The 48596-nt window shown below is 67.6% G+C and carries 40 protein-coding genes and 1 pseudogene; 23 read left to right on the top strand and 18 right to left on the bottom strand.

Going from position 1 to position 48596, the window contains the following annotated elements; translation table 11 throughout:
• On the bottom strand, positions 1-1642 hold a 1642-nt coding region (locus KW835_RS25690; RefSeq protein ID WP_339385496.1), incomplete at its 3' end, for a diguanylate cyclase domain-containing protein.
• A gap of 189 nt (positions 1643-1831) precedes the next feature.
• Here KW835_RS25690 and mutS point away from each other — a divergent pair.
• The 8 genes from mutS to KW835_RS25650 all read left to right on the top strand — a co-directional run bounded on the left by mutS (position 1832) and on the right by KW835_RS25650 (position 14109).
• Entirely contained in the window at positions 1832-4471 is a 2640-nt protein-coding gene (gene mutS / locus KW835_RS25685) for a DNA mismatch repair protein MutS (RefSeq protein WP_218387583.1), read from the top strand.
• Between the two features lie 164 nt (positions 4472-4635).
• The gene (locus KW835_RS25680; RefSeq protein WP_218387582.1) at positions 4636-5463 is read left to right on the top strand and encodes a proteasome-type protease; all 828 of its coding nucleotides are present in this window, start codon (positions 4636-4638) and stop codon (positions 5461-5463) included.
• Between the two features lie 73 nt (positions 5464-5536).
• Positions 5537-6349, top strand: a complete 813-nt coding sequence (locus KW835_RS25675) for an alpha/beta fold hydrolase (RefSeq protein ID WP_218387581.1) — start codon at positions 5537-5539, stop codon at positions 6347-6349.
• A 129-nt stretch (positions 6350-6478) separates the two neighbouring features.
• Complete coding sequence (locus KW835_RS25670) at positions 6479-7309, top strand: carotenoid biosynthesis protein (protein WP_218387580.1); 831 nt, start codon at positions 6479-6481, stop codon at positions 7307-7309.
• On the top strand, positions 7306-8817 hold the full coding sequence (locus KW835_RS25665; RefSeq protein ID WP_218387579.1) for an oxygenase MpaB family protein: 1512 nt from the start codon (positions 7306-7308) through the stop codon (positions 8815-8817). The genes KW835_RS25670 and KW835_RS25665 overlap by 4 nt, the downstream gene beginning before the upstream one ends.
• A gap of 17 nt (positions 8818-8834) precedes the next feature.
• A complete protein-coding gene (locus KW835_RS27070; protein WP_304505177.1) occupies positions 8835-10619 on the top strand; it encodes a diguanylate cyclase in 1785 nt (594 codons plus the stop codon).
• A gap of 10 nt (positions 10620-10629) precedes the next feature.
• Positions 10630-12438 (top strand): diguanylate cyclase, encoded by a 1809-nt coding sequence (locus KW835_RS25655; protein ID WP_218387578.1) that lies wholly within the window; start codon positions 10630-10632, stop codon positions 12436-12438.
• A 171-nt stretch (positions 12439-12609) separates the two neighbouring features.
• Positions 12610-14109, top strand: coding sequence for an FAD-binding oxidoreductase (locus tag KW835_RS25650; RefSeq protein ID WP_218387577.1), 1500 nt, complete (start codon positions 12610-12612; stop codon positions 14107-14109).
• A gap of 116 nt (positions 14110-14225) precedes the next feature.
• On the opposite strand, the gene KW835_RS25645 is transcribed toward KW835_RS25650, so the two are convergent.
• The 6 genes from KW835_RS25645 to KW835_RS25620 all read right to left on the bottom strand — a co-directional run bounded on the left by KW835_RS25645 (position 14226) and on the right by KW835_RS25620 (position 25947).
• Positions 14226-15548 (bottom strand): diguanylate cyclase domain-containing protein, encoded by a 1323-nt coding sequence (locus KW835_RS25645; protein ID WP_218387588.1) that lies wholly within the window; start codon positions 15546-15548, stop codon positions 14226-14228.
• A 161-nt stretch (positions 15549-15709) separates the two neighbouring features.
• Entirely contained in the window at positions 15710-16534 is an 825-nt protein-coding gene (locus tag KW835_RS25640; protein WP_218387576.1) for an undecaprenyl-diphosphate phosphatase, read from the bottom strand.
• Positions 16535-16642: 108 nt separating this feature from the next.
• Positions 16643-18049, bottom strand: coding sequence for an efflux transporter outer membrane subunit (locus tag KW835_RS25635; protein WP_218387575.1), 1407 nt, complete (start codon positions 18047-18049; stop codon positions 16643-16645).
• Positions 18050-18112: 63 nt separating this feature from the next.
• Positions 18113-21295, bottom strand: a complete 3183-nt coding sequence (locus KW835_RS25630) for an efflux RND transporter permease subunit (protein ID WP_218387574.1) — start codon at positions 21293-21295, stop codon at positions 18113-18115.
• On the bottom strand, positions 21292-24603 hold the full coding sequence (locus KW835_RS25625; RefSeq protein ID WP_218387573.1) for an efflux RND transporter permease subunit: 3312 nt from the start codon (positions 24601-24603) through the stop codon (positions 21292-21294). Before KW835_RS25625 ends, KW835_RS25630 begins: the two co-directional genes overlap by 4 nt.
• A 15-nt stretch (positions 24604-24618) precedes the next feature.
• A complete protein-coding gene (locus KW835_RS25620; protein ID WP_218387572.1) occupies positions 24619-25947 on the bottom strand; it encodes an efflux RND transporter periplasmic adaptor subunit in 1329 nt (442 codons plus the stop codon).
• 357 nt (positions 25948-26304) lie between these two features.
• Here KW835_RS25620 and KW835_RS25615 point away from each other — a divergent pair, with 357 nt between their 5' ends.
• The 7 genes and pseudogenes from KW835_RS25615 (at position 26305) to KW835_RS25585 (ending at position 31082) form a co-directional block, all read left to right on the top strand.
• Entirely contained in the window at positions 26305-26718 is a 414-nt protein-coding gene (locus tag KW835_RS25615) for a DUF2306 domain-containing protein (protein ID WP_218387571.1), read from the top strand.
• 56 nt (positions 26719-26774) lie between these two features.
• Positions 26775-27344: a DUF6622 family protein gene (locus KW835_RS25610; protein ID WP_218387570.1), complete on the top strand. Its 570-nt coding sequence runs from the start codon at positions 26775-26777 to the stop codon at positions 27342-27344.
• Between the two features lie 53 nt (positions 27345-27397).
• On the top strand, positions 27398-27712 hold the full coding sequence (locus KW835_RS25605) for a 2TM domain-containing protein (RefSeq protein WP_218387569.1): 315 nt from the start codon (positions 27398-27400) through the stop codon (positions 27710-27712).
• Positions 27713-27747: 35 nt separating this feature from the next.
• Complete coding sequence (locus KW835_RS25600; protein ID WP_218387587.1) at positions 27748-28806, top strand: dienelactone hydrolase; 1059 nt, start codon at positions 27748-27750, stop codon at positions 28804-28806.
• Positions 28807-28819: 13 nt separating this feature from the next.
• Positions 28820-29125: a 2TM domain-containing protein gene (locus KW835_RS25595; RefSeq protein ID WP_218387568.1), complete on the top strand. Its 306-nt coding sequence runs from the start codon at positions 28820-28822 to the stop codon at positions 29123-29125.
• Positions 29126-29167: 42 nt separating this feature from the next.
• A complete protein-coding gene (locus KW835_RS25590) occupies positions 29168-30238 on the top strand; it encodes a sensor histidine kinase (protein WP_218387567.1) in 1071 nt (356 codons plus the stop codon).
• Positions 30235-31082 (top strand): annotated as a pseudogene (locus KW835_RS25585) (LytR/AlgR family response regulator transcription factor). Before KW835_RS25590 ends, KW835_RS25585 begins: the two are co-directional and overlap by 4 nt.
• Positions 31083-31143: 61 nt before the next feature.
• Here KW835_RS25585 and KW835_RS25580 read toward each other — a convergent pair.
• Positions 31144-31776, bottom strand: a complete 633-nt coding sequence (locus KW835_RS25580) for a LysE family translocator (RefSeq protein ID WP_218387566.1) — start codon at positions 31774-31776, stop codon at positions 31144-31146.
• A 60-nt stretch (positions 31777-31836) separates the two neighbouring features.
• Entirely contained in the window at positions 31837-32469 is a 633-nt protein-coding gene (locus KW835_RS25575) for an ATP-binding cassette domain-containing protein (RefSeq protein WP_218387565.1), read from the bottom strand.
• A gap of 118 nt (positions 32470-32587) precedes the next feature.
• Between KW835_RS25575 and KW835_RS25570 the strand changes: the two genes are divergently transcribed.
• The 4 genes from KW835_RS25570 to KW835_RS25555 all read left to right on the top strand — a co-directional run bounded on the left by KW835_RS25570 (position 32588) and on the right by KW835_RS25555 (position 35318).
• The gene (locus KW835_RS25570) at positions 32588-32956 is read left to right on the top strand and encodes a hypothetical protein (protein ID WP_218387564.1); all 369 of its coding nucleotides are present in this window, start codon (positions 32588-32590) and stop codon (positions 32954-32956) included.
• A 367-nt stretch (positions 32957-33323) separates the two neighbouring features.
• Entirely contained in the window at positions 33324-34211 is an 888-nt protein-coding gene (locus KW835_RS25565) for a transglutaminase family protein (RefSeq protein WP_255593953.1), read from the top strand.
• 114 nt (positions 34212-34325) lie between these two features.
• Positions 34326-34496, top strand: coding sequence for a hypothetical protein (locus tag KW835_RS25560; protein WP_200912394.1), 171 nt, complete (start codon positions 34326-34328; stop codon positions 34494-34496).
• 132 nt (positions 34497-34628) lie between these two features.
• Entirely contained in the window at positions 34629-35318 is a 690-nt protein-coding gene (locus KW835_RS25555) for a glutathione S-transferase family protein (RefSeq protein ID WP_218387562.1), read from the top strand.
• A gap of 39 nt (positions 35319-35357) precedes the next feature.
• Here KW835_RS25555 and KW835_RS25550 read toward each other — a convergent pair whose 3' ends face one another.
• The 7 genes from KW835_RS25550 to KW835_RS25520 form a co-directional block, all read right to left on the bottom strand.
• Positions 35358-36452 carry an XdhC family protein gene (locus KW835_RS25550; RefSeq protein ID WP_218387561.1) on the bottom strand — a complete coding sequence of 365 codons (1095 nt, stop codon included), beginning with the start codon at positions 36450-36452 and terminating at the stop codon, positions 35358-35360.
• A 175-nt stretch (positions 36453-36627) separates the two neighbouring features.
• Positions 36628-37293, bottom strand: a complete 666-nt coding sequence (locus tag KW835_RS25545; protein ID WP_218387560.1) for a CoxG family protein — start codon at positions 37291-37293, stop codon at positions 36628-36630.
• A 176-nt stretch (positions 37294-37469) separates the two neighbouring features.
• Entirely contained in the window at positions 37470-38684 is a 1215-nt protein-coding gene (locus KW835_RS25540; protein WP_218387559.1) for a VWA domain-containing protein, read from the bottom strand.
• A gap of 144 nt (positions 38685-38828) precedes the next feature.
• Positions 38829-39761 carry a MoxR family ATPase gene (locus tag KW835_RS25535; RefSeq protein ID WP_218387558.1) on the bottom strand — a complete coding sequence of 311 codons (933 nt, stop codon included), beginning with the start codon at positions 39759-39761 and terminating at the stop codon, positions 38829-38831.
• Between the two features lie 120 nt (positions 39762-39881).
• A complete protein-coding gene (locus tag KW835_RS25530; protein WP_218387557.1) occupies positions 39882-40673 on the bottom strand; it encodes a xanthine dehydrogenase family protein subunit M in 792 nt (263 codons plus the stop codon).
• 11 nt (positions 40674-40684) lie between these two features.
• Entirely contained in the window at positions 40685-43072 is a 2388-nt protein-coding gene (locus tag KW835_RS25525) for a xanthine dehydrogenase family protein molybdopterin-binding subunit (protein WP_218387556.1), read from the bottom strand.
• A 21-nt stretch (positions 43073-43093) separates the two neighbouring features.
• Complete coding sequence (locus KW835_RS25520) at positions 43094-43564, bottom strand: (2Fe-2S)-binding protein (RefSeq protein ID WP_218387555.1); 471 nt, start codon at positions 43562-43564, stop codon at positions 43094-43096.
• Between the two features lie 457 nt (positions 43565-44021).
• Between KW835_RS25520 and KW835_RS25515 the strand changes: the two genes are divergently transcribed.
• Positions 44022-45182: a helix-turn-helix domain-containing protein gene (locus KW835_RS25515; RefSeq protein WP_218387554.1), complete on the top strand. Its 1161-nt coding sequence runs from the start codon at positions 44022-44024 to the stop codon at positions 45180-45182.
• Between the two features lie 141 nt (positions 45183-45323).
• On the opposite strand, the gene KW835_RS25510 is transcribed toward KW835_RS25515, so the two are convergent.
• Positions 45324-46139, bottom strand: a complete 816-nt coding sequence (locus KW835_RS25510; RefSeq protein WP_218387553.1) for a TOBE domain-containing protein — start codon at positions 46137-46139, stop codon at positions 45324-45326.
• A gap of 966 nt (positions 46140-47105) precedes the next feature.
• Here KW835_RS25510 and KW835_RS25505 point away from each other — a divergent pair.
• The 3 genes from KW835_RS25505 (at position 47106) to KW835_RS25495 (ending at position 47940) form a co-directional block, all read left to right on the top strand.
• On the top strand, positions 47106-47345 hold the full coding sequence (locus KW835_RS25505; RefSeq protein WP_255593951.1) for a hypothetical protein: 240 nt from the start codon (positions 47106-47108) through the stop codon (positions 47343-47345).
• A 61-nt stretch (positions 47346-47406) separates the two neighbouring features.
• The gene (locus tag KW835_RS25500; RefSeq protein ID WP_218387552.1) at positions 47407-47571 is read left to right on the top strand and encodes a hypothetical protein; all 165 of its coding nucleotides are present in this window, start codon (positions 47407-47409) and stop codon (positions 47569-47571) included.
• A gap of 75 nt (positions 47572-47646) precedes the next feature.
• Positions 47647-47940, top strand: coding sequence for a hypothetical protein (locus tag KW835_RS25495; protein ID WP_255593950.1), 294 nt, complete (start codon positions 47647-47649; stop codon positions 47938-47940).
• Positions 47941-48075: 135 nt separating this feature from the next.
• Here the strand turns inward: KW835_RS25495 and KW835_RS25490 are convergent, their stop codons facing one another.
• Positions 48076-48408, bottom strand: a complete 333-nt coding sequence (locus KW835_RS25490; RefSeq protein ID WP_218387551.1) for a hypothetical protein — start codon at positions 48406-48408, stop codon at positions 48076-48078.
• Positions 48409-48596: the final 188 nt, after the last annotated feature.

The raw sequence follows: 48596 nt of genomic DNA, 5'->3' as shown, positions 1-48596 counted from the left end.
TGCCGATGCTGGGGGTGCTGTAGTGCTGGGCACCGTCCAGCTCGAAGGGCTGGTTCAGGTGCGCCAGCAGTTTCTCGGCCACGGTCTCGGCCTGGGCTGCCGCCTCGGGCATCTCGGGGGCCAGGGATTCGAGCATGACGACGAATTCGTCTCCGCCAAAGCGGGCCACCGTGTCGGCCTCGCGCACGCTGCCCACCAGGCGGGCGGCCACCTGCGACAAAAGCTGATCGCCCATGTCGTGGCCCAGCGTGTCGTTGAGGTCCTTGAAGTTGTCCAGGTCAATGAACAGCAGCGCCCCGAGGTTCCTGGTGCGCTGGCAGGCCGCGATGGAACGCTGCAGGCGATCGAGCAGCAGGCGGCGGTTGGGCAGACCGGTCAGCGCATCGTAGAACGCCAGGCGCTCGATCTCCTGCTCTGCGCGCTTGCGGTCCGTGATGTCCATGGTGAAGCCATGGGACACCACCGAGCCATCGGGCTCGCGATGCGGTATGGCATTGGTCATGTGCCAGCGAATGCTGCCGTCGGGCATGCGCACGCGGTACTCGCACTGCCAGGGCACGAGCTTGCGCACCGAAGTGATGGCGGACTTCTGCACGTGCGGCAGGTCTTCGGCCAGCACGCGCAGCATGAGCACGCCGTGATCGGCCGTGACCTCGTGCGGCTCCACGCCCATGAACTCGCGCACCGCGTCACTGATGTACTGCACGCTGGTGGAGCCGTCGGCGTGAAGGCGGTACTCGTAGATGAAACCGGGGATGCGGCTCGCAATGCGCTGGATGAACAGCAGTTGCTCGCGCAGCTGCTCAGCCGCGCGGTGTTCGTCCGTCACGTCCTGCACGACGCCCATCACCACCTGCACCCCGTCGCGCGGCAGCGTGCGCTGCACGCGCGAGCGCATCCAGCGCACCTCCCCGTCGGGACGGCGCCAGCGGTACTCCACATCCAGGCCCTGGCCGCGTTCGCGCACCTTGTCGAACACGCCACGATCCTCCGGCAGGATGCCGCTCACGGCACGCTCGGGGTCCACCCATTCCTGCTGCTCGAAGCCCGCGATGTTGCACAGGCCCGGCGACCACAGCAGCACGGTCTCTCCCGGGTCCTCGATGCGGCGCCAGTGCCCTGCGCGGGCCAGGCTTTCCATGGTGTTGAAGACGTCGGTCTGCTCACGCAATTCGCGGCGCACTTCTTCCAGCGACTGCTCGGCGGCGGCCAGTGCGGCGCGCAGGGTCTCTGCCTCCGTGGCATCGCGCACTGTGACGACGATGCAGTCGTTGGTCACTCGGCGTGCGGACAAATCCCAGGCCAGCAACAGCCGGCCGGCTTCGCGCACGACCTGGCGGCATTCGAGCGGCGCCCCCACCCGCACCACCCCCTGCAACTGGTCCAGCAACTGGGTGCCAGCCAAGAGGTCGAATACTTCGCTCGCATCGGCCCCCGGGTGACGCACCGCGCCCAGCCCCGGCATGCGGCGCGCAGCCGCATTGGCGGCCAGCAGCAGCAGTCTGCCGCCCTGCAGTCGGAACTCCATCAGCGCCACCGGAACCGCGTCCACCAGGGCCTGCAGGCGCGCTTGCGCCATGGGCTCGATGGCCCCTTCGCCGGCGGGAGCGAGAAGGTCGGTCAGCAGTTCGGACGAAATCACGGTCGGTCTGAAACCTCTGAAGGAAGGGAGCCTGCGCACGCAACGCGCCAAGGCGCAAAAGCCATGGCACAGCATACAGGCAAGAGTATGTCAAAACGTAACATCATGACAACCAGACATGTAACTGCGTGAGGGGAAACCCCATGGGTGAACTGCTACAGTCCTCGCCTCATTCCAGAGCACCCCTGCATGTCCGACACGTTCGAGCACCATACCCCCATGATGGCCCAGTACCTGACGCTCAAGGCGGGGTACCCTGACACGCTGCTGTTCTACCGCATGGGGGACTTCTACGAGGTCTTCTGGCAGGATGCCGAGAAGGCCTCGCGCCTTCTGGACATCACCCTCACGCAGCGCGGCCAGTCGGGCGGGCAGCCGGTGATGATGGCCGGGGTGCCCTTCCACGCGCTGGAGAACTACCTGGCCCGCCTGATCAAGATGGGGGAGTCGGTGGCCATTGCCGAGCAGGTGGGCGAAGTCGGCGCGGCCAAGGGGCCGGTGGAACGCAAGGTGGTGCGCGTGGTCACGCCCGGCACGCTGACCGACACGGAACTGCTGTCCGACAAATCCGAATCGCTGCTCATGGCCGTGCACCAGGCGCCCCGCGCGCGCTGCGGGCTGGCCTGGCTGAGCGTGACCCAGGGCCGCGTGTACCTGGCCGAATGCGCACACGACGAGCTGGGCGGCTGGCTGGCACGCGTGGCTCCGAGCGAGCTGATCTACAGCGCCGGCGTGACCGAGCGCTTCGAGCAGCAGCTGCAGGTGCTGCGCCAGGGCGGCGCCTTCACCTGCCCCATGAGCCTGCGGCCCGACTGGCAGTTCGACAGCGCCCTGGGCGAGCGCAAGCTGCTGGAGAACCTGGGCGCGGCCAGCCTGCAGGCCTGGGGCGCGCAGGACCTGGGCGAAGCGCACGCCGCCGCCGCCGGGCTGCTGGCGTACGCCGAGCACACCCAGGGCCGCACGCTCACGCACGTGCACAGCGTGCAGGTGCAGCGCGGCGACGACCTGATCGACTTGCCCGTCACAACGCGCCGCAACCTCGAACTCGTCAAGACCCTGCGCGGCGACGACGCGCCCACCCTGTTTTCGCTGCTCGATACCTGCATGACCGGCATGGGCAGCCGCCTGCTCAAGACCTGGCTGCTGGAACCCCAGCGCGACCGCGACCAGGCGCGCCAGCGCCTGTCGGCCACGACGGCCCTGCGGGGCGACGGCGGGGCCGGCGGCGGCAGCGGCCCATGGTCCCTGCTGCGCAGCGAACTCAAGGGCGTGAGCGATGTGGAGCGCATCACCGCCCGCATCGCCCTGCGCCAGGTGCGCCCGCGCGAGCTGGTCGCCCTGTGCAAGACGCTACAAAAATCAGAGCAACTTGCACTTTCCGGACAAGCGCCAGAGCCGTATTTGATTCAAATCTTCGGCCATCTGCACCCGCCCGAGGGCTGTACCGCGCTGCTGTGCGCGGCCATCGACGCGGAGCCCGCGGCCCTGGTGCGCGACGGCGGCGTGATCGCCGATGGCTTCGACACCGAACTCGACGAACTGCGCGCCATCCAGACCAACTGCGATGCCTTCCTGCTCGACCTGGAAACCCGCGAGAAGGCGCGCACCGGCATCCCCAACCTGCGCGTGCAGTTCAACAAGGTGCACGGCTTCTACATCGAGGTCACCAGCAGCCATGTGGACAAGGTGCCCGACGACTACCGCCGCCGCCAGACGCTGAAGAACGCCGAGCGTTTCATCACGCCCGAACTCAAGACCTTCGAAGACAAGGCGCTGTCGGCCAACGAGCGCGCCCTGTCGCGCGAGAAGTGGCTGTACGAGCAGATCCTGGACCAGTTGCAGCCCCATGTGCCCGCGCTCACCCGACTGGCGCAGGCCCTGGCCACGCTGGACGTGCTGTGCACGCTGGCCGAGCGCTCGCTCACGCTCAACTGGTGCGCGCCGCAGTTCGTTCCCGAGCCCTGCATCGAGATCGAGAACGGCCGCCACCCGGTGGTGGAGGCCCGCCTGGCCGAGACATCGAGCGGCAGCTTCATCGCCAACCACACGCGCCTGAACGCCAACACGCGCATGCAGATCATCACCGGCCCCAACATGGGCGGCAAATCGACCTACATGCGGCAGGTGGCGCTAATCGTGCTTTTGGCCTGCATGGGCAGCCACGTGCCCGCATCGCACTGCCGCCTGGGGCCCATCGACGCCATCCACACCCGCATCGGCGCGGCGGACGACCTGGCCAACGCGCAGTCCACCTTCATGCTGGAGATGACCGAGGCCGCGCAGATCCTGCACGCCGCCACGCCGCACAGCCTGGTGCTGATGGACGAGATCGGCCGCGGCACCAGCACCTTCGACGGCCTGGCGCTGGCCAGCGGCATCGCCACGCACCTGCACGACAAGACACGTGCGTTCGCGCTGTTCGCCACGCACTACTTCGAGCTGACCGAACTGCCAGCCAAGGCGCGCCACGCCATCAACATGCACGTGAGCGCTACCGAATCCGGCACGGACATCGTCTTCCTGCACGAGATCCAGCCTGGCCCAGCGAGCCGAAGCTACGGGATCCAGGTGGCAAAACTGGCAGGCATGCCCTCGCCCGTGCTGCACCACGCCCGCCACGCCCTGGCCGCGCTGGAAGAGCGCGCGGGCGAGAACGAACTGCAGGTGGACCTGTTCGCCACGCCCGAGGCGTCCGAAGGTGCGGGTGCGAGCGCCGTGGAAGCGGCGCTTGCCGGGATCAACCCAGACGCCTTGAGCCCGCGCGAGGCGCTGGATGCGCTGTATCAACTCAAACGGATGGCGACTCAATCCGCACCAAACTCCCTGTAGGGCTTAGCAGGCGGTCGCTCGTTGCTATGATTTTTGACTTCCTGGAATCAGGTACGGCCGCCGCGAAGTGCCGTGCCTGGGGAGCTTGCCACCGCCATGCACCAACCTGGTTCGTGGGCGGACTAAACTTGCGGGTTCCCCCACCATTGCTCCCACTCTGATCCATGACGTATTGCGTCGCCATCAAACTCAACGCCGGGCTGGTATTCCTGTCCGATTCCCGCACCAACGCCGGCCTGGACCAGATCAGTTCTTTTCGCAAGATGATGGTCTATGAGAAGGCCGGCGACCGCTTCATGGTGCTGCTGTCCGCGGGCAACCTGTCCATCTCCCAGTCGGTGCGCGAAATCCTGCAGACCGAGCAGCTCAAGGATGGCGACTCGGGCGAGACCATCTCCATCTGGAACGCCAAGAGCATGTTCGACGCCGCGCGCGTGCTGGGCGCTGCCGTGCGCCATGTGCACGAGCGCGACGGCCAGGCGCTCAAGCGCTCGGGCGTGGACTTCAATGTGTCCATGGTGTTCGGCGGCCAGATCAAGGGCGAAGGCATGCGCCTGTTCCAGGTCTACTCGGCCGGCAACTTCATCGAAGCCACGTCCGAGACGCCGTACTTCCAGGTGGGCGAGTCCAAGTACGGCAAGCCCGTGCTCGACCGCGTGCTCACGCCCGAAACACCGCTGGACGAGGCCGCCAAGTGCGCGCTGGTGTCCATGGACAGCACGCTCAAGTCCAACCTGTCGGTGGGCCTGCCGCTGGACCTCGTTGTCTATGAGGTGGACCGCTTCTCCACCGAGAAGGTGGTCTGCATCGACGAGAACAACCCGTACTTCCGCATGCTGCACGACAGCTGGGGCCAGAAGCTGCGCGAGGTGTTCGACAGCATCGAGGACCCGGCCTGGGGTGGCGGCGCGACCAACGTGCCCATCATGGTGAACCCTGCGCGCAGCAAGCCGCTCAAGAAGATCACCAACCACCTGGACAAGCTCATCTGAACGGCTGCGGTGCCGCCAGCCTGGCCGGCGCCCGCCCACCTTCCACCAGCCCTTGCGGGCAGGCATCTCCCCCATGTTCCCCATCGTCTTCTCGCACGCCAACAGTTTTCCGGCGAGCACCTACCGCGTCCTGTTCAAGCACCTCAGGGCGCGCGGGTTCGAGGTGAATGCGGTGGAGCGCTACGGCCACGACGCGCAATACCCCGTCACCAACAACTGGCCCCACCTGGTGCAGCAATTGGCCGACTTCGCCGCGCCGCACGTGCAGCGCCTGGGCCAGCCCGTGTTCCTGGTGGGCCACTCGCTGGGCGGCTTCCTGAGCGTGATGGCCGCCGCGCGCCACCCCGAACTCGTGCGCGGCGTGCTGCTCATCGACTCGCCCCTGCTCGGCGGCTGGAAGGCCAACGCCGTGGGTGTGGCCAAGCGCACCCAGGTGGTGGGCTCCATCTCGCCCGGCAAGATCAGCCGGCAGCGGCGCTTCAGCTGGGCCAGCGACGAAGAGGCGCTGGAGCACTTTCGCAAGAAGAAAGCGTTTGCGCGGTGGGATCCCGAGGTGTTGCACGACTACGTCAGCCATGGCCTGGCAGACCAGGATGGAAAGCGCGTCCTGGGTTTCGACCGCGCGGTCGAAACCGCCATCTACAACACCCTGCCGCACAACCTGGGCCGGCTGCTAAGCGCCCACCCGCTGATGTGCCCGGCCGCTTTCATCGGCGGGCGCGACTCGGACGAGATGAAGCAGGTGGGCATGGCCATGACGCTGCGCATCACAGAGGGCCGCACGATGATGCTGGACGGCAGCCACCTGTTCCCCATGGAGCAGCCGCAGGCGACGGCTGCGGCCATAGAGGCTTCACTGCTCAATCTGGCTTCGCTGCGCCCTTGACGCCGGTATAACACCAAAACAGACTGCAAAAACGCCGAAAAGGCGGGGGGATTTCTGCAAAAAAGGAGGGGCGCGGATTGCATGCTCTTCCCCTACACTGGGGGTTTGTTACAGCGTGATACAGCCGACATGCCTGCACAAACTCCTCTGGCTGCCCGATTGCCCGTGTTGACCTTCGCTCTGCTGGCCGCTTTTCTCGTGGCCACGGCGGCGCGCACGCACAACGACACCACCATCGCCATCGTCTCGGCGTCCGTGCTCATGTTCGCGTGCTGCTGGGCCAGCGCCACCCATCTGCTGGGGGCGCGGCCCGCGTTGCAGTTCGTGCTGATCGCCGTGAGCCTGGGCTGGTTCGCCGAGCAGATGGGCAGCACGCACGGCTGGTTCTTCGGCCACTACACGTACACGGATGTGCTCGGCGCGCGGTTCGTCGACGTGCCCATCGTGATCCCCATGATGTGGTTTGCGCTGACCTACGCAGGCTACGTGATCGGCAACCTCATCGTGTGGCAGTCCCCGGTGGACGGCGCGCCCGGGCTGGGCAATGCTGCCATGCTGTCGTTCCTGGCAGCGATGATCGTCACCGCGTTCGATCTGGGCGCAGACCCCTATCTCGTCTACACCCTCAAGGCCTGGATCATGGCCAAGACCGACGGCGCGTGGTTCGGTGAGACGGTGCAAGGTTTCTTCGGCTGGGTGTTCGTGGCGTTCTGCATCATCTTCAGCTTTCGCCTGTCGGTGCGCAAACTCCCGCTGCAACCCCCCAGCCCGTTCCTGAGGCGCCACGCACGGGTACCGCTGGCCATCTACGCCACAGGCATGGTGTTCCAGATGATCCTGGGCAATCCGGTGGAGATCCGTTCGATAGCTCCGTTTGCGATGGGCATCCCGCTGCTGTGCGCCATCGCCGGACTCCAGCGCTGGCGCGCCCCCGCTCCCACAATGGAAGTTGCTGCATGAACACCGCCGCCACCCACAACCTCCCACTGACCGATGCCGAACTGGCCAGCATGCAGCTGCATGCCGACCCTCTGGCCGACCAGACCGTCGCCGACATGCTGGGGCCCTGGCCCGAAGGTGCCGTGGATGCGGACGCAGTGCAATGGAAGCGCCTGGACACCGTCAACATCCTGCTCGGTCAGTGGACCGACAACGCGGGCATTGCGCAATGGAGCATTGCGCCGGGGCCGGTACATGGCACGGTCGGCGGGCAGCCGGCCGAGGGCTTCGTGGACCAGGCCATGGCCGACGCGCTGAACCACTATGTGCGGGCCGCCCAGGCACTGCCCGACTGGGCCGACCCGCGCAAGATCGGGCATGCCGAAAGGCTGTTCATGGACCACGGAGCGCTGTCGTGCATCCTTCTGTTTTGCGCCAGCCTGCCCGAATGCTATGTGATCCCCGACCTGTCGGCCGTTCTGCACACCGCCGGGCAGCTCGAGCAGAACACCGAGTACCGCATTCGTTCCACAGCCGCAATGATCTTCCCGGTGATGATGCACGGCGGCATGTCCGAGCACGGAGCCGGCGTGGCGCAGGTCATCAAGGTGCGGCTCATCCACGCCACCATCCGCAACCTCATCCTGCACGGCAGCCCCGCGCAGGCGGCCGGCAAGCTGCGGGCCGGCCTGGAAAGCGCCATTGCCCCCACCCCGCTGCAGGCGCCTGGCGGGCGCGCCACCATGTTCCAGATGCTGCACGCGCGTGGATGGAATGTGTCAGCCGATGGCCTGCCCTGCAACCAGGAGGAACTGGCCTACACGCTCCTGACCTTTGGCTACGTGTTCCTGCGCAGCCTGCACAGGCTGGGCATCGGCCTGCCCCGTCATGACGAAGAGGCTTACCTGCATGCCTGGAACGTGGTGGGCCATGTGCTGGGCATCGAGCGTTCGCTGATGGTCGACACCATGGAGCAGGGCCGGATCCTGATGGCGCAGATGCAGGCCCGAGGCCGCGCCGACCCGATCACGCCCGACCCACGCCCCTCCCTCGGGCGGGCTCTGATGCAGACCATGGAGAAATCCCTGCCCTGGAACATCGTCAAGCCCTTCCCCGAACTGATGACCCGCTATCTCTGCGGGCGCGACACGGCCAGCGACCTGGGGTTGACGAATCCGGTGCCCTGGTCGTCCGCCTTGCTGTTCTGGGTAGTGCTGCTGGTGGCGCGTGTGATCGATGCGCTGGTGCGCCTGGCAATGCCCCGGTTCTCGATCGTCCGTGCGCTCACCCGCGTGCTGGGCTACCACTTCATGAGCCGCGTGCTGATGAGCCAGACCCGCCCCCTGCAATTGCCCACCGCGTTGCTCAACCAGGTCGACGAGGTGGTGCACCAGTGGAGCGACGACCCACACGCCCCCAGGTGGCTCAACCGGCTGGAAGACCGCTTCACCACCCATGGCAGCTGGAGCGCAGGGCTGGCCCGCCAGACGCAGACAACGCCCTCTGCTGCGGCCCGGCAGACTGCCTAGCCCGGACTCCAGCCCTGATGCACCCACCGTTCCACGCCTTGCAGGTCCACATCCGGGGCTGGCACGCGCATTGCAGCGCGGTGCTCGCCCTGCTTTGGCTGCTCATGGCCATGGCACTGCCCCTGGCGGCGCAAGCGGGTGAGCCCCTGGTGCTGTCGCAGACCAGGCCCCAGGTCAATGCATGGGATGCCATCACGCTCAAAGCCGACCCCACTTACAAGCTTTCGGTGCAGGACATGCTGGCGCGCCTGGACGAGTTCCAGGAGCCGCCCCATCGCGGCGGATCGCTGGGCGTGCACAAGGCTGCGATATGGCTGCATGTTCCCCTCATCGCGCGCACACCACCGCGCACGCCCTGGGTGGTCGATATCGGCTACAGCTCGCTGCAGGCCGATATCTATCTGGCCAGCGGCGGCGAGGTGCTCCAACAGGCCCGCACCAACCACCCCGGCGAGTCGCTGCTCACCACTCGTGCGCCTGCGATGGCGTTCGATCTGCAGGCCGGGCGGCCCTATGACCTGCTGATACGCGTGCAGGCCACCGGGCCGCTGATCCTGCCCATCACGGTCGGCGAGATGCCCTACCAGCTGCACGAGGCACTTGGCGAGCAGATGCTGCAGGGCCTGCTGAACGGGCTGGCTTTGTGCCTGATCATGTACAGCCTGATCCAGTGGGCCACGCAGCGTGATCCCATGTTCGGCTTCTATGCGCTGTTGGTGCTGGGCAGCGCGGTCTTCTCGCTGCAGTTCTTCGGACTGGGCGCCCAGTTCCTGTGGCCGGACAGCCCCTGGATGGGCCGCTATGCGGGCCTGGCTGCGGGACTGGTGGCCCTGACGGGCTCCTTCCTCTTTCTTGGCCATGCCCTCGGAGAACACGCGCCGCACGGCCGGTATGCGCGCACCATGCGGGCTGGCGCCGTGATCACGGCCGCCGTTTGCGCAGCCCTCGTGATCGGCCTGCTGAGCGTGCCTGTCGGTATCGCGTATCTGAGCCTGGTAGGCGTGCTGCCCTCGCTGATCAGCCTGCCTTGCGCCATCGAGCGGGTGCGCCATAAGGACCCCATCGGCGCCACACTGCTGGTGGCCTGGACCGTCTACGGCGTGGGCGCTGCAGGGATGGTGTGCCTGGTCCAGGGCTGGGTTCCTGCCAACTTCTGGACGCTGCACTCGTTCCAGTTCGGCGCCACGATGGACATGCTGCTGTTCTTCCATGTGCTGGGCCTGCGTGCGAAGGCTGCCCAGGTCCAGGCACAGGAAACACGGCGCGAACGCGACCTGATGCGATCGCTGGCGTACACCGACCACCTCACGGGCTTGAGCAACCGGCGCGGCCTTCAGAACGCCCTGCATGCCGCGCTGGTGCAGTGTTCCTCGCAGCGCCTGGTGGCCGTGTACCTGATGGACCTGGATGGTTTCAAGCCGGTCAACGATGCGCACGGACACGACGTCGGCGACGACCTGCTGGTGGCCGTCGCCCATCGCCTGCAGCGTTGCGTGCGCCACAAATCGGACGTGGTGGCCCGCCTCGGTGGCGATGAGTTCATCATCATGGCGCAGGGCCTGGCCACGCCTGAACACGCACATGCGCTGGGCCTGGCATTGCTGCGCGCCTTCGAGCAGCCGTTCACCCTGAGCCACCTCACGCTGCACGTGGGGCTCACTGCCGGCTATGCCGTCGCGCCGCTGGACGGCGTGGACCCGCAAGGACTGATTCGGCTGGCCGATACGGCCATGTATGCAGGCAAGCAAGATGGCAAGCGCACCGTCCGGCGCGGCGGAAGCGAACTCGTCCCAACCATCTGACGTTCTTGACATGAGCGCCCCCGCCCTCGCAACCCCATTCCGACAGCTGCCTGCCGCGCCATGGCGGTGGGTGGCGGGCGTTTCTTCCATCCTGCTCCTTCTGGTGCTCCTCGGGGCGCCGATCTCCACTGCCTGGGCCGGCGCAGACCGCGTGCAACTGCGTGACGATGTGCCGACACACGACGTCTGGCCAGCCGCCAGCATCCTCACGGACGCATCCCGCGTGATGTCGGTGCAGGATGCGATGGCACGGGCACCTGAGTTTTCCGCCCCGCCGCGCAGCAGCGGCACCCTGGGGGTGCAAACCCATGCCGTCTGGGTGCGGCTGCCGATTGCCGTGTCGCCCACATCGGACGGCATCTGGCTTCTTGACATCGACTACCCTGTGCTCCAGCGCCTGGAGGTCTATCTCACGCAGGAAGGCCATGTGAGCCAGCAGGCCACGCTTGGCAGCCTGCAGCCCTTCTCGCAGCGCCCGCTTCGCAGCCGCTCGCACGCGCTCCCCCTGATCATGCAGCCCGGGCAGCACTACGAGGTACTGCTGCGCGTGGAAACCACGGGGGCGATGGTGCTGCCCATCACGCTCGCCAAGCCCCCCGCATGGCACAGCGCGGCCATGAACGAGCAGATGCTGCAGGGCATGCTGACCGGCCTGGCCCTGTGCCTGTTGATCTACAGCCTGGCACAGTGGGTGAATCTGCGCGACGTGCTGTTCATACAGTACGCGCTGCTGATCACGGGGAGCACCCTGTTTTCATTGCACCTGTTCGGCCTGGGCTCCCAGTACCTTTGGCGAGACAACGCCTGGTTCGAGCTGCATGCCGCCGGCCTGTCGGCGCTCATGGCAACCTGCGGATCGTTCCTTTTCATCAGCCAGGCCCTGGTGGGCGACCGTCCCCAGAGCCGCCTGCTGCGCGCCATGCGGGGCGGTGCGCTGCTGTGCGCAATGCTAGGCGTGGTGCATGCGCTCGACGTGTTGAGCACCGCGGCCATTGCCATCGTGGTGAGCGTCCTCGGACTGGTACCCGCTCTCATGGGCATACCTGGCGCCGTGCGCCGTGCCCGACAGGGCGACCCTGTAGGCACCAGCCTGCTGCTGGCGTGGCTGATCTACTTCGCTGCCACGGCCACGGTGATCGGAGTGATCCGCGGCTGGGTACCCGTCAACTTCTGGACGCTGCATTCATTCAGCTTCGGCGCGACGCTGGACATGCTGCTGTTCATGCGCGTTCTGGGCCTGCGCACCAAGGCGCTGCGCGCGGAAGCCATACACGCCAACCGCGAGCGGGACGCGATGCGCTCGCTGGCGCACACCGACCCGCTCACAGGCTTGCCCAACCGGCGCGGCCTGAACATCGCGCTGGCCTCGGCGCTGCCGCGCTGCGGGCCCGACAAGCTGCTGGCGGTGTACGTGATGGACCTGGACGGTTTCAAGCCCGTCAACGACCAGCACGGCCATGATGTCGGCGACGAACTGCTGGTGGCCGTCACGCGCCGCCTGCAGGGGCACATTCGCCAGAGCGACGTGGTGGCGCGCCTGGGCGGCGACGAGTTCGTGGTGATGACGGGCGACCTGGGCAACGCCCTGCAGGCGCAGGAGCTGGGGCTCAAGCTGCTCGACGCGTTCCGTTCGCCGTTTTCACTGGGCAAGGTGCAGGTCGAGGTAGGCCTGACCATCGGCTACGCCATAGCGCCGGAGGACAGCAATGACGCTGTCGGCCTGCTCAAGCTCGCCGACGCCGCCATGTACAGCGGCAAGCAAGGCGGCAAGTTCTGCCTTCGCCGCAACACAGGCGACCTGGCGCTGTCATCGTCCTGACCGGCGCATCGCACCGCAGCCGTGCAACGCCCATGGGCCAACGGCGTGGCCCACCGCTGGACCTGCTACGCGGTTGCCTGCAAGACGGCATCAAGGGTCATTCATAACTGGTCAAAACACTCCGCGTGCGATACACACGGGCCTTCATCAACCACTGGAGGACCGTTCGCCATGCCCCATCGCAAGAGCCCTGCCCGACACGCCAAGGACGCACGCGTCGCAGTTTTCAAGTCACACGCCGCGCAGAATGCTGCGGCCGTGGTGGCCGCCGACGGCGGCGCAGACGCCCTGTCATGGGAGGCGATCGCCGAGCTCGAATCCAATATCGTCGGCCGCGTCGTGCTGCCCTCCGACCCGAACTACGACAAGGACCGGCAGGAATCGAACCCCGCATTCCAGGCCTATCCGCAGGTCATCGTGTACTGCGTGTGCGACAGCGACGTGCTCGAGTGCCTGGCCGTCGCCCGAAAGTACCGGCTGTGGGTTGCCGTGCGCAGCGGCGGCCACAGCACGGCAGGCTACTCGGTCAACAACGGGATGGTGGTGGACGTGAGCAAGATGTCCGGCGTCGCGCTCGATCCGCTGGCCAAGCGCGTGCATGTGCTGCCCGGCACCGACTTCGACACCTTCAATGGCGCCATGAAAGCCACCGGCTGGCACGTGCCCACCGGGGCGTGCGGCAACGTGCACGTGGGCGGCTTTGTGCAGGGAGGCGGCTACGGGTACACCTCGCGCGCTTTCGGCATCCAGAGCGACATGGTGGAATCATTTCGCGTGGCGCTGGCCAGCGGCCAGATCGTCACGGCCAGCGCGGCCGAAAACCCCGAGCTGTTCTGGGCCATGCGCGGCGGCACGGGCGGCAACTTCGGCGTCATGCTGCAAGTGACCTACCGCATGGTGCGCCTGGACGACGTGTGGGCCTGGTCCATCAGTTGGGACGAAGCCCACGCCGCCCAGGTCCTCACGCTCATGCAGCGCGACTTCATGAAGAAGGGCGCCCCTGATGCACTGGGCTACATGATGAACCTCGGCTACCAGAACGGCGTGCCGGTGTACATGGTGCAAGGCATGTTCTGCGGCAGCCGCGAGGCGGGCCTGGCGGCCATCGCTCCGCTGCTGGCCATCCCGAGCGCGCAGTTGCTCGTGGACAAGACGGGCAGCTACCCGGCCATGAACAACTGGCTGGAAGACCACCCCTACTCCCTGCCGGACAACCTGCCCGCCGGCGTGGCCGAAACCAAGGCCAGCGGGTACATCAACACACCGCTGTCACCGGCGGACTGGCAGCGCATCATCGACTACTTCAAGACATCGCCCAACCCCTGGTCGCTGGCCTACCTGGAGCCCTACGGCGGCGCCATCAACCGCTACCCGGTGCAAGACAGTGCCTTCATCCACCGCGACGTGGATGCCGACCTGGTGGTGGATGTGTTCTGGCGCAATCCGGCCGAGCGCGCGCAGATGGAGGCCTGGCTCGATGGCTTCATGGTGCTGGTCAAGCCCTTCCTGAACGGGCACGTCTATCAGAACTACCCTGACGGCAGCCTGCAGAACTTTGCCGACGCCTACTGGGGCCCGGCATACCCGCGGCTGCGCAAGGTGAAGGCGCAGTACGACCCCACCAACTTCTTCCACTTCAAGCAAAGCATCGCGCTGCCGGGACACGACTGATACCGCGAGGCTGCACGGCCCCGTCGCACCTGCGCGGGGCCCTGCGGCGCGCGATGCTCCTTCGCGCGACGAAAAGCACGGTGCCAGGGCCGCGCAAGCCCTGCCCGCAGCGCCGATCAATCCTCGTCAGCGTAGTGCAGGCGCCCCTTGCCAGCGCGCTTGGCGCTGTACATGGCCTGGTCGGCCCGGTTCATGAGCTCGTCGATCTGGCACTCCAGCGGAGGACATTCCGCCACGCCGATGCTCGCGCCGATGGACAGCTCCCGCCCCTCCACGAGCATGGGCTGCTGCAGTGCCTCCAAGAGCCGCTGGCCGATGGTGTCCGTCACGTCACGGGTCACGTCGTGCTCCAGCATCACCAGAAACTCGTCGCCCCCGAGCCGCGCCATGGTGTCGCCAGAGCGCACGGTGCTGGCGATACGCCGCGCCACGATGCGCAGCACCTCGTCGCCCGCCCGGTGGCCCTCGGTGTCGTTGACGCCCTTGAACCCGTCCAGGTCGATGAACAACAGCGCCACGCAGCCCGCACCAGGCGCGGCCTGCAGGGCCTTCTCCAGCTGGGACTGGAAGGCCGCCCGGTTGAACAGCCCGGTGAGCGAATCGTGGTTGGCCAGGTAATGCTGCTGGCGTGCGATCTCGATCTTGGCGGAGACGTCCTCGACCAGCGCCATGATCGAGGTGACCTGGCCGTCGGGGTCCGTCAGCGCCGAGTTGAACCACTCGCAATGCACTTCGGTGCCGTCATCGCGCCGGAAAGATGTCTCTGCCCGGTTTTGCGATTCCTGTCCAGACTGAAGGCGCTGCAGCGCCAGCTGCAGGGTGGCATCGGCGGGTGACAGGTCCAGCAATTCATTGAGCAACTGCCCTTGCAGGTCCGCCACATGCAGCCAGCCCATGAGCTGCACCGCGCGTTGCGAGCAGTGCAGCAGACGCAGGTTGTGGTCCATTTCCAGCACGGCCAGCGGGCTGTTTTCCATGTGCGAGGACAGGCGCTGGTTGGCGGCGCGCAGCGCCTCCATGGTGACCTGCAGCTCGTGCACATCGAGTGCGGTGGTGATGAAGCCCTCGATGGATCCTTCGGGGTTGTGCCAGGGGGTCAGGCAGATGGTGCGCCACTCGTCAAACCCGTAGGGCGTGCGCAGCAGGCGCTGGTACTGAACCCGCTCACCCGACAGAACGCGGGCGACGAAGGGCATGAAAGCGGTAACAGCCGCTTCAGCGTACATGCTGGTCAGCGACTTGCCCACCAGTTGCTCCGGCACGGTGCCGAACCAACGTGCGTACTCGTCGTTGACATACAGCATCGTGAGGCTGCGGTCCACCACGGCCATGGTGGCGCCAGCGCTGCGCGTGATCACATCAAGCAACTCGCCCTTGGACAGGCTGTACCCGGGGGCGATGGCCCGATAGTCGGACAACTCTGGATCGTCTTGCATCATGCGGCGAAAGCCCCAGCGGGGCAGGGTCATCAGTGGAACGCCCCGCGCGCCAGTCCTCCAGAAAGGTCACCGGCGCGCGCCTCGGCCCCTGCGCCGGGCAGCAGGGTGTGTCGGCAGCTTATCACTTTCGACCTATAACCAATCCATGCGAATGCGCAACCTCATCCCGCCCATTGCACCCAGCCCGTCCAGGCGGTCACCAGCACGATGATGCCGAACACGATGCGGTAGTAAGCAAACGGCACGAAGCTGTGGCTGCTGATGTAGCGCAACAGCCAGCGTACGCACAGCCAGGCGCTGATGAACGAGAACACCAGCCCGACCGCGAACATCGGAATGTCGGCCGCCGACAGCAGCGCACGCTCCTTGTACAGGCTGTACACCCCGGCACCGATCAGCGTGGGAATGGCCAGAAAGAACGAGAAGTCGGTCGCCGCCTTGCGCGACAAGCCGAGCAGCATGCCGCCGATGATGGTGGCGCCGCTGCGGCTGGTGCCGGGCACCATCGCCAGGCACTGCACCAGGCCCACCTTGAGCGCATCGAGCGGCGTCATCTCGTCCACCGTCTGGATGCGCGTGGCGGCTGGCGAGCGCCGCTCGGCCCACAGGATGATGAAGCCGCCCAGGATGAAGGTGCTGGCCACCACCACCGGCGTGAACAGGTGCGCCTTGATCATCTTGCCCAGCAACAGCCCCAGCACCACGGCGGGCAGGAACCCGATGAACACGTTGAGCGCGAACCGCTGGGCCTGGCGCTCGGTGGGCAGGGCCACCAGCGTCTCGCGGATCTTCTGCCAGTACACCAGGATGACCGCGAAGATGGCGCCCGTCTGGATGGCGATGTCGAACACCTTGGCCTTGGCATCGTCAAAGCCCAGCAACGAGCCCGCCAGGATCAGGTGCCCCGTGGAGGAAATGGGCAGGAACTCGGTCAGGCCCTCCACCACGCCCATGATGGCGGCCTTGGCCAGCAAAAGAACGTCCACGCGCACTCCTTAAGAAAACTTTAAGTCAAATCGGGCTGTACCTCTTTACAGGCAAGCGCCAGCAGCTATCAAAACAGGAGTATATGCGCTGCGGTTCGCGCAGGGCTCTCAGGCGGGCGCCTGCCAAGGGGCCTGCCACCCGCCACCCAGCGCCTGTACCAGCGTCACCGCCGCCAGCTGGCGGTTGACCTGCAATTGCAGCAGCGCGCGCTGCGCCGACAGCGCCGAGACCTGGGCCGTGACCACCTCGGTGTAGCCCACCTGGCCTTCGCGGTAGCGGTTGAGCAGCTGCTGCGCCGTGCGCTCCGCCGCGGCCACCGCCTCGCGGCGCAGGGGCTCCTGCTCCTGCAAGGTGCGCAGCACCGTGAGCTGGTCTTCCACCGTCTGGAAGGCCGTGAGCACCGTCTGGCGGTAGACGGCCACGCGGCCCTCGCGCGCGGCCTGGGCTTCTTCCACCCGGGCCGCCGTGGCGCCGGCATCGAAGATCGTCTGCGCCACCGACAGGCCCAGCGACCACACCAGCGTGGACGCCTTGAACAGGTCGGCCACGCTGCTGCCGCCGCTGCCCACCGACGCGCCCAGGCTCAGGTTCGGGAAATAGGCGGCGCGCTGGATGCCGATCTGCGCATTGGCCGCGGCGACCGCACGCTCGGCCGCCGCGATGTCGGGCCGGCGCTGCAGCAGCGTCGAGGGCACGCCCACTGGCACGTCCGGCACCGCCGCCACCCATTGCGCCCGCGCGAGCGCGAAGTCGGCCGGGGCTCGGCCCGTCAACACCGCTATTGCGTGCTCGAAGCGCGCGCGGTTCTGCCGCACGGTGGCCAGGTCGGCGCGCGCGTTGGCCAGTTGGGTCTGCGCCTGCAGCACGTCGGTCTGCGCCACCACACCTGCGCTGTAGCGGTTACGCACGATCTGCAGGCTGCGCTCGTAGCCCTCCACCGTGGCCTGCAGCAGCTCGATCTCGGCGTCCGCCTCGCGCAACTGGAAGTACGCCGAGGCCAGCGTGCCCACGGCAGACAGGCGCGCAGAGGCCAGGTCGGCCTCGCTCGCCTGCGCGCTGGCCTGGGCGCTGTTCACGCCGCTTTGCAGGCGCCCCCACAGGTCCGGCGCCCAGTCCACGCCCAGCGATGCCTGGGTGGACAAGCCCGAGCGGGTGGCGCCTTCACCGCCCGTGCGCGTCGCACCGCCCGACAGGCTCACCGACGGCAGCAGGCCTGCCCGCTGCTGCCGCACCACGGCCTGCGCCTGCGCATAGGCGGCCACGGCTGCGGCGATGTTCTGGTTGGACAGCTGCACCTGCTCGGCCAGGCGGTTGAGCTCCGCGTCCTGGAACAGCTCCCACCAGGGGCCGCGGTCCAGCGCATCGGCAGGCGCCGCGGGTGCCCAGGTGGCGCCAGCCTCCTTGAACGACGCGGGCACGGCCATCTGGGGGTGCTGGTAGGGCGGCGTGACCGAGCAGCCGGACAGCAGGGCAGCGGCGGCCAGCACGAGTGCGAGCGCGGGCGGGCGGGCCATGGGTGTCCGAGCGGCGTGCGCGCCGGGTGTGAGCGGGGCGTGGAGATATTTCATGGGCACCGATCAGGTGGCCGCGCCGGGGGCACCGGCACGGCTCAGATGTTGTTCGTTGGGGGCGGGCGTGCGCAGCTTGTCCAGCAGCACATAGACCACGGGCGTGGTCAGGAGCGTGAGCAGCTGGCTCGCGATGAGCCCGCCGATGATCGCCACGCCCAGCGGCTGGCGCAGCTCCGAGCCCTGCCCGAAGCCGATGGCCAGCGGCAGCGCGCCCAGCGCGGCGGCCATCGTGGTCATGAGGATGGGCCGAAAGCGCATCATGCAGGCCTCGCGCACGGCATCGAGCGCCGACAGTCCGCGCGCGCGCTCCGCCTCCAGCGCAAAGTCGATGATCATGATCGCGTTCTTCTTGACGATGCCGATCAGCAGGAACACACCGATGAGCGCGATGATGGTGAACTGCATGTTGAACAGCAGCAGCGCCAGCACCGCCCCCACGCCGGCCGAAGGCAGCGTGGTCAGCACCGTGATCGGGTGGATCAGGCTTTCATACAGCACGCCGAGCACGATGTAGATCACGATGATGGCCGTGATGATGAGGAAGGCCTGCTGCCCCTGCGACTGCTGCGCGCTGAGCGCCGTGCCCTGGAAGCTTCCGCGCACGTTGGTGGGCATGGCGATGTCGGCCTCGGCCTGCGCAATGACCTGCTGCGCCTGCCCGAGCGAAGTGCCCGGGTCGATGTTGAACGACACCGTGGTGGCCAGCTCGCCGTCCTGGTGGCTGATGGAGGTGGGCGACGCCCGCTCCACCACCTTGGCGATGGCGCTCAGCGGCACCATGGTCGATGCCGCCGTGCTGATGACCTGGCCGGTGGAGGCGCCGCGCTGGCCCGGGTTGGCCACGGTGCCGACTGCGCCCGTGGGATTGGCCGCCACGTAGATGTCCTTCAGGGCCGGCGGGCCGCGCGTGTACTCGGGCGCCCACTCCATGATGACGGCGTACTGGTTGAGCTCGCCGTAGATCGTGGCCACCGAGCGCTGGCCGAAGGCGTTGTACAGAGCATTGTCGATGGCAGACGACGTCACGCCCAGGCGCGATGCAGACGCCTTGTCGACCTCGATGTACGTCTCCACGCCGTTCTCGGCCAGGTCGGTGTCCACGTCCTGCAGCAAGGTCTCGTCCTTGAGCCGGTCGGCCAGCTTGCCCGCCCACTGCTTGAGGTCGGCCATGTTGTCGCTCTTCAAGGTGTACTGGTAGGTCGAATTGCTGGATCGCCCGCCCATGCGCAGGTCCTGCACCGGGTTCAGGAAGACCCTGAGGCCCGTGATCTGGTTGAGCTGCGGCCGCAGACGCGCGATGACCGCGGGCGTGCTGTCGGTGCGCTGCTTCAGTGGCTTCAGGTTGACAAACATGAAGCCGCCACCCGCACGGCTGCCGCCCGAGAAGCCCACCACCGTGTCCACCGCCGGGTCCTTGCGGATGATTTCCACCGCCTGGCGCAGCTTGGCAGCGAGCGCGTCTGACGAGATGCTCTGGTCGGCGCGCAGCCCGGCATTGAGCTGGCCGTTGTCCTGCTCGGGGAAGTAGCCCTTGGGGATCTTGGCGAACAGATACACGTTCAGGCCAATCACCGCCAGCAGGATCAGTACCACCAGCCCCTTGCTGGCCAGCGCCCAGTCCAGGCTGCTCGCATAGCCGCGCAGCACGCCCTGGTAGCCGCGCTCGGCCCAGCGCGCAACGCGCGAAGGCGGCTTGTCGCTGGCCGGGTCGTGCGCACGCAGCAGCCAGGCGCACATCATGGGCGTGGTGGTGAGCGAGATCACCAGCGAAATCATCACCGCCGCCGACAGCGTGATCGCGAACTCGCGGAACAGCCGGCCCACCTGCCCGTCCATGAACAGCAGCGGGATGAACACCGCCACCAGCGACAGGCTGATGGACAGCACCGTGAAGCCCACCTCGCGCGCGCCCTGCAGCGCCGCCTGCATGCGGTCCATGCCGGCCTCGATGTGGCGCATGGTGTTCTCCAGCACCACGATGGCGTCGTCCACCACGAAGCCGGTGGCCACCGTCAGCGCCATCAGGCTCAGGTTGTTCAGGCTGAAGCCCAGGAAGTACATCACGCCGAAGGTGCCCAGCAGCGACACCACGGTGGCCACCGCCGGAATCACCGTGGCCCGCGCCTTGCGCAGGAACAGCCCCACCACCAGCACCACGAGCGCGATGGAGACCATGAGCGTGAGCTCGATCTCCTTGAGCGAAGAGCGGATGGAGTTGGTGCTGTCCGACGCCACGGCCACCTGGATATCCTGCGGTAGCTGGGCCTGCAGGTCGGGCAGCAGCGCGCGCACCGAGTCCACCGTCTGGATGATGTTCGCGCCCGGCTGGCGCGTGACCAGCACGATGATGGCCGGCTCGCCATTGAAGAGACCCACCGTGCGGCGGTTCTCCACGCCGTCTTCCACCCGCGCCACGTCGCCCAGCCGCACGGCGGCGTTGTTGCGCCAGGCGACGATCAGCGACTCATATTCCGACGCCTTGCGCGCGGGCGACGGCGTGTAGATCTGCAGGCGGCGACCGTCGCCCTCGATGGCGCCCTTGGGGCGGTTGGCGTTCGAGGCCTGGATGGCGGCGCGCACGTCCTCGGTGCTGATGCCGTAGCGGTTGAGCGCGAACGGCAGCAGCTCCACGCGCACCGCGGGCAGCGAGCCCCCGCCGATCTCCACCTCGCCCACGCCGTCCACCTGCGACAGCCGCTGGCTCACCACGTTGGAGACCGCGTCGTAGATCTCGCCCGGCGTGCGGGTCTTCGATGTCAGCGCCAGGATGATGACGGGCGACGCCGCCGAGTTGCGCTTTCGGTAGGTGGGGTTGCTGCGCAGCGTGGCGGGCAGGTCGGCGCGGGACGCGTTGATGGCGGCCTGCACCTCGCGCGCCGCGGCGTCGATGTCGCGGTTCAGGTCGAACTGCAGGCTCACGCGGGCGGAGCCGTTGGAGCTCGACGAGGTCATTTCGTTGACCCCCGCGATCACGCCCAGGCGCCGCTCCAGCGGCGTGACCACGCTGGTGGCCATGGTCTCGGGGCTCGCGCCCGCGAGGCTCGCCGACACCGAGATGGCCGGGTAGTCCACCTGCGGCAGTGGCGACACCGGGAGCACGAAGAACGCGGCGATGCCCGCGAGGGCCATTCCGATGGTCAGCAGCACGGTGGCGACCGGCCGCTCCACGAAGGGGCGCGAGAGATTCACCGTACGCCTCCCGCGCCCTCGCCCTGCAGCGGAGCAGCGGCCGTGCCCCGGCCCGTGACGCGGCGGCCCATGCGGTCGAACGCCAGGTAGATCACGGGCGTGGTGAACAGCGTGAGCATCTGGCTCAGGATCAGCCCGCCGAAGATCGCGAGGCCCAGCGGCCGGCGCAGCTCGGCGCCCTCGCCCCAACCCAGCATCAGCGGCAGCGCCGCGAACAGTGCCGCCAGCGTGGTCATCAGGATGGGCCGAAAGCGCAGCAGCGCCGCCTGGTGAATGGCTTCCTGCGGCGACTTGCCCTGGTTGCGCTCGGCGTCGATGGCGAAGTCGATCATCATGATCGCGTTCTTCTTGACGATGCCGATCAACAGGATGATGCCGATGATGCCGATCACACCCAGGTCGTTGCCCGTGAGCATCAGCGCCAGCAGCGCGCCCACGCCCGCCGAGGGCAGGGTCGACAGGATGGTCACAGGGTGGATGTAGCTCTCATACAGCACACCGAGCACGATGTATACGCACACCATGGCGGCCAGGATGAGCCACAGCTGGCTGGACAGCGACTTCTCGTACGCGCCGGCCGCGCCCAGGAACTCCATCGACAGCCCGGCGGGCATGCCGATCTCCTTGGCGGCCGCGCGGATCGCATCCACCGCCGCGCCCAGCGACACGCCCGGCGCCTTGTCGAAGCCCAGCGTGGCCGCCGGGTACTGCGCCACGCGCGTGACCTGCAGCGGCGCGGGCTGCTCGCGGATGGTGGCAATGGCCGCCAGCGGCGTGGGCGCGCCCGAGCCGGTGCGCAGCTGCAGCGTGCCCAGGGCCTCGGGCGTGTTGAGCTGGTCCTGCTGCGCCTCCAGGATCACGCGGTACTGGTTGGTCTCGGTGAAGATGGTGGACACGATGCGCTGGCCGAACGCGCTGTACAGCGTGTCGTCCACATTGCTGGCCGTGACGGACAGGCGCGAGGCGGTGTTGCGGTCGATGTCCACGTACGCCGACAGACCCTGCGCACCCGCATCGGTGGTGGCGTTGCGCACCTTGGGCTCGGTCTTCAGGCGCTCGGCCAGCTTGCGCGTCCATTCGTTGACCAGCGCCGAATCGACGCCGCCGATGGACGCGCGGTACTCGGTGGGCCCGGTCTCCGCGTCGATGGTCAAATCCTGCGTGGGCTGCAGGTACAGCGTGACGCCCGCCACCGACCGCACCCGCTCGCGAAGGCGCTGCATGATGGCATCTTGCCCATCGCGGTCGGGCTTGAGGTTGATGAGCATGCGCCCGGCGTTGAGCATGGTGTTGTTGGCCGCATCCACGCCCACGAAGGCGCTGAGCGACTGCACGTCCGGGTCCTCCAGGATGGCGCGCGCTGCCTGCTGCTGCAGCTCGCTCATGCGCGCGTACGACACGTCCTGCGACGCCTCGATGCGCGCCTGCAGCTGTCCCGTGTCCTGCGTGGGGAACAACCCCTTGGGGATGACAACGTACAGCAGCGCCGTGAGCGCGAGCGTGAGCACCGCCACCACCATCGTGGCGCCCTGGTGGCGCAGCACCCACTGCAGCCACCGGTCATAGCCCGCGATCACGCGGTCGAACCCACGGTTGATGCGGCCCGCAATGCCGTGCTGTCCGCCCACGGGCTCTGGGCGCAGCCAGCGCGCGGCCATCATGGGCACCAGCGTGAGCGACACCACGCCGGAGATCAGGATGGTGATGGCCAGCGTGACCGCGAACTCGCGGAACAGCCGCCCCACCACATCGCTCATGAACAAGAGCGGGATCAGCACCGCGATCAACGACACGGTCAGCGAGATGATGGTGAAGCCGATCTGCGTGGCCCCCTTGAGCGCGGCCTGGAACGGCGGCTCGCCCTCTTCCAGGTAGCGCGCGATGTTCTCGATCATCACGATCGCATCGTCCACCACGAAGCCCGTCGCGATCGTCAGCGCCATCAGGCTCAGGTTGTTGAGGCTGTAGCCCAGCAGGTACATCACGCCGCAGGTGCCGATGAGCGAGATGGGCACCGCCAGGCTGGCGATGACCGTGGCGCGCAGGCTGTGCAGAAAGAAGAAGATCACCAGCACCACCATCAGCACCGCCAGGATCAGCTCCATCTCGACATGGTGCACCGAGCCCCGGATGCCGGTGGTGCGGTCGGAGAGCACCTGCACCTTGAGCGATGCGGGCAGGCCGGCCTGCAGCTCGGGCAGCAGCTTCTTGATGCTGTCCACCGTGGCGATCACGTTGGCGCCCGGCTGACGCTGCACGTTCAGGATGATGGCTGGAGTGAGTGTGGCCCCCACGCTGCCCACTTCGTGTGGTTCGCTGCCCCCCGAGGGGGCGCTCGCCGCCTTGGGGCGGCCCGGCGGCGGCTCGATGGCCCCCTCGCTCCCCACTTCGTGTGGTTCGCTGCCCCCCGAGGGGGCGCTCGCCGCCTTGGGGCGGCCCGGCGGCGGCTCGGTGGCTAACACGCCTCCCTCCAAGCCCATCCCCGCCCAGGCGCCCAGGCGGTTGTTCTCAGCGCTGTCCACCACGCGCGCCACCTCGATCATGCGCACCGGCGCGCCGTTGCGCCACGAGACGATGAGGTTCTTGTAGTCCTCGGCCGTGAGCAGCTGGTCGTTGGCATTGATGGTGTAGGAGCGCTGCGGCCCGTCGAAGCTGCCCTTGGCGCTGTTGGCATTGGCGGCCGAGATGGCCGTGCGCAGGGTGTCGAGGCCGATCCCGTACGACGCCAGCGCCTTGGTGTCGGCCTGGATGCGCACCGCGGGCCGCTGGCCGCCCGCCAGCGACACCAGCCCCACGCCGGTGACCTGGCTGATCTTCTGCGCCAGGCGCGTGTTGACCAGGTTCTGCACCTCGGTCAGCGGCAGCGTGTCGGAACTGATGGCCAGCGTGAGCACGGGCGCGTCGGCCGGGTTCACCTTGGCGTACACGGGCGGCGCGGGCAGGTCGGCGGGCAGCAGCGAGTTGCCGGCGTTGATGGCCGCCTGCACCTCCTGCTCGGCCACGTCCAGCGCCAGGCCCAGGCCGAACTGCAGCGTGATGATGGACACGCCCGACGCACTGGTCGAGGCCATGCGCTCCAGTCCCGGCATCTGGCCGAACTGGCGCTCGAGCGGCGCACTCACCGTGCGGCTCATCACCTCGGGGCTGGCGCCGGGGTACAGGGTCTGGACCTGGATGGTGGGGTAATCCACCTCCGGCAGGGCCGACAAGGGCAGGAAGCGAAAGCCCAGCAGCCCCGCCAGCACGATGGCCAGCATCAGCAGGGCGGTGGCGACGGGCCTCTCGATGAACGGGCGCGAAGGACTCATGGTGTCAGCGCGCGCTCAAGGATTTTGCGGTGGACGCTGGCGGCGCTCGCCGCGCTCTCCCCGGGGGCCCGAAGCGCCGCTGCGCGGCCCGCTGGCGCCTGCGCGGGGGCCTCGCGCGCCCTGGGCGCCGGCCGTCTGCACGGCCATGCCGTCCTGCAGGCGGTCGCCGCCTTCCGTCACCACGCGCTCGCCCTCCTTCAGGCCTTCGGCGATCGCCATCAGGCCCACGGTGGCCTGGCCGCGCTTGACCTTGCGCAGCGTCACGGTGCGGTCTTCGTTGATCACATACACGTAGTCGCCATTGGCGCCGGTGCGCACGGCCGTGACGGGCACGACGACGGCCGGTACGTTCCGCAGCAAGAGCTGCACGTTCACGAACTGGTTGGGAAACAGCGTGCCCGCGGCATTGGCGAAGCGCGCCTTGGCCTTCACGGTGCCGGTGGTGGTGTCGATCTGGTTGTCCAGCGTGGAAAAGCGCCCCTTGTCGAGCTCGGACTTGCGCGTGCGGTCGAGCGCCGTCACGGCCAGCGCATCGGCTTCGCGCTGCGCGGCCAGCACATCGGCGACGCGGTCCTGGGGCACGGCAAATTGCACGTCGATGGGCGCCACCTGCGTGATGGTGGCGATGCCCGTGGCGTCGCCCGACGACACGAGGTTGCCCGCATCCACGGTACGCAGGCCGATGCGGCCCGTGGCGGGCGATGTGATGCGGGTGTAGCTCAGGTTCAGGCGCGCCGTGCCTTCCTGGGCCTTGTCGGTCATCACCGTGCCTTCGAGCTGCTTGACCAGCGCGGCCTGGGTGTCCACGTCCTGCCGGGCGATGGAGTCCTGCGACAGCAGGGTCTGGTAGCGCGCCAGCGTGAGGCGCGCATTCTCCAACTGCGCTTCATCGCGCTGGCGCGTGCCCTGGGCCTGCATCAGCGCCTGTTCGAAGGGGCGCGGGTCGATCTGCGCGAGCAGTTGACCCTTCTTGACCATCTGCCCTTCGGTGAACAGCACCTCGGTCAGCGTGCCCGACACCTGGGGCTTGAGCGTCACCGTGGTGGCTGGAATCACGGTGCCCAGCGCATCGATGATCACCGGCAGCTCGGCCCTGCGGGCCACGGCGTCGCCCACCGTGACCATGGGCCGCCCGCCCCCTGGCCCTCCCCGTCCCGGGCCTGTGGCCTCGCCGGGGTCGTTGGCTCGCTGGATGAGGTACCAGGCCGCGCCGCCCACCAGGGCCACCAGACACAGGGCCAGCAGGCTGCCCATCCACCGGCGCCGGCGGCGCGGAGCCTGGGGAGGCTCTGGAGGGACGGCCGGGAGCGTTGCGGGCGCTTTGACTTCTTCTTGCGGATTCATGGCGATAGCTGGTGGGTGTTCTTGGATTCGGCCGGGTCAGAGCATCGTAGGGGGCCAGTTCAGGGTCTGCCTTGAACGCTGTGCGAAGAAAAGTAAACCTTCCCCCCCCGGATGATGCGCGCGCCCGCGCCCTGCGTGGGCAGGTGCGAAGGCCGCCCGATAGTTTGCCTGCTTGCGGGACCGGCGGCCCCCTCCCAACCCCGCGTGGGTGCGTAGGCCGGAGCCGATGCCGGCGCAAGCCACTCCCGGCGACTGCATTTCGCGCACGCCAGGCTGCATTTCGTCGCACGGCGGTGGCGGGCACGGCGAGTGGCCGGCACAGTCCACCCCATCGAACGAACGCCCTGGAGCCTTGCCATGCAGACCTTCACCCCCGTCATCGCCATCCATGTCGCCGCAGCGCTGGCGGCGATCGCCATCGGCCCGGTGGCCCTGTGGGCCCGCAAGGGCGCCACCCAACGCCCCCGCCTGCACCGGGCCGCAGGCTACGCCTGGGTCACCCTGATGGTGGCGACGGCCGTCTCGGCCATCTTCATCACGGGCGGTGGCGGCCCGCGCTGGGGCAGTTTCGGCCTGATCCACCTGCTCATCCCCATCACGCTGGGCATGCTGGCCCTGTCGTTCGTCTACCTGGCCCGCCGCAACATCACCGGCCACCGCGCCGTCATGCAGCGCATCTACTTCGGTGCCTGCGTGGTGGCCGGAGCCTTCACGCTGCTGCCCGGGCGGCTGCTGGGCCACTCGCTGTGGAGCCAGCTGGGCCTGCTCTGACACCGCCCTCCTTCTTTTCTTCCACCACGTCTTCTTCCCTATCCAAGGACATCATCATGCTGCTCCAACTCCTCGTCCACCAGCCCCAGGCGCTGGGCCAGATCATCCAGCAAACGCCCTACTGGGTCTGGGGCCTGCTGGCCGCCCTGGTGTGGCTGGGCGCCAGCCAGATGTTCGACCGCACGGCCAGCCTGGTGCGGGTCGTCGTCATGCCGGTGGCCATGACGGGCTTTTCCGTCTACGGCCTGGCAACGGCCTTCGGCGGAGCGGGCCATACCGGCTCGGCCACCGCCGCCTGGATGGCCGCAGCAGCCGCTGCCGCCGTCCTCGCCCTGTGGTTCCAGCCCACCGCGCCGGCAGGCACGCTGTACGACAGCACCTCACGCTGCTTTCGCCTGCCGGGCAGCGCCATGCCGCTGGCCTTGATCATGGGTATCTTCCTGACCAAGTACCTGGTGGGCGTGGAGCTGGCCATGCAGCCGGCCCTGGCCCGCGACAGCGGCTTCGCATTGCAGATCGCAGCGCTCTACGGCCTGTTCAACGGCCTGTTCGCAGCCCGCTCGCTGAGGTTGTGGCGCCTGGTGCGCAACAGCGCCGGCTTCGCCACGGAGCCCGCCAGCGCCTGAACGCTGCCCTTTCATTCATCCATCCCGCAACGACCTTGCCCCAGGAGTTCCCCATGCGCAACGACCGCTATGACCGCTTCGGCCACGATACCCCTCTCGACGCCATCGAGCGCCTGGCCCGCAAGCGCGCCGGCGCCAAGCTGGGCTGGTACATGCATGCTGGCGTCTACCTGCTGGTCAACCTGCTGCTGATCACCCTGTCGGCCACCAGTGGCAGGCATTGGGCGGTATACCCCGCGCTGGGCTGGGGCCTGGGCCTTGCGATCCATGGCATCGTGGTCTTCCTGGTGGCGGGCGGCGGGCTGCACGAGCGCATGGTGCAGGCCGAGCGCAACCGGCTGGTTCAGCAACAGGGGCATTCGCTGTGAGCCACGCGCCCACGGCGGCGACCACCAGCGCACCGGTGCGGCGGCTTCTTGCAGCAGGTCTGCTGGCCCTGGCTGCGGCCGGCGACAGCCACGCGGGCACCGGCCTGGCGGAGTTGCCCGGCCCACAGGGCGACGGCCCGGTCACCGTGTTCTACCCCAGCAGTGGTGCCGACCAGGCGGTGCAGCGGGGCCCCTTCAGCCTGCAGCTGGCACCGGGCGGACAGGCCGCAGAAGGCAACCGCCGGCTGGTGATCATCACCCACGGTTCGGGTGGCAGCCCCTGGGTGCACACCGACCTGGCGCGAGCCTTCGTGGCGGCCGGTTTTGTCGTCGCCCTGCCCGAACATGCCGGCGACAACTACAAGGACCCATCCACCCCCGGCCCCGAAAGCTGGAAACGCCGCCCCGCGGAAGTCTCCCGCGCCATCGACGCGGTGGCGCAGGATGCGCGCCTGGCGCCGCTGGTGGACACGGACAAGGTGGGCGTGTTCGGAGGCTCGGCCGGCGGCCACACCGCGCTGACGCTGGCGGGGGGACACTGGTCGCCGGCGCGCTTTCGCCAGCACTGCGAGGCACACATCGCCGAGGACTTCTCGTCGTGCGTCGGCTTCGTCACCCGTCTGAACGGCAACCTGCTGGACGGCCTGAAGAAGGCCGTGGCGCTGGGCGTGATCCGCCAGCGCTTCGACGACGCCACCGACCAGGCCTACAGCGACCCGCGCGTGCAGGCGGCCATCGCCTTCGTGCCCTTTGCCGCCGACTTCGACATGGCCACCCTGGCCACGCCGCGCATCCCGCTGGGGCTGATCACCGCGGGCCTGGACATCAACCAGGTGCCCCGCTTTCACAGCAGCGCCGTGCTGGCCGCCTGCCAGGACCGGTGCACCCTGGTCGCCCACCTGCCCGGCGCCAGCCACGGCGCCATGCTGTCCCCCATGCCGCCACTGCATCTGCTGGGCACGGTGCACCAGCAGTTGCTGGGAGACCCGCCCGGCTTTGACCGCAGCGTTCTGGTGCAGGTGGATGCGAAGGTGGTGGCGTTCTTTGCCCATCACCTGCAGCCGCTGGGCCGCACGCAGCGACCTGCGCCCTAGAATCCTCCTCACCATGCCCCACCCCATGACCCCCGAAGACATCGAACAGCTGGCGCGCCGGCGCGCAGGCGCCAAGCTGGGCTGGTATGTGCATGCCGCGGCCTTTGTCGTGGTCAACCTGGTGGTGTTCGGCATGTCGCGCTACGGCCTCGGCAACCGTCCGTGGTCGGTGTTCCCCCTGCTGGGCTGGGGCCTGGGGCTGGCGCTGCACGGCATCTCGGTGTTCGTGCTGGGCACGGGCAGCGGGCTGCGCGAGCGCATGGTGCACAAGGAGCGCGAGCGGCTGCTGCGCGAGCAGCAAGAGCGCAACCAGCGCTAGCACGCACCGCCCCGAGCCCCCAACCTCCTCGCCCGCGCTGCCATGAAAATCGACTGGATCGAGAAACTGCAGCACCTGCTGCAAGTGCTGGCCTTCTGCCTGGCGATCGCCGCCCTGCAGTACGCCTTTCAGCCCGACAAGCCGTATGACATTCCAGCCCGCTACTCGCTGGCCATCGGCTCGCTGACCTGGGCGCTGATCGACTTCGGCCGGCACCTGTTTCCGTCCAGCAAGGAGACGGGCTGGCCCACAGGCCTGTCCGGGTTTCTTCTGCCGTTTGCCAGCATCGTGCTGGGCTACCTGGGCGGCACGCTGCTGGGCGACTGGTGGTGCGGCTATTCGTCGTGGGACCAAGGCGGCCGCGCGCAGCTGCGCATTTCCATCGGCATCACCGTGGTGGCGGGGTTCCTGGGTACCTATTACTTCTATACCAAGAGCAAGAGCGCCTGGCTGCTGGCCAAGGTGAACGAGGTGCGCAGCCAGGCCAGCGAAGCGCAGCTCAAGCTGCTGGAGACCCAGCTCGAGCCGCACATGCTGTTCAACACCCTGGCCAACCTGCGCATGCTGATCGGCACCGACCCCGCCCGCGCACAGGAGATGCTGGACCGCATGATCGGCTACCTGCGCGCCACGCTCAGCGCGTCGCGCAGCACCCAGCACCCGCTGGAGAACGAGTTCGAGCGCCTGCGTGACTACCTGGAGCTGATGGCGGTGCGCATGGGCCCGCGCCTGGCCTACACCCTGGAGCTGCCCGAGGCGCTGCGCGACGTGCCCGTGCCGCCGCTACTGCTGCAGCCCCTGGTGGAAAACGCCATCCGCCACGGACTGGAGCCGCAGGTCGAGGGCGGGCACATCACCGTGCGCGCCAGCACCCGGCCGGGTGACGGCGGACCGCAACTGGTGCTCGACGTCATCGACACCGGCGCGGGCCTTCCCGACACCCTGCCCACCCCGGGCCCCGGGCAGAGCTTTGGCCTGGCCCAGGCCCGTGAGCGGCTGGCCACACTGCACGGAACGGCGGGCACTCTGAAATTGATAGCTGGTAGCGCCGGTGGGACAAGCGCTACGGTCACTTTTCCCTTGAAATCGAGCCCATCGAGCACCACCCCATGACCCAGCCTGCCGTGCGCGCCCTGATCGCCGAAGACGAACCCCTGCTCGCCGCCGCGCTGCAGCAGGAACTGGCCCGCGCCTGGCCAGCGCTGCAGGTCGCGGCCCGGTGGGCGACGGCCTGTCCGCCGTGCGCCAGGCCCTGGCACTGCAGCCGGACGTGCTGTTCTTCGACATCCGCATGCCGGGGCAGAGCGGGCTGGAGGCGGCGGTGGAACTGGCCGACGCCTGGCCTGCCGACGGCCCATCCAGCCGCCCCTTCCCGGCGCTGGTGTTTGTGACCGCCTACGACCAGTACGCGGTGCAGGCGTTCGAAGCCCAGGCGGTGGACTATCTGCTCAAACCCGTGCAGGCGGCCCGGCTGCAAAAGACAGTGCAAAAACTGCAGCTGGCGCTTGCCAGCAAAGCGCCAGCAGCTATTGATTTGGAAGCAACCATGGCGCAACTGCGCCATCTGCTGGTGGCGCCGGGGGTGGCGGCACCCGCAGCCGCAACGGCGCCTGCCACGCCCGCGGTGGGCGCGCCGCTCACGCTGATCCAGGCCAGCAGCGGCAGCCAGATCCACATGGTGCCGGTGGCCGACGTGCTGTACTTCGAGGCGGCCGACAAGTACGTGCGGGTGCTGACCGCAGCGCGCGAGTACCTGATCCGCACCCCGCTCAAGGACCTGATCGGCCAGCTCGATACGCAGGTGTTCTGGCAGATCCACCGCAGCACGCTGGTGCGCGCCAGCAGCATCACCACCGTGACCCGCGACGAGGCGGGCAAGCTGCACCTGGAGCTGGCCGGCCGGCCCGAGAAACTGCCCGTGAGCCGCCTGTACGCCCACCTGTTCAAGGCGATGTAGCGCAGCAGCGCAGGGCTGCCCTGGCTGCGCGCGCCGCTGTTCGCTCTACCGCGTCACCGCGCTACCGGTTGGTGGCCAGCAGCAGGCCGCCCGCGCCCATGAAGAAGCCGCCCGTGGCCTTGTTCAGCCGCACCACCCCGCGCGATGTGCGGATGAAGCGGCGGATCTGCCGCCCGCCCGCCGCGTACACCGCCGTGGACACAAACTCGGCCGCCAGGTACACGGCCCCCAGCACCACGAACTGGCGCACCGCCGGCTGGGCCGGGTCGATGAACTGCGGAAAGATCGCGGCGAACAAGATGATCGCCTTGGGGTTGGTGATGCCCAGCAAGAACTCCTGGGTGATGAGCGCCCGCAGTTTCACCGGCGCGCCCGAGGCCTTCACATCGCCGCCCTCCACCACCTCCAGCCCGCTGAATTCGCGGCTGCGCCACGCACGCCAGCCCAGCCAGAACAGGTACAGCGCGCCCACCCACTTGACCACGGAGAACGCCGTCTCGGACGCCAGCAGCATGGCTCCCAGGCCCACGGCCGAAACCGTGAGGAAGATGGCGAACGCCGCCACCCGGCCCAGCGTGGCCACCAGCGCGGCGCCCACACCGGCGCGGATGCCGTTGTTCAGGCCGCAAAAATTGTTGGGGCCGGGCGTGAGCGCAATGGCCACCGCCACGGGGGCGAAGAGGAGCGCGTCCATGGTATTCCTTGGGATGAAAGGAGAAAAAGCAGAAAAAACTGCCGGGGGAAGGCGCCCAGTTTACCGAGCCCGGGCCAGCGTCAGCGTGCGGCCCCAGGCCACGCCCGGCAGCGGCTCGTAGTGCGCCACCGCCACCAGCCGCGCCGGGTGGGCGGCGGCCCGGCCCAGCACCTGCACCAGGTAGTTGACCGAGGGCTTGTCGAGCCCCGCCACCGGTTCGTCGATGAGCAGGAGCGCCGCTCCGCTGGCCAGGCCGCCGGCCATCAGCACCTTGCGGCGGCTGCCGGTGGACAGGGCAAAAAAGGGCTTGTCCAGGTGCGGCTCCAGCGAAAAGCCCTCCACATGGGCCGCCAGCGCTGCCGCGTCCCACCGGGCATGCTGCGCAGGCAGCCCCGCCAGCCACTGCCGTGCGGTGAGCTCGTCCAGCGCCGTGCTGCGCGGATCCTGCCAGAACACCTGCGCGCGGTAGGCCGCCGGGTCGGTGCGCTGCCGCACGCCCTGCAGCGTGATCTCGCCCGACCGGGGCGCCAGTTCGCCCGCCAGAAGGCGCAGCAGCGTGGTCTTGCCGCTGCTTTCATCGCCCTGCACCAGTGCCAGGCCTGCGGGCCAGGCCAGAGACACGTCCTCCAGCACCGCGCACTCGGGGTAGGCAAAACCCAGGCGCTCCACCCTCAAAACCACGTTGTCGGCCACCGCGCGTCCTTGCACATTGAAAAAAAGAAGGAATTCTAGAGAGTGGCCCGCTCACGCACCGAGCGCACCAGCACGCGTGGCCGCGCAGGTTGCCTTACGTCTCCCGCACAATGCCGCAATGACCTTGAACTACCTGGACTTTGACTACAGCGAAGACGACGAAGGCACCGGTACCTTCGACGCCATGGCCAGCGTGTCGCCCGCACAGCTGCCGCCCTTGCAGGCCGAAGTGGCGCAGGTGCTGCAGTGGGCCCACGCCGAATTTCCCGACGCCTGCGGCCCGGCGGAGGATGGGGGCCAGTGGCAGTACGACCTGCAGGGCGTGCAGGAAGTCAGCACGCCGCTGCAACTCGCCTTCGACCCGCTGGCAGGCAGCATCCACAGCGTCCCGGGGAGCCCAGCGCCTGCACGCACCACCTTGACGCTGTCGATCAGCGGCAGCGCAGCGTTCTGCGCAGCGCTGCGCAGCGCGTTCGATATCGTGTGAATGCCCTGTGGCGGCAGCAGAGCCTCGCCCAGCCTGCGCAACGGCGCGCCGTCGGCCTACAGTGGCTGAAGGGCCCGGGGGTCTATCCTCAATTCAAGCTGTCGCGCCCGGAGTGCGGATGCGCAGCGCACCAAGGACACCCCATGGATCGCCACCTCCAGTTACCCTGCCACACCAGCACCGCGTCTCGCGCAGCGGTACCTTTTGCGCCCACGGCCGGACAGTGGAGCGCAGCATGACCCTTTTGCACACCCTGGCCGCCACGCCGCCCCACAGCGCCCTTCTCGCCGCGGATGGCTGGTCTTTCCCCGGCACAGGCGGGGGCGACGCCAGCGCAGCCTCTCGCCCGTCGGCCGACCGCGTCCGCATGGAGCTTCACATCGGATTGCGCTACGAGATCGACCAGTACGGCGCGGACTTCGTTTTCAACATCCACGCCGCCAAGACGCCCCAGCAGACGGTGAGCAACGAGCGGCTGGTCATCAACCAGGACATCTCCTACCAGATCCACACCGACCCCGCCACGCTCAACCGCTCGCTGCGCCTGCACGGCGAGCCCGGCGTGCTGGAGCTGTCGTACTCGGCCACCGTAGACATCGCCCACCACCGCGCCGACCCCCTGCAGCTGGCGGAAGTGCCGGTGCGGCAACTGCCGCCCGAGGTGATGGGCTACATCTACCCCAGCCGCTACTGCCAGTCGGACAGGCTGCTGCGCCTGGCCAACAAAGAGTTCGGCGCGCTCTGGCAAGGGCATGGCCGCGTACAGGCGATTCGGGATTGGGTGAACCGCCACGTGGCGTTCACGTCCAACACCTCGAACTCCAACACATCGGCCGTCGATACCCTGATCGAACAGGTGGGCGTGTGCCGTGATTTCGCGCACCTCATGATCGCGCTGTGCCGCGCGGTGAACATCCCCGCGCGTTTTACCACCGGCACCGACTACGGCGCCGACCCCAGCCTGGGCCCACCGGACTTTCATGCCTACGTGGAGGTGTATTTGGGCGACCGCTGGTACATCTTCGATCCCTCCGGCACCGCCATTCCGATGGGGCTGCTGCGCTTTTCCACCGGGCGCGACGCGGCGGACGTGGCGTTTGCCACCATCTTCGGCGGCGTGCGGGCCGACCCGCCGGTCATCCGCACCACCGCCATCGAAGATGCGGGCAACCGCTTCGTGCAGCCCGTGCATTGCATCGAGGCATTGTCCACCGACCAGGGAACGGTCGCAGGCAACCATTTCACAGTGCCTTGACACTGCAGCCAAGGGCCCGCGTCCCCCGCGGTATGCGTGTGCTGGCCGCAAAAAAGCCCGTGAGGCTCATGTGGCCTAAAATCATGCTTTTTTCCACTTCGACAGAGAACCACCATGGGCAACAAGATCGTCACCGAAGCAGACCGCAAGCGCACCCCCCGTCCCCAGCCCCTGCCTGGCATGTCGCTGGCCACCCCTGGCCGCGGCCAGCGCACCAGCCTGGAGCGTGGCGTGGCCACCCGCAGCAAGAAGAACCCTGGCAAGCGCACCCACAAGGGCGGCTGATCTGCCCCTGGGGCCATGGCCCCGTGCCAAGAAACGCCCTCCTTCGCGAGGGCTTTTTTGTGCCTGCCGGCCTGCCCCCGCCATTGCCCGGCCGCAGCGCGGGCGCCCATCTCCAACCACTAAGATGACACCATGATCACCGTGCACCACCTTGAAACCTCGCGCTCGCAGCGCGTCCTGTGGCTCCTGGAAGAACTGGGCGTGCCGTACGAGCTCAAGATCTACCAGCGCGACAAGGCCACCAAGCTCGCCCCGCCAGCGCTGAAAAAGATCCATCCCCTGGGCAAGTCGCCCGTCATCACCGATGGGGACGAGGTCATCGCCGAGTCCGGTGCCATCGTCGAATACCTGGTGGAAACCTACGGCGCCCAGGCCGGCGGCGACCTGGCCCACCTGCAGCCTGCGCGCGGCACGCCGGCCTACCGCCAGTGCCGGTTCTGGATGCACTACGCCGAGGGCTCGCTGATGAACTGGCTGGTGATGAAGCTGGTGTTCATGACCATTCCGACGCAGCCCATGCCCTTCTTCGTCAAACCCATCGCCAAGGCGCTGTGCGGCAAGGTGCAGGACAAGGTGATCGACCCCAACGTGAACACCGCGCTCGAGTTCATGGAGCAGCACCTGGGCCAGAACACCTGGTTCGCCGGCGAGCACCTGAGCATGGCCGACTTCCAGATGAGCTTTGCGGTCGAGGCAGCCTTGTCGCGCGCCAGCAAGGCTGCCAGCTGCCCGAACCTGCAGGCCTACAAGCGCCGCATGGAGGCACGCCCGGCCTACCAGCGCGGCATCGCCAAGGGCGGGCCGGTGGTCATGGGGGCCTGAACGGGTGGCTGAACGAGGGGTCGGCGCGGCTGGCTCGCGTCAGCCCACGCCGCACACCAGCGCGCCCGGCTCGTTGTGCGCCAACTCCCGCTCGTTCTTGGCCCGCGCCACCTCCACGTCGCGCGGCAGGGCCACGCCGTTCTTCACGGCCAGGATCTCGGCCATCACGCTCACCGCGATCTCGGGTGGGGTCTTGCTGCCGATGTAGATGCCGATGGGCCCGCGCAGCCGCGCCAGGGTCTCGGCGGTCTGGTCGAAGTGCTCCATCATCCGCGCGCGGCGGGCCTCGTTGTTGCGGCGCGAGCCGATGCCGCCCACGTAGAACGCATCGGTGCCCAGCGCCTCTAGCAGCGCCAGGTCGTCGAGCTTGGGGTCGTGCGTGAGCGCCACCACGCAGCTGCGCCGGTCGGGCTTGAAGGCGGCCACCACGTCGTCCGGCATGTCGCTCACCACCGTGGCGGCGGGCACGTTCCAGCTGCCGCGGTATTCCTCGCGCGGGTCGCACACCGTGACCGCAAAGCCGTTGAACAGCGCCATCGTGGCCAGATACTCGGCCAGTTGCCCCGCGCCGATCAGCAGCATGCGGTATTCGGGGCCGAAGGTGTTGGTGAGCTGCTGCGCGTCCAGCACCAGGTCCTGCGGAGCGGCCGCCGGTTGCAGCGTGGCCACGCCATCGGCCAGGCGCACACTGCGCTCCATCAGGCGGCCGGCCTCCAGCGCGCGGATCAGCTCGGCCAGGCCGGCCGGGTCGGGGTCGTACTCCAGCAGCAGCTCCAGCGTGCCGCCGCAGGGCAGGCCGAAGCGGTGCGCCTCGTCCGCCGTGATGCCGTACTTGACGAAGGCGGGCGGGCCGCTCGGGATGCTGCGGTCCACCGCCGCATCGCCTGCGCCGGCCGCACTGGCTGCGGCGGCCACCTGCGCATAGGCCCGCGTGTGGCGGTCGATCAGGTCGTCCTCGATGCACCCGCCCGACACCGACCCCACCACCGCCCCGTCTTCGCACAGCGCCATGATCGAGCCCACCGGGCGCGGCGACGAGCCCCAGGTCCGCACCACGGTGGCCAGCAGCGCACGCCGCCCCGCCGCCCGCCAGCCCTGCAGCGTGCGCAGCACCATCACATCCAGGTTTTCCATCGCACCATCACCCCATCCATTGCATTCAGATTTCAACGCACTCAGCCCCGCCCTTCGCAAACGGGGTACTCCACCAGCGCCACCGTGGATCCCGCTCCGCCGTTCCACCGGGCGCGTCTCCCCCAGGGGGGACGGCGCGCAGCGACTCAGGGGGAGTCAAGACCTTCTGGGAGAGTCAGTTCCACCACCACGCTAACAGCACCAGCGCCGCCGCGCCCACGGCCCACACCCAGACCGGTATGCCACTGGGGGGATTGTCGTCGCCCGCCGTGGCCGCCAGCGCGCTGAGCTCCGAGGCTGCGGCAGGGACAGCGGCGCCCGAAACGGGCTCGGGGTCGTCGGCCGCACCCGCAGTCGCATCATCGGCGGCAGCGCGCGGGTGGCGGCGCTGCATTTCGTTGTCAAAACGCTTGAAGAAATCCTCGGCCATCGACTTGGCCGCGCCATCGATCAGCCGTTGGCCCAGCTGCGCGATCTTGCCGCCCACCGTGGCCTGCACGGTGTAGTGCAGCTCGCAGCTGTCCTGCCCTGCAGCGTCGGCGGGCAGCGGCACCAGCCGGACCTGCGCGCTGCCCTTGCCGAAGCCGGCCACGCCGCCCGAGCCGTCGAAGGCGATGGTGTAGCTCTCGGGCGGCACGATGTCCGACAGCGTGATCTTGCCCGCGAACCTGGCCGACACCGGCCCGATCTTGAGCGCCATGGCCACGCTGTACTGGTGCTCGGCGGTGGGCTCGACCTTGTCGCAGCCGGGGATGCACAGCTTGAGCACCTCGGGGTCGTTGAGTGCGTCCCAGGCCTGCTGCTGGCTCACGGCAAGGGTACGGCTTGCTTGCATTTCCATGGTGGGGTCCTCTCAGTGTTCAGATGTCTCAACTGCCGGTCGGCAATAGGGGATCGGCGACGCAAAAAAGAACCCGCCCGTTCGTGCTGAGCTTGTGGAAGCACTGCGCTGCGCTTCGACAGGCTCAGCGCGAGCGGGAGGGGCAGTCATTGCAAAACGCATTGGTTGGAAACCCCTCACTGCCGCAGCAGCGCCGCCAGGCTGCCCGCCAGGTCCTGCAGCCGCGCGAGGTTGTGCACCGCCAGCATGCCGTGCGCCTGGCGGTGCAGCGCCGCCGCGCCGCGCGCGGAAGGCGCATAGCCGCCGAAGCGCAGCAGCGGGTTGAGCCACAGCAGGCGGCCGCTGTGGCGGCGCAGCCAGCCCAGCTCGCGCTCCAGCACCTCGGGCGCGCCGGTGTCGAGGCCGTCGCTGATGAGCAGCACCAGCGTGCGCCGCCCCACCAGCCGCCGCGCATGCAGCAGGCGCAGCGCGGCCAGGCTGTCGCCCATGCGCGTGCCGCCGGCAAAGTCTGCGATGGCCTGGCCGGCCATCTCCAGCATGGCGTCGGTGTCGGCCAGCCGGAACGCGGGCGTGAGGTCGGTCAGGCCCGTGCCGAACGCGAACACGTCGCGCCGCAGGCCCGGCCCTGCATGGCGCTGCGCGGTGGCCGCGTGCAAAAAAGCCAGCAGCAGCCGCGCATATCGCTCCATGGAGCCCGACACGTCCACCAGCACCAGCAAGGGCAGCGGCTGCTGGCGGCGCTGCAGGCGCGGCAGGGTCAGCAGCTCGCCGCCGGTGCGCGCGGCCTGCTGCATGGCACCGGGCCAGTGCGGGCGGCTGCCGCGCACGCCGGGGCGCGTGCGGCGGGCGACGTAGCGCGGCAACGGCAGTGCGATGTCCCGGGCCAGGCGTTCGACCAGCAGGTACTCGCTGGCCGACAGCTGGTTGAAGTCCGCATGGTGCAGGCGCTGCCTGTCGCTGGCGGTCATGGCGGCATCGAGCTCGATCTTCTCGTCCTCCCGCACAGGCGGGGCGTTGCGCGCGGCCTGCACCGGTGCCAGAGCCTCGCTCACACGCGGGCGGCGTTTGACCGGGTCGGCCTTCGCCTCGGCACTGGGCAGCATCTGGGCCAGCAGCTTTTGCGCGATGGCGGGGTTCTTGAAATAGGCATCGAACAGCTCGCGGAACACCAGTCGGTCCTGCTCGCGGCTGATCAGCACCGACTCCAGCGCCGCGCCGAAGTCCTCGCGCTCCACCCCCACCAGCATCACGGCCTGCTGCGCCAGCGCCATGCGGGCGGCATCCACCGGCACGCCGGCGCGGCGCAGGGTGCGGCCAAAGCCGGTGAGGTTGTCGGCCAGCTTGCCGGTGCGGGCATCACCGAGTTGAGAGATGGTTGTGCCTCCCGCCATGGTCGCACCCTCACAGGTTCCCACACAGGTGACGGATGCGCATTCGATCACTCCAGACCGTTCGGGCTGCGCCTGTCGAAGCTTCGCGCAGCGCTTGGACAAGCCCAGCGTGAACGGCTGCGTATCTTGGAAGGCCGCTTGGCATCACGCGTCGGCAGGCTGCAGCAGCAGCTGCGACATGTCGCACGTGAGTGCCGCCACATCCTCGCGCTGCTTGAACAAAATGCCCGCCGTGTCGGAGACCACTTCGGGGTCCACCACGATGGTGTCCAGCGCCACCAGCGCCTTGGCCCATTCCACGCTTTCAGCGATGCCCGGCGCACGCTGGAAGGCGTTGGCGAACGGCTGGCTGCGCAGCCGGCCCACGAAGTCGGCCACCTGCTGGGCCAGCGCCGCGCTGGCACCGGGCACCTGGGCGCGCACGATGGCCAGTTCGCGGTCGCGGTCGGGGTAGTCGAGCCAGTGGTACAGGCAGCGGCGCTTGACGGCATCATGCAGGTCACGCGTGCGGTTGCTGGTGAGCAGGGTCACCGGCGTGGCGCTGGCGCGCACCGTGCCGATCTCGGGGATGCTGATCTGGTACTCGCCCAGGTATTCGAGCAGGAAGGCCTCGAAGGGCTCGTCGGCGCGGTCCACCTCGTCGATGAGCAGCACGGCACCCGGCGCGGGAGCCTGCAGGGCCTGCAGCAGCGGGCGGCGGATGAGGTAGCGATCCTGGTAGACCTCGCGCTCGACCTGGTCCATGTCGGCGTTGGCCTTGCCTTCCGCCAGGCGCATGTGCAGCAGCTGGGCGGCGTAGTTCCACTCGTACAGCGCTTCACGCTGCTCCAGCCCGTCGTAGCACTGCAGGCGGATCAGGCTGCGCGAGAGCACCGCACTCAGAGCCCGGGCCAGCGCGGTCTTGCCCACGCCGGGCTCGCCCTCCAGCAGCAGGGGGCGCTGCAGTTGCAGTGCCAGGAAGACCGACGTGGCGAGGCGCCGGTCGGCGAAGTAGCCCACGCCCTGCAAGGCCTGCAGCAGCGCGTCCACGGAGGCGGATGCCGGGTGGTGTGCAACGTGAGGGGCTTGTGGATTCATTGCTATTTAATTGATAGCTGCTAGCGCTTTCCCATCAAGCGGTAGCGGCCATTTTTATTCAATACCTACCCACCACGGAGCACCCGGCGCCGTGGTGGGTCGCCGATCTCCCCTCCCCGCTTATCCCACCAACCGGGCCACGGCACGTTGGGTCTGCACGCTGATCAAGTTGGCGCGGTACGCGGCGCTCGCGTGGATGTCGCTGTTGAGGTCGCTCGCGTCGATCTTCACGGCAGCGGCCGATGCGGGCGTGAAGCTCTGGTTGAGCGCTGCCTCCAGCCCCGCGTGGCGGAACACGCTGCTGGCCGCGCCGGTGATGGCCACGCGCACGCCGCTGTCCGCCTGCGCCACGAACACGCCCACCAGAGAAAAGCGCGACGCGGCCTGCTTGAACTTGAGGTACACCGCGCGCTTCGGGATCGGAAAGCGGATGGCGGTGATGATCTCGCCCTCCTCCAGCGCCGTGGTGTACATGCCCACGAAGAAATCATCGGCTGCGACCTCGCGCTGGTTCGTGATGACCGTCGCCCCCAGGCCCAGCACCGCGCTGGGGTAGCAGGCCGCCGGGTCGTTGTTGGCCACCGACCCGCCCAGCGTGCCCCGCGCGCGCACCTGCCGGTCGCCGATGTGCGCGGCCAGGTCGGCCAGCGCGGGAATCGCACTTTTGACCTCTGCGCTGTTGGCCACGTCCATGTGGCGCGTCATGGCACCGATGACCAGCGCGTTGCCCTCGCGGCGGATGCCGGCCAGCTCGGCGATGCTGTTCAGGTCGACGATCTTCTCCGGGTTGGCCAGGCGCAGGCGCATCGACGGCAGCAGGCTCTGCCCGCCCGCCAGCAGCTTGCCGCCCTGGGCGATGAGCTGCGCTGCGGCTGCGGTGGACGATGGGTTTTCAAAAGTGAAGGCGTACATGGTGTGTCTCCTCAGGCCTTGGCTTTTTGAATGGCTTCCCACACGCGGTGCGGCGATGCAGGCATGTCGAACTCCTTCACGCCCAGCGGGTGTAGCGCGTCGAGCACGGCGTTGATCACCGCAGGCGGCGACCCGATGGCCCCGGCCTCGCCACAGCCCTTGGTGCCCAGCGGGTTGTGCGTGCAGGGTGTGCAGACATGGCCCAGCTTGAACTCGGGGAAGTCATCAGCGCGCGGCATGGCGTAGTCCATGAAGCTGCCCGTCAGCAGCTGGCCCGTCTCGCGGTCGTACACGCAGTTTTCCATCAGCGCCTGGCCGATGCCCTGCACCAGCCCGCCGTGCACCTGGCCTTCCACGATCATCGGGTTGATGATGGTGCCGAAGTCGTCCACGGCGGTGAACCTGTCCACGCGCGTGCTGCCGGTGGCGGGGTCCACCTCCACCTCGCAGATGTAGGTGCCTGCAGGGAAGGTGAAGTTGGTCGGGTCGTAGAAGGCCGTCTCGTTGAGCCCGGGTTCGAGCTTGTCGAGCGGGTAGTTGTGCGGCACGTAGGCCGTGAGCGCCACCTGGCCGAACGGGATCTTCTTGTCCGTGCCGCGCACGGTGAATTCACCGCCGCTGAAGTCGATGTCGGCGTCGCTCGCCTCCATCAAATGCGCCGCGATCTTCTTGGCCTTGGCCTCGATCTTGTCCAGCGCCTTCATGATGGCCGCGCCGCCCACGCTGATGGAGCGCGAGCCGTAGGTGCCCATGCCGAACGGCACACGGCCCGTGTCGCCGTGCACGATGTCCACGTTCTCCACCGGAATGCCGAGGCGCGCGGCCACAACCTGCGCAAAGGTGGTCTCGTGCCCCTGGCCATGGCTGTGCGAGCCGGTGAACACCGTCACGCTGCCGGTGGGGTGCACGCGCACCTCGCCGCATTCGAACAGGCCCGCGCGCGCACCCAGGGCGCCTGCGATGTTGGACGGCGCGATGCCGCAGGCCTCGATGTAGCTGCTGTAGCCGATGCCGCGCTTGAGGCCCTGGGCCTCGCTGGCCGCCTTGCGCGCCGCAAAGCCGGCCACGTCGGCCAGCTCTTGCGCCTGCGTCATGCACGCGTGGTAGTCGCCCACGTCGTACTGCAGCGCCACGGGCGTCTGGTAGGGCCAGCTGGTGATGAAGTTGCGCTTGCGGATCTCGTCCTGCGACAGGTTCATCTCCCAGCCGCAGCGGCTGACCAGGCGCTCGAGCAGGTAGGTGGCCTCGGGCCGGCCCGCGCCCCGGTAGGCGTCGACGGGCGCGGTGTTGGTGAACCAGGCGTCGACCTCCACATAGATCTGCGGCGTGGTGTACTGGCCCGCCAGCAGCGTGGCGTACAGGATGGTGGGCACCGCGCTGGCAAAGGTGCTGAGGTAGGCGCCCATGTTGGCGTCGGTGTGCACGCGCATGGCCAGGAACTTGCCATCCTTGTCCATCGCCATCTCGGCATGGCTCACGTGGTCGCGGCCATGCGCGTCGGACAGGAAGGACTCGCTGCGGTCGGCCACCCACTTGATGTTGCGGTTGAGCTTCTTGGCCGCCCAGGTCAGGCACACATCCTCGGCGTACAAAAATATCTTGGAGCCGAAGCCGCCACCCACGTCGGGCGCGATCACGCGCACCTTGTGCTCGGGCAGGCCCATCACGAAGGCCGTCATGAGCAGCCGTTCCACGTGCGGGTTCTGGTTGCTCACGTACAGCGTGTACTCGTCGTTGGCGCGGCTGTAGCTGCCGATGGCCGTGCGCGGCTCCATGGCGTTGGGGATCAGCCGGTTGTTGACCAGATCGAGCTGCGTCACATGCGCCGCGTTGGCAAAGGCCGCATCCACCGCGCCCTTGTCGCCGATGGCCCACTTGTAGCAGTGGTTGTCCGGCGCCGCGTCGTGCAGGCCCGCGCCCGCCACCGTGCCTGCGGCGGCGTCGGCCACGCTGACGACGGCGGGCAGCACGTCGTAGTCCACCTCCACCAATTCAGCCGCGTCGCGCGCCTGCTGCTGCGTGAGGGCCACCACCATGGCCACGTGGTCGCCCACGTAGCGCACCTTGCCCTGCGCCAGGATGGGGTGCGGCGGCTCCTTCATCGGCTGCCCGTCGGTGCTGGTGATGAGCCAGCCGCAGGGCAGGCCGTTGATGTTGTCGGCCGCCACGTCGGTGCCCACAAAGATGCCCAGCACGCCGGGCGCCGCCTTGGCGGCATCGGTGTTGATGCTGTTGATGCGCGCGTGCGCATGCGGCGAGCGCACGAACACGGCGTGGCTTTGCGCGGCCAGCACCACGTCGTCGGTGTACTGGCCCGCGCCGGTGAGGAAGCGGTAGTCCTCCTTGCGCTTGAGCGACTCGCCGATGTGCGGCAGCTTGGAGAAGTCGGATGCACCCATGGTCTGTCTCCTTGTTTTCCGTTATGCCGAGGCCATGGCTTTTTGGCCGACCTGCACAGCGCGCACGATGTTCTGGTAGCCGGTGCAGCGGCAGATGTTGCCTTCGAGCAGCTCGCGGATCTCGCCTTCGCTCGCGTGCGGGTGGCTGTTGCACAGGTCCACCGCGCTCATCACCATGCCCGGGGTGCAGAAGCCGCACTGCAGGCCGTGGCATTCCTTGAACGCCGCCTGCATGGGGTGCATGGTGCCGTCCGCTGCGGCCAGGCCCTCGATGGTCTGCACATCGGCGCCCTGGGCCTGCACGGCCAGCATGGCGCAGGATTTGACCGCGCGGCCGTTGACGTGCACCGTGCACGCTCCGCACTGGCTGGTGTCGCAGCCCACGTGCGTGCCTGTGAGCAGCAGGTGCTCTCGCAGCGCATGGACCAGCAGGGTGTTGGGAGGGACGTCAACACTGGCAGCGCGCCCGTTGACCGTGAACTGGACTTGCATCTGGCTGTCTCCTGGAAGGGTTTTTGGCTGGACGAGAACGTGTTCACGATCTCGCAAGGGATCGCGTTGGAGCGCAACCGGGATCAGTGGATGCTTCGGGTACGCCGCATGGGCTCATGCCCATGCAAGCAGCCGCGGCGCCAAGACTCCAAGTGCATCGGCCAGATTTCGCTCCAACCCTTCGGGCAGTGGTCTTTGCGGAAGGTCGCAGCGTTGCGGCGCTTGCCAATAGCCGAGCCAATGGCCGCGCACCGCACCTTGCATCCCATCCCGCAAAGACCGCTGCGCGACCCCTGGGAGATCGTGAACACGTTCTTTGCCCATCTTGTGCCCCGCCCCCGCCACATTCCCTAGGGACAACCCTAGATTCTCAGGGGCCTTCGCTGGATATTCTCAAAATGAAACATGTTGCAGCGCACACCGGCGCATCATGCGCAGCTCAAGGATTCAGTTCACCATGCTGCCCTCCGCCCCCCCTTGCACCGCCCACCGCCACACGCTGATTGCACAGGCCCGCCAGACCTTGCTGGCGGACGACGCGGCGCCACTGCATGCGCAAGTGGAGCCCTGGATTGCGCGGTCGTGGCAACGCTGCCTGGCCCAGGGAATGGATCCCACGCAGCGGGTGGTGTTCGAGGCCGTCAGTGCCCCAGCGCTGCACCACAGCCTGGAGCAGAACCACGCCCTCCTGCGCGCTGCGCGCCCCGTGCTGGAGCAGCTCACGCGCGCCATCGCCGGCATGCGCTACTTCGCGATCCTCACGGACGCCCGGGGCACGGTGGTCGATGTGCAGGGCCATTGCGACCAGAGCGACCCACGCGCCAGCAGCATTGGCCGCGTGGGCATCGACCTCTCGGAAGCTGCAGTGGGCACCACTGCCATCGGCGCGGCGCTGGCCGAACTGCAGCCCGTGTGGCTCCACCGGGGCGAGCATTTTCTGGACGACAACGGCAGCTACAGCTGCGCGGGTGCACCACTGTTCGACCCCCAAGGTCGGTGCATGGGCATGCTGGATGTCACAGGCATCGACGTGCCCGAGAGGCCCGAGCTGCGCCATTTGGTGGCACGCTCTGCCCGCGCCATGGAGGACGCTCTGCTGCTGCAGCGACCCCATGCCCTGCTGCTGCGCGTGAACTGGCCCGGCTGCACGCTGGGCGGCGAAGGCGATGGCCTGCTCGCGCTTGACGCAGATGGCTGCGTGGTGGGCGCCAACAGCATGGCCCGCCAGCTGGTGCCCCAGCCCCTGCGCGCGCCGGACGCACCCACCCACTGCAGCGACCTGCTGGCCCTGCCCTGGACGATGCTGTTCGACGCGGCCCGGCGCCAACCCTCACAGCCGCTGGACCTGCCCCTGTGGTCTGGCCTGCGCCTTCATGCCCTGGCCCGGTGGTCAGCGCCCGCCCACCGCAGCAGCGCCCCCAGCCACTTGAGCGCCACCGGGGCCTCGCACCTGGTTTGCGCGCCCCCGCCGGTGGCCGCGCCGCTGCGCGAGGCGGAGGCCGCGTTGATACGCCAGGCCGTGCAGGACGCCCGGGGCAACGTGGCCGAGGCCGCCCGCGCGCTGGGCATCAGCCGCGCCACGGTGTACCGCAAGCTGGGCACGCCCAAGGGAACGTGAGCGGTGCCGCGTGCGCGTGCATGCTGGCGCACACGCTCCATCACCCCAAAAAATACAGTGCTGGAAGGGCCTTAGCCCTCAACTGCATTGCCCCAATAGCTACCAAATTTATAGCAACCAAACATCGCAGCAACACTGCGCTCAGAGTTCCGCCAGCGCCAGCACCACGGCGTTTTCTTCGAGCAGCAGCACCACGGCACTGCCCGGGCGCAACCCGCTCCGGGGCGCAGCAAAACCCACCATGTGAAGGCCTTCCGTCAGCTCGGCCGACACCTCATCACCCGATTCGCCACGCACGACCCGTGTGACCCGGGCGGACAGCCGGTGGGTTCCCTCCGGGACGGCATGGGCGCTGGCAAGCGCCACGCGCACGTCGCGCTCCACCCGCACCGCCGTGGCCTTGCACAGCGCCAGCACTGCCAGACCCGGTTGCAAGCCCAACAGCTCGGCACTTTCTCGGGTGATGCGCGAGGCCAGCGACACAGCGCCTGCTGCATTCCGCGCTGCGCCTGCGCGATCGCCCTGCAGTCGCAGGTGCACACACGCGATCTGCCCCCGCACCGCGAGCCGATCCACCACACAAGGCAGCTGGTTGCGTATGCTGGTTCTCACTGCCAGCCGCGCCAGAGCCGGGCCCGCGTGGGGCGTGGCCTGCCAACGCGAGAGCACCGCACCACGGGCTTGCGCCATCGCATCGGCGGCGACCAGCAGTTGCAGGCCCGCTTCGGTCAACTGGGCACCGCCGCCCCCAGCCCCGCCCACCGCGCGGGACACCAGAGGCGTACCCGCCAGATTGGTGAGCGTGTCGACCGCCTGCCACGCGGCCTTGTAGCTCACGCCCACGGCGCGGGCGGCCTGCGAGATGGAGCCACAAACGCCAATCTGGCGCAGGATGTCGATGCGTTTGTCGGTCAGCGCATGGCCCAGCGCGTCAGTGAGAGTAGGTGAAACAGGCATGGGGTGATGATGCATGAGACGCGGGCGCATGATGCACGCACCCACAGCAAAACCGTGCGAACCAGGGTGTGTCATCAAGCCCCCTCATGCGAAAGCCGGTCAGGCCGCGCCACGCGGCGCCTGCTGCTTCGTCGAGTGGCTTGCCGCTAGAGGGGTGTGGGGCGCGCCCCGCCTGGCGCATCCGTCCGCATCGCGGAGCCAGCGCGTGGATGTGTCGGTTGACGGCGCGCCCTCAGCCGCTGGCCAGATTCTGGACGGCCCGATCGACATCTGGCGAGATCCTCCGGGCGCCTGGCCGCCACCGATGTGTCGATATCCGCCCTCAGTCCACACCTTCACCTGCCACGGAGGGCGAGGGGGCGATCGGCCAGTCCTGCCGGACAGAGATCAGACAGCGACCGATGTCCCGGCGGTCGTAGAGCGGCTTTCGATTTTCCTCTTTTGACTTCGTTGGCACGTGCGCCGAGCGGCAATTGCTCCCCCTCAGTCTCAAGCGAAATCTCAGTGGGGAATAAACAGAAGTCGGCTCCCTGGACATCATCAAACGGGAGCCAGGCAAAACCGAAACCGTCAAACTTCGCCAAAGCCCGAGTTTGTCCCACCAAAGCAATCAGCCTCTCTTGATCTTGGACGGGCAGTCCTTTGACACAGGATGCAACGGACAAAATTCGGACACGATTCCCGGCTGCAAGAAACTTACCGTCGGCATCTCTCGGTGCGAGAGGGAAGTCATCCGCGTTCGTATGTGTTGTGTGGGCCATAAGTCCAATTTTGGAGCAAATGGAGGCCCGCAACAAAACAGGCAGTTTGCGGTCTGACGAGCCGCTTTTTTGCGAACATACAAAGGGCTCCTGCTTGCCCGCTGGCGTCCCACGCCGTGAGGCAGAATCCAGCCAGAAGCAGACTTCCAGTTTCTATCGTTCCCAGCTTCGATGAAGAACATTCATCGACGGCGCAGTGAACTGCGTGCACGACATCTTTGCCGCCACTGATGAAGAGTTCGCGCTCATCTTCCCTGACGGGCAAGACATCGCGTTCATTGATGAGGTCTATGAGCGCAGCAGCGACGACGCAACGCTCAACCGTGCGTTTGAAGCGATGGGAATCCATGGGCAACTGTTCTACGAACTCGAAGCGAAAAAGGTGTTTTATCCAACTCGGCGCGACGAAGAAGCAGCGAACCCAGACGGCTCCAGCTTGAGATAAGAACCTGGGCGGCAGGATGCGGCCAGAAGCGGACGTCCCTCAACGGATCGAAAGGAAGTACGTGAAGCTCGTTCATTGGTTTTCCCTTGCCGCACTCGTTGTTGGTGTCGCTTTGCTGTTCGCAGGACTCACGACGGCTGGATGCGTGATCCTCGCTATCGCACCGGTAATTGAGCTGATTCACGCTGCAGTCACGGGAAAACAAACAAACAGCAGCACTCGCTGATCGAAGGCGATTCGACTCATATGCCTGCGCATTCCGGTGATGATGACCAGTCAGTTCGGCACCATGACCACATGCATGCAGCAAATATCCCCCTCAACGGCCGCCAGTGGCCAGGAGCTAATATTCATAGGAGCCATTCGTTCAGACATGAAAAAGCGACCTGATGAGAAACTCAGCGGTGAACTTGCGAGGTTCATGCGACTGTACGCAAGAAAATCGCAGAGAGGCGTCGAGCCAAACGATCGGCGGTATGACCACAAGCTTGAGAAGCTGATGAAACGACTGAACCCCGGCCAATTGAGCCAGCTTCTCCACGACGAAGAGACGACCGAGGTCAACACGCCGCAATCGACCAAGAACGATCAATAATTTCTGGAAGGCAGAAGATGAAGGGGGTGGCTCTTGCTGTCGGGAAGGACAAGTGTCGGGCAGAGTTCGGCCAGGAGCTGCCGTTGCACGCTGTGACGACTGATGATCGTTCAAGGACGTTGCCGCGTAGCTGTGTTAGCCGTTAGCTTGGCCCTCTTGCCCATACCGCGTCCCTGCGACCAACGCGTTGACTATCTCTTGCGCAAGAGACTTGTCGGCTCCAGCTGTGTCGAGCACTGTTTGCATGTGGGCTGCTATGAGTTCCGCTAGCGGCCAATCTGCTACCCAGCTCTGACCGGTGCTCTGATTTCTCAATGTCGGAGGCATAAACCCGGCGAACTCGCCTGGATAGCCCGAACCAGGCAGAAATAATTCAAATGAACCCGCATCCGTTTGGAATACAGCGATGTAGGACCGGTCACCCTGTCGCTCGGCCTTCAGGATGCTGGAAAGATAAGTGATCTGCATGTTTGATCAAGCGTAGCCCAGCTGATGACCCCTTTGCTTCCTTGATCCGAAGGACAGGTCTGGGCCCTGAGCCGAAAGTGGGCGCCGTTCCCCAGAGCAGTCATTGATTCGTATCCACCTGCTTGCAGCTGAAAACGTGACTGTCGAGAGCCCCGGCTTTGCAGGTTCGCAGGCTATAGTTTGTCTCC

Origin of the sequence: Acidovorax sp. sic0104, assembly GCF_019219095.1 — a bacterium.
Lineage (GTDB): Bacteria > Pseudomonadota > Gammaproteobacteria > Burkholderiales > Burkholderiaceae_C > Acidovorax.
This window is presented reverse-complemented; position numbering and strand designations above follow the sequence as displayed.

Excerpts from the sequence above, each read along its gene's own strand:
- KW835_RS25615 (WP_218387571.1), top strand. The coding sequence starts at position 26,305 with ATGCAGACCTTCACCCCCGTCATCGCCATCCATGTCGCCGCAGCGCTG.
- KW835_RS25595 (WP_218387568.1), top strand. The coding sequence starts at position 28,820 with ATGCCCCACCCCATGACCCCCGAAGACATCGAACAGCTGGCGCGCCGG.
- KW835_RS25655 (WP_218387578.1), top strand. The coding sequence starts at position 10,630 with ATGAGCGCCCCCGCCCTCGCAACCCCATTCCGACAGCTGCCTGCCGCG.
- KW835_RS25560 (WP_200912394.1), top strand. The coding sequence starts at position 34,326 with ATGGGCAACAAGATCGTCACCGAAGCAGACCGCAAGCGCACCCCCCGT.
- KW835_RS25670 (WP_218387580.1), top strand. The coding sequence starts at position 6,479 with ATGCCTGCACAAACTCCTCTGGCTGCCCGATTGCCCGTGTTGACCTTC.
- KW835_RS25515 (WP_218387554.1), top strand. The coding sequence starts at position 44,022 with ATGCTGCCCTCCGCCCCCCCTTGCACCGCCCACCGCCACACGCTGATT.
- KW835_RS25625 (WP_218387573.1), bottom strand. The coding sequence starts at position 24,603 with ATGAGTCCTTCGCGCCCGTTCATCGAGAGGCCCGTCGCCACCGCCCTG.
- KW835_RS25555 (WP_218387562.1), top strand. The coding sequence starts at position 34,629 with ATGATCACCGTGCACCACCTTGAAACCTCGCGCTCGCAGCGCGTCCTG.
- mutS (WP_218387583.1), top strand. The coding sequence starts at position 1,832 with ATGTCCGACACGTTCGAGCACCATACCCCCATGATGGCCCAGTACCTG.
- KW835_RS25510 (WP_218387553.1), bottom strand. The coding sequence starts at position 46,139 with ATGCCTGTTTCACCTACTCTCACTGACGCGCTGGGCCATGCGCTGACC.
- KW835_RS25620 (WP_218387572.1), bottom strand. The coding sequence starts at position 25,947 with ATGAATCCGCAAGAAGAAGTCAAAGCGCCCGCAACGCTCCCGGCCGTC.
- KW835_RS25525 (WP_218387556.1), bottom strand. The coding sequence starts at position 43,072 with ATGGGTGCATCCGACTTCTCCAAGCTGCCGCACATCGGCGAGTCGCTC.
- KW835_RS25650 (WP_218387577.1), top strand. The coding sequence starts at position 12,610 with ATGCCCCATCGCAAGAGCCCTGCCCGACACGCCAAGGACGCACGCGTC.
- KW835_RS25580 (WP_218387566.1), bottom strand. The coding sequence starts at position 31,776 with ATGGACGCGCTCCTCTTCGCCCCCGTGGCGGTGGCCATTGCGCTCACG.
- KW835_RS25680 (WP_218387582.1), top strand. The coding sequence starts at position 4,636 with ATGACGTATTGCGTCGCCATCAAACTCAACGCCGGGCTGGTATTCCTG.
- KW835_RS25570 (WP_218387564.1), top strand. The coding sequence starts at position 32,588 with ATGACCTTGAACTACCTGGACTTTGACTACAGCGAAGACGACGAAGGC.
- KW835_RS25635 (WP_218387575.1), bottom strand. The coding sequence starts at position 18,049 with ATGGCCCGCCCGCCCGCGCTCGCACTCGTGCTGGCCGCCGCTGCCCTG.
- KW835_RS25540 (WP_218387559.1), bottom strand. The coding sequence starts at position 38,684 with ATGGCGGGAGGCACAACCATCTCTCAACTCGGTGATGCCCGCACCGGC.
- KW835_RS25550 (WP_218387561.1), bottom strand. The coding sequence starts at position 36,452 with ATGGAAAACCTGGATGTGATGGTGCTGCGCACGCTGCAGGGCTGGCGG.
- KW835_RS25675 (WP_218387581.1), top strand. The coding sequence starts at position 5,537 with ATGTTCCCCATCGTCTTCTCGCACGCCAACAGTTTTCCGGCGAGCACC.
- KW835_RS25535 (WP_218387558.1), bottom strand. The coding sequence starts at position 39,761 with ATGAATCCACAAGCCCCTCACGTTGCACACCACCCGGCATCCGCCTCC.
- KW835_RS25605 (WP_218387569.1), top strand. The coding sequence starts at position 27,398 with ATGCGCAACGACCGCTATGACCGCTTCGGCCACGATACCCCTCTCGAC.
- KW835_RS25530 (WP_218387557.1), bottom strand. The coding sequence starts at position 40,673 with ATGTACGCCTTCACTTTTGAAAACCCATCGTCCACCGCAGCCGCAGCG.
- KW835_RS25590 (WP_218387567.1), top strand. The coding sequence starts at position 29,168 with ATGAAAATCGACTGGATCGAGAAACTGCAGCACCTGCTGCAAGTGCTG.
- KW835_RS25490 (WP_218387551.1), bottom strand. The coding sequence starts at position 48,408 with ATGCAGATCACTTATCTTTCCAGCATCCTGAAGGCCGAGCGACAGGGT.
- KW835_RS25545 (WP_218387560.1), bottom strand. The coding sequence starts at position 37,293 with ATGGAAATGCAAGCAAGCCGTACCCTTGCCGTGAGCCAGCAGCAGGCC.
- KW835_RS27070 (WP_304505177.1), top strand. The coding sequence starts at position 8,835 with ATGCACCCACCGTTCCACGCCTTGCAGGTCCACATCCGGGGCTGGCAC.
- KW835_RS25610 (WP_218387570.1), top strand. The coding sequence starts at position 26,775 with ATGCTGCTCCAACTCCTCGTCCACCAGCCCCAGGCGCTGGGCCAGATC.
- KW835_RS25565 (WP_255593953.1), top strand. The coding sequence starts at position 33,324 with ATGGAGCTTCACATCGGATTGCGCTACGAGATCGACCAGTACGGCGCG.
- KW835_RS25495 (WP_255593950.1), top strand. The coding sequence starts at position 47,647 with ATGCAGCAAATATCCCCCTCAACGGCCGCCAGTGGCCAGGAGCTAATA.
- KW835_RS25645 (WP_218387588.1), bottom strand. The coding sequence starts at position 15,548 with ATGATGCAAGACGATCCAGAGTTGTCCGACTATCGGGCCATCGCCCCC.
- KW835_RS25520 (WP_218387555.1), bottom strand. The coding sequence starts at position 43,564 with ATGCAAGTCCAGTTCACGGTCAACGGGCGCGCTGCCAGTGTTGACGTC.
- KW835_RS25665 (WP_218387579.1), top strand. The coding sequence starts at position 7,306 with ATGAACACCGCCGCCACCCACAACCTCCCACTGACCGATGCCGAACTG.